Origin of the sequence: Embleya sp. NPDC059237, from assembly GCF_042754105.1 — a bacterium.
GTDB lineage: Bacteria > Actinomycetota > Actinomycetes > Streptomycetales > Streptomycetaceae > Embleya.
The window spans coordinates 1-57,671 of the sequence record NZ_JBHZAE010000026.1 but is presented as its reverse complement, the minus strand read 5'-3'; the positions used below and the strand labels follow the sequence as shown (position 1 = coordinate 57,671).

Sequence of the window (57,671 nt, the reverse complement as noted above, 5' to 3'; positions counted from 1 at the left end):
ACCTGCTCACCGCCAAACCCCTCGGTGAGCCCTTGAGGGGGCATACTGGGCCGGTGAACGTGGTGACGTGTGCGGTCCTCGACGGCCGGCCCATCGCCGTCAGCGGTTCGGACGACCACACGATTCGAATCTGGGATCTGAGGACACGCGTGTGCGTCGACCGGATCCGGATGCCCGCCGCGGTTCGGGCAGTCGGTTTCGGTGCGCACAACCTTCTCCTGGCGGGCTTCGACGTGGATGTGAGCCTGTGGACTCGGCAACCGCAACCGACCCCGGGATCGGCGGCACAAGACGAGGATGCCGCCGCCCTGGAAGTCTCCTGGAGCTTCGTATCGATGGCACCTTCCGGCTCGCCGCGCATCCGCCCCATTCGCCGACGCACATGACAACGAAGGCATGACGAATCCGATACTCGGTTTCCTTTGACGAGTCGGCGAAGGGGGCACAAGCCGCGCAGCACCAGGAAATCGCACGCGCCCGCACCGTCGGACGAACCCGCAGCCGAACACGCCCTTCCGATGGACCGGAGCATCACAGCGTCGGCATTCTCGCCGGGGGTCGGATCACCGGTGACAGGCTCCCGAACCGGGCCCCACAACGACATGTCCGAGTCGGCCCGACTTCGGTCGCACCGCATCGCCGGTTGCTCTGGCGACATCGGCCGCGTTGCCCTGCTCCCGCCAGCAACCCCATTCAGGGTCAAGGGACCGGGGAGAGCCTAACGCAGCCCTGGGCGACCGGCCGATCCAGCCTGCGGCGGCACCTCGAGCACGCACAACGCATACGTGACCGCCTTCGCCCCGCTTCCGAGAGCGGATGACGTCCGGTGGACCCGTCCATCGAAATGCGTTGGTCGACCTATCAGCTCTCGAGACCACTGGATCCACGTATTCGAACATCTGTACCATAATTTTGTGATCAACGATCCGAAAGACGTGTCGCTGGCCGAGAGGATCACCGCCATGAGGCGTGCTCGTGACGCGCAGAAACAGGCTGCGCCCACGCGTGCGCGGGGCCGTTTTCGGATCGGGACGATCCGGCGGCACACCTGGACACGCGGCACGGGACCACGCGCAATCGTCGTGACGCGGCAAGCCCCGGTCGAAAACGGGGATGCCTGGTCCGCGACAGACCACCTGTGGGCCGAACGTACGCTTCCCCATTTGCTCGACGACGCGGGTTGCCGTTCATGAGGAAACATCAGGTGCTTCACGACCATCCGGAGGTCGCAGCTTGCGTGGTGCGGATGCAACTCGCCGCCGACTTTGAGATGTTGCGCAACGGGTACGCGACCGCGCGGACCTGGTGCGGGAGTCTGGGGCTGCCGCCGCATGCCGTCGACGAGCTCCTGGCGCTGTACGCAACGCTCGGCGCCGCTCAGCACGAGATCATCCGACGCACCGAGATGCCCCTGTCGGGCATCCGAACGCCTGCTCCCCGGCCCGGCGTGCGCCCGGGATAGAGCCTGGGGCGTGTCGGCACCGACGGCTCACGAAGGCGACAGCCCGGCCGCCGGATCGGCCTGGACCAGGTCGGCGGCCGGGTCTACCTTGAAATGCATGCTTCCCGGTGAGCTGGTACGGCCCGGCCCTGACGCTGATACGACCGACCTTGTCTTTCGCGAGAACGGCGGTTCGCGCGGCCGGGCGCTGCTCATCGCCTTTGCTTCAGTGGCGGGACTGCCGATCGTGTTCGGCGGCGCCGGATTCGTGATCACCTTGGTGATGCTCGGCTTCGGCGCCGGCTTCGCCACGGCGCTGCTCGTGGCCGGCCTGTTCGCGGCGGCCGGCTCGCTGATCACCGGCCCGTTCGTTGCGTCCAGGGCACTGCGTCATGTCCGCCGGATTCAGTTCGCCCCGGCGCAGGCCCCAGACCGGTTCCGCTTCGTGCGGGCCGGTCGCCCGGGGCCATGGCTGCCGATCGCCGACCTGGCACGAATTCATCTGTACGAGAGCATCATCGAACCATCCAGGGGGCGTTCGCAGCCGACCGACAGAACGCTGTACGTCGCGACGATGATCGGCGACGGCCACGTCGTGTCGGCTTGCGTCACCCCGGCGCCCCCGGACGCCCTGCGACTGAAGCAGGATCTGGATGCCCTGCTGTCGGCCGTCGGTGTCCCCGTCGAGTTGGAGACATCACGCCGCCGATTGCCCGAGCCTCCGTCGGGACCTTCGCACTCCGGATCGGCTCACGTGGCTGCGATCGTCACCAACATGAACTCGGGCGGTTCAGGCTCCGCCAACACGGGCGGGTCCGCTGGCGGCATGTGATCCGGTAACCGGCGGCGATCCGCCGTCGGCCGTCAGACGCCGTAGCCGCCGTCCACGTCCAGCTTCTGGCCGCTGATAAAACCCGCCCGGTCGCAGGCCAGGAAACAGACCGCCTCGGCGATGTCCGCCGCGCGCCCGAATCGCCGCAACGGGATGTTGCCACGCGTGACGTCCAGCGCGCGCTCGTCCAGGTCACCGCTGTCGATCAGCCGCGCGGCCATGCCGTCGGTGAGCATGCCCGGACCGACGCTGTTCGCGCGCACCCCGAACCGGTCCTCCTCGGCCGCGATGCCACGCACGATCGCCGCGCCCTTCGTACAGGACGACAGGACGCCCCTGACCGGGAATCGGCTCGTCGCCGCGGTCGTGACCGCGACCAGGCTGCCGTTGCCCGCCGCGCGCAGGTGCGGCAGCGACGGGTGCACCAGATTGAAGAACGCGGCCGCGTCGCCCTCGAGTTGCTCGCGATATTGGGTCGGCGTGACCCGACTCAGGTGCAACATCGGCACGTGCGGCCCGGACGCGTACACGACCGTGCGCACGCCACCGAACTCCGCCGCCGCGGCGTCCACGAAGGTCGCCACGGCGCGCCGGTGAGATCGACCTGTCACGCACGGGCCCGCCTGCCGTACTCGGACCGCGCCTGCCCGGCAACGGCCTCGGCCACGGCGGCTCCCTTGCGGTACGTGACCACCAGGTCCGCACCGCGCTCGGCGAACATCCGACGGATCGCCGCACCGATCCCGCACCCGGCCCCGACGACCACGACCGCCCCCACGGTACGTACGGTGGCACGGACGAAGGAGGCGAACCGTCGCCGGGTATCGGGGACGGTTGACGCACAGCCGATCCGTACGGTGACGTATGGCGTGTCGAGCCGCGATTGTCACCCCGTCCGGTGATACTGATCGGCCCGGCCGTGCCGGCCGTGGGAATCGGTCGAGTGCGGCGGAACGGGAGCACGGATGAAGATCGGCGACAAAGTGAGGACCACAAAAGACCTCGACGGTTGGGCGCAGGCAGCCGTGCCCCAAAACTCGGTCGGCTTCGTCACCCACGTCGCGTTCGGGCGCCTGGACGTGACGTTCACCGTCGCCGGTGTGTTCGGCGGCACTCGAGAGGTGTGGGTGAACGTGGAACCGGACCAGATCACACCGACTGTGTAGCTGCGGCACTCACGCGCGAGCCGATGGTACGCGGGCCCCGTCCAACCGGGCGATCCGCCGTCGCCACACGGACATGACGTTGACCCGGCCGGTGCCGGGTGCGTGGTGCCCGCCGTACTCCTTCAGCGGGTCCGGCGCGATCACCGAGTGGAGCGTATTCGACCCTGTCGTCCTGAACGCCCCATCGGTTTCCGACACCGTCGGGCCGTGGCCCTCGGCCGCCCTCGGACAGTGGCCTTACACCGGGACGCGGCCACCACGAGCGGACATGCGCGTGACCGATCGCGGTGATGCCGCTTGGTGTCGGCGACTGTTGTATCGGCCTCCGGCGGCGCAGGCTTTCACGGTGGTGACCTCGGCGTCGAGAATATGCGTGAACGCCCGGGCCCGATCCGCGGTCTCGCTCGCACCCAGGTCCAACGCCCGCCCTCCTTGTCCGAGGATCGAAGGTGGGTTTGCTGCCCGAGTGTTGTCGTTCGGCGTGTCGTGTCGGGTGATGTTTGCCAGGCTGGTGTCTCGTGGTGGATGGGTTGTACGACGGGGCTGGGTCTGTGCGGGCGTTGGTGGTGGGGATCGGACGCTTCTCGGCGGCCGCAGACGACGAGGTGCCGGTCGGTGCGCGGATGTGGCCGGATCCGCCGTTTGTGGACGAGGTGGCCCCGGCGGTGGCTGCGGCGCTGGATCGTCTGGGGATGCGACCGAGGTGCATCGCGACGTCGACGCCGCCGAGTTGCGGGCGGCGGTGACCACGGCGTTGGGCAGCGCCACGGTCGTCTATGTGGCGGCGCATGGGGATGCCGAGACCGCCAATCCGCATCGGGTGGACGTCGTGCCAGCGGATGGGCGTGTCGGCGCCGGGACGAACGCCGCGCAGTGGGTGGCCGACGCACAGACGTTGGGTGTTCCGACGTTGTTCCTGTTCGATCTGTGCCGATCGGGGCGCGCGGCCTCGTTGCCGCACTTGGTGCATGGGGCTGACGGACCCGCTGGCGCGTGGGTGATCGCGGCGTCCGGCGGGGCGAGGACGCGTACGACGGACGGTTCAGCCGCGCGTTGATCGAAGTGTTGGAGGAGGTGGCACGGAACGGGTTGGACACCGATCGGGCCCGGTCGCATGTGCCGTTCTCGACGGTGGCACGTCGAATCCGTCGGCGAGTCGAGCGGATGCCCGGGACGGTGCAGAACATCCAGAGCACGGCGATGGTCCTCGCGCTGGACGAGCCGGAGCTCCATTCTTCCCGAATCCGGCCCACGACCCCACGGCGGCACGGGTGAGCGGTGTGGATCCGGCGCTGCGGGTGTTCCTCGATACCCGAGACGTGGGGACCTCACCGACAAGGCCGGCAACCGCTTCACGGGCCAGCGGTCGCAACTGCGTGTCCTCGCACATGGTTGGACGACGTGGACGTGCGTGGTGTTCGGATGGTCGTCGGAAGCCCGGGGGGTGGGTAAGTCGGCCCTGTTGGGAGCACTCGCGTGCGCCGCGCACCCGGAACTCGCCCGGGTCGCGCCGCAGGTCCGGGAACGGTTGACGCGGGACCCGCAGGGATGTCCCTCGGTCAACGACCGCCTGGTGTCAACGCTCTCTGAAAACTGGTTCTGGATCACTTTTGGTGCTGGAGCCACCGAGCGTCACCGGAACCGCGATGATGAACCCTCGTGGCTGACGCTCTCCTTCAGGATCTCTGGTTCCACCGGGCCGACGACGTCGTGCTCGACACCATCGCCATCCGAGACGAGCTGGTGACCGTCCAGGCCGCCGCAACCACCGGCGTCATGCGGCGTGGAGGACGCGTTTGCGCAGGAGGTCGAAGTTGGCGCGGCCGAACATCTGGCGCTTCAGCATCTTGATCTTGTTGTTGTGGCCCTCGACGGCGCCGGAGCTGTAGGGCAGGCTCAAGCCGGCGATGACGGCGTCACGATCTTGGCCCAGGCCGGTCGTGAAGGTGTGCAGGGCCGGGATCGAGTCGGCCTGTACTTGTGCGATCCAGTCCTTGAGCTGGTGTCCGTGGCGGTTGTTCATCAACTTGGCGAACGCTCTGACGTGCCGGGCGGTGCGGTCCAGAGCCGGGCACCGTGCCAGGACTTCCTTGAGTCTCTGGGTTTGGTCCTCGTCGAGGCTGTCGGGGTGGCGCGTGATCCAGCTGGTCACGTCCCTGGTCGAAGGCGTCCTGCGAGGCGGATCGGACTGTGGAAGGCTTCCCGCAGCCTGCGCACGTAGGCTTTGACGACTTGCTCGCCGCCGGGGTAGCCGCGTTCTTGGAGTTCTTCGAACAGGCGGCGGCCGACGGTGCAGCCCTGGGCCCAGCGTTGATGGATGTAGGGCTTGTAGGGGTCGAGGATGCTGGCGCGGCCCGTCCACTTGCCGACCAGCAGCTCGTCGGGGTCTGCGGCGTGGGCCAGACGGCGGACGGTGTTGCGGGCCAGGCCCAGGCGGCGCGCGATCTCACGCAGTGCGATTCCGGTTTCCAGGAGCGCGTGGACGGCCACGTGCTGTTCGCGGATGCGGTCGGACAGTCGTCCGGTGCGGCGGGGGCCGGCTTCGTTCGGCGCGGGCAGTGAGCCGTCTGCCGGCGGTGCCGGGTGATCGGCGGTTGCCGCGGGTGGCTCGTCCAGCAGTGCCCGGTGGTGGACGACGGTCTTCTCGACGGCTTCGGCGAGGTTCTTCCAGATGTGCCACCTGTCCGCCACGTGGATCGCGTCGGGGGCTCCGAGGCGTCCGGCTTCGGCGTAGGAGGCGGAGCGGTCGCGGCAGATCACCTGGACGCCCGGGTGCTCGGTCAGCCAACGGGCGACGGTCTCGACGGTGCGGTCGGGCAGATCGACGGGGCGACGCGTCTCGACGTCGACCAGGATCGTCGCGTAGACGTGTCCTTTGCGCAGCGCGAACTCGTCCACGCCGAGCACGCGGGGCGTCGTCGGCGCGCTCTCGGGTAACGCCCGTATCAGCCGCAGCAGCGTGGAACGGCTCACCGGAGCGGCGAGCGCGTCCGCCAACCGGGCGCCGGCACGGCCCGCGAGCATGAGGGCCACCTGCTGCAAAGCGGTCTGCAGGCCCTGGCTCCGCCGCCCGTGCCGGAAGGTCAAGCCTGGCACCTGCTCGGCGAACGTTGCCTGAGGGCATGCCTGTTGGCGGCACCGGAACCGTCGGACCTGTAACTCGATGACCACACGGCGCCGGCCCGCTGCGGTGTCGTCGAGACGGCGCACATACCGGCTGTGCACCCGCGTCGAGGTGGTTCCACAGGCCGGGCACTCGGCCCGGCCGGTCGTTGCGGCGGCCTGGACGGTCACCAGCTCGTCTCGGATGGCGATGGTGTCGAGCACGACGTCGTCGGCCCGGTGGAACCAGAGATCCTGAAGGAGAGCGTCAGCCACGAGGGTTCATCATCGCGGTTCCGGTGACGCTCCGTGGCTCCAGCACCAAAAGTGATTCAGAACCAGTCTTCAGGAACCAGCGACACCTGGCCGCGGCCCACGCCCGCAGACGGGCCACGATCGACGTACTCGCCTCGACTACCGGGCAACTCGGCCTGCACCCCGAGCCCGTGAATATGGTTCAGTCCCTTCTCGGTGGACGCCGGCTCCGGGCCGAGCGCCACGAACACACGACGGCTACGCGAAGCCCGCGTCATCCGACCCCCGCCGCCACGACACGCACCCATCGGCGGACCCATGTGCACGACGAGCGGTTCGGATCGTCATGCGCCCCGACCGGCGTTTGCCGCCGCCTTACGGACGGGCCCACGTCGTCCGCGGGAACCGCAGGCGTCGCCATCCTCGAGGGCGTGGTGCCATCCTCGACAGCCGCGAAAGTCGCGGAGGTTCGCAACTTCCCTCGATAGTGGGTGAGTTCCGGGTCTGCCAGGCGCCTGGATGCCGGAGGTTCGAGTCCGCGGTCGACGGCGGTGAAGGCGTCGGCCATCGTGTGCAACGGCCTGTGTCGGAAGTTTATCGGCACAGTCCGTCCATCGAACGTCGTCTCCCGGGTATGTCCGTGGGATCGCGTAAGTCCACGAGGGGCGTTGCACCGACGCGATCGGTGAGCCGGTGGACCGTGAGCACATGCCGGATCCCGACGCGGAGCGACATCGGCCCGGCGAGTGGTGCGGCACCGGCGACGCGACCGTGTCGTCGACGATGGGGTGCGGTTTCGTCGGGTCACTGGGTGTGCCAGTGGATGGTGGTGGAGCCGGCGAGGTTGCTCGCGCGTCGTGTGAGGTCGGTTCCGTACAGGTCCAGGGCGTCGGTGAAGTCGCGTTCGAGGTGTTCGATGACGCGGACGAGGTCGTGGCGTCCTGCGACGCGGGCGGCCCGGCGTGCTTCGGTGGTGCGTGGTGGTGCGTGCGTCGGGTCGGCGGACGGGGGGAATAGCCGGTCCATGCATGCGCGCCATGCGGGGTTGCTCGTCGGGTGGACGGCCGCGGCCCGTTCGGCGTGGTGCCGGGCGTCGAGAGCGGCCTCGCGGCGCAGTCGTGCGGTGATGAACGCTGCCGGGTGTCGGGGACGCCAGTCGTCGAGGTGCCATGCGGTGAGTTCGCCGGCGATGCGAGGGGCGTCGAGTCCGCGGTCGATCAGGGGTCGCAGGGCCCAGGCCAGGCGGCGTAGGGATTCGTGGGCGGTCCAGGTCACCCGGGCGCGGACAGTGGCGGCGACGCGAATGTCGCGGGCAACCCGCAGGGGGGAACGGATGCCCGCACCTGGGTGATTGATCGTGGTCGCGGTGGACGTGGCCGCGGTCGTCGCCGTGTTCGCGGGCGTGCGTGTGTTCTTGAACCCGTTGATCGACCGAGACCCGAACGGGGGAGTGGGTGTGTTCAGGGAAGGGGGCGCATGGCGGGGCCTGTGACTCCCTGTTGCGGTTGGGGTGTTCGGATCCGTCCGGCGCGGCGACGGCAGGATCGTGCGTCCTCGGTGGGGTGGGGGAGCGGCTTCGCTTCGCGAACGTGTGGCCGCAACCGCGGCCGCGGCCATACGGGCCCGGGCGGTGGAGGTGAGGCCGATCAGGCGGGCGGTGTAGCCGGTGCCGGTGGTGCGGTGGCCGTGGGCGCGGTCGTAGGCGGGTGGGACGACGGCGGCGTAGACGGTGCCGGTGGCGGTGTAGGGCCGGTCGGGCTTGCGCAGGTTGCGTCGGGATCCGTGGATCTGCCAGGCCAGGGCTCCGAGTTCGCGCAGGACCGCGATGTGGCGTTTGACGGTGGCGCGGGACAGCCGCAGGCGCTGCGCGGTGGCGTCCAGGCCGTAGATCACCGTTCCCTCGTGGTGGTCCATGCGGGCGGCCAGGTCCTGGGCAATGCGGGTGGTGGTCCGGCTGGCCTTGCGGTGGGAGCCGGTGGCGATCAGCCAGGCGATGGCGCACAGCCACGCCCGCGGTCGGACGCGGCGCGACGCGGTGGCGTCCACCTCCTGGGCCCGGGGCGACCGGACGAGGGGAACGGCGGTGGCCGCGACCGAGGCGGGGGCGTGGAGGCAGGCGGGTCCCGGTGGCAAGTCGTGATCGACGAGGGCGACCGCGGGGCCGGGTGCCGTGTTCGGTGCCGCCGCGACGTCGACGGGTGGGCGGTGCGAGGGAGCGCCTGAAGTGTGGGGACGATTGGTGCAGGACGCCTGCTCGGCGGCATGCGGAGCGGGGCGTTCGTCCTGTGCGGACGATATTCGGGGCGCGCGGCTGCCCGGGGTGGGAGGTCGTTGTGCTCGCGGCTTTCGGGGATTCGCGCCGGTGGGGTGTGGATCGGGTGCAGGAGACGGGGTGTGGGTCGGGTCGTGCACGGCGGGTCCGTCCTTCCGGGCGGTGGGCATGGCGAAGTCCGGTCACGGGTCGTGGTGGTGCGCGTCGGGAACTCGCCTGGCGTGTCACGCGTGTGCGCGGGATCAGGGCCGGGACGCGCGGGTTCGACCGGTAGGGGGTGCGGACGTCCGGTGACGGCTCGTCACCGGGGTCGGCGGGATGTCACGCGGCGCGTGGCGTGTACCCGGCGTTATCGGAGCGTGAAGTGCGCTCAGGGAACCGTGCGGCGCCTCGTCCCTCCATGCCGGGGGATGGACGCGTTCGCGGGGGTGATCCGAGTACGGCGCATGGGTCGAATCCGCCTTGTCGTCGTCGGACCCGCCCTGGAACACGCCTCGCCGAGGTCGGCGTCCGCGTCGGCGGGTGGCGACGGTACCTCCACTCTTCGTTCGCTGTCGCGGCGACCGGGAGCGTTGCGCCACACGGCCCGAACACGCGCGATGTGCCGGGTACTCCGTCGGAAGGAGTCCCCTGCGCAGGGCGTTTCGTCGTTGCCCGGGAGGCCTGCGTCAGCCCGTGCCGTGGGCGTGCACTCGCGCGCCGGGGTGACGCGGGACCGCCGCCGGACGACGCCGGTCGGCGAACAGGCCTCGTGCGGCCGGGCGTTCACTGCCGCGGTCGGTCGCGTCCCGCTGTCGCGGTCGTCCCGGGCGTTGCGGTCTCGGCCGAGGACCCGTTCGGTGGGGGTGTCGACGCCGGATGGCCCGCCGCCGGACACGCAGGCGTCCGCGTGGGTGTCACCGGGGCTGCACGTCATGCCGGGGTGATCCGCAGCAGATCGTCCCGGCGCTCCGGTACGTGGGTCGGCGTCCGCCTCGGTCGCCTGTCGGCGGGCTTCGGCCGAGTGGTGCGATGCCGTCGTTTCGCGGATGGCCCGGGTTGTGCCGTGGGGCCGCGCCGCGGCCACGGGTACAACTTTCCTCACTTCGCGCGGGGTTGGCAATCCCCGACATGGATGCCGGCGGTGCGGCCCGAAGCGGTTGTTGCGGATGCGACCGGTTCCCGGCGCGGCGACGAGCCGGCCCCTCGGGGGTGGGGTGTCGACCCGCCGCGTCGTCTTCCGGGCCGTTCGCGGAGGATGTCCGTCGACACGTTCGGTCACTCCGGGGGAACGCATGCGCGCGCACGTTGCCGCTTTACTCTGCTCCGTCCCGACCGGGGCCGCCGTCGGTTGTACGACAAGGGCGAGCCCAGAACCGTCGTCGTCACCGAGACGGCGACGGTCCGTCCCGCCCGCCTCGCCGCCCGCGAAGCGGAGCATTCCGCTTTCGCTGGGCGAGAGTTCCGGCGTGGACGGCCCGGACGGACGGCTCGCGATCACCGTGATCGCGTACCGACACACCGTCGCCGGTATCCGGCCACCCGGCCCCTCCCTCGGCGGGGACGCGTGGGCGACCATCGAGGTCGAGACCTGCAACTCCGGGAACGCGACCGTCGAGGTCGCCCAATTACCGTGGTCCCTGGTCTACGGCGACTCCACCGGGAGCGCCGTCACCGGCCTCAATGGTGGCGATCTGCCCAAGCCCGAGTACGCGCCCACCACCACGAAACTCGGATCCGCGGACTGCGCACGGGGAACATCCCCGTTCCCGTGGCGACCGGCAAGCGCCCCGAGTGCGTCGTCCACACCCCGCACGGCCCCGGTGCCCCAGTCGAATGGACCGTTCCGGACACCTGATTCCGACCACCCGGCCGAGTCGCACGACGGACGGCCGGTCCGCCGGCGATGCTTCGTGCGGATCGAACACGCCGGTGTCGTCCCGTCCGGCGGCGACCTCTCGATTCCGCGCCCGGCCGTCGCACACGTGCACGACGCCGAGTCGTTGCCGACCAAAGGATGCCGCCGAATCCGCCGCACGCGCGGATGTGTTCCACACCCCGACTCCGCGGAGACCTCGTCGGGTTGCGCATCGACGCGGGTTGAGGTTCAGCAGCAGGCGGATTGCACGTGGCGCAGGAACACGGGCCACCGGTCGGCCCCTTGGCCGCCGGTTCCCGCGGCCTCGAGGCTGAGGGCGAGGGTCTTCCTGAGGGGGTGGGGCGAGTGCATGATGGCTTCGTTGCGGTGTGCGAGGCGGTCGAGGTGTTCCGGGGTCGGGGGGCGGTCGCTCTTGGCGGCGTTGCAGGCCCGGTGGGTGGGGGCGAGGTTCCAGACGGCGTCCAGATCGGGGCCCTGCCAGCCGGTGACGATGCTCAGCCGGTTCATGAGGGAGTGGGGGAAGGCGTGGTCTACGGCGACGGGGCCGGCGGGAGGGATGATCTCGTTGCAGATGAGGCAGCGGCCGTGTTGGAAGCCGATCACGGCGGAGGTGACGCCGGCGACCGAGCGGCGTCGGTGCCGGTCGACGAGGGTGTGCGTCGCGAGGTCCACGGCGAAGCCCTCGGCGACGAGACTGCGGCCGATGCCCGCGGCGAACGACTGCGCCACGATGTCCCATCGCGTATCGAGTTCGGCGCGCAGCCCCGGGGCCTGCTCGGAGCGGGCGACGACGAGGAGGTCGGGGGTCAGGCGCACGATGCGCTCGCGGGAGGTGCCGGTGACCTCGTAGAAGGTGTGGGCCGTCGGGGTGTCGCCGTGCAGGTTGTGGAACTTGCGCATGACCATCGTCGGCATCGACTTCACCGCCGCGTGCAGCAGCCGTTCGGTGGGATGCCCCAGGGCGATCGATTCCGCGGCCTCGCGTCGGGCCACCTCCAGGAAGTCCGTCTCCCGCAGCACTGCCCCCGAGGGCGCCTGGGGGGCGTCGGCCTGGTGCGCCAGGATGGCCATGGCGTACCGGGCGGCGACCTCGTCCAGGGGCACGTCGGTCCGACCCTGCGCGGCGAGTTCGAGCAGGGTCTCGCCCAGGGCGAACTTGTACGTGCGCGAGTTCGCGCCGGTGAGGACGGCGAGCCGCCACGAGGCGAGCGGGCCCGGATCGGTTCGGTAGAAGTCCGGCGTCATCGATGCTCGTCGGGAGCGGTGTCGGGTCCGGCGCGGAAGACGAGCGTGTCCCAGTACACGTCTCCGCGGCCCAACCGGTCGCTCTCCTCGCCGCGGCGGACCAGGGCGAGCCCGGACCGGCTCGCCAGCGCGATCGTCTCGTCGACCGGGACCGCAAACATGCGTCGCCCCTCGGGCACCGGCCCGCGCCGGATCGACATCGCCACCCGACCGGCCGGCGCGGTCAGTTCGCCCACCCGCCTCATCCCGCAGGCGCGCTCCGCCGCGTCCAGGTGCATCCACACCGCGGACAACAGCACCAGGTCGTAGCGACCACACACGCCTGCCAGGTCGGGCAGGGCGTCGTCGACCCACTCGATCCCCACCCCGGCGTGCGCGTCGCGACCGATGCGCCGCAGCTCCTCGGTCGGCTCGACCGCCACCACCCGATGCCCCCGCCCGGCCAAGGCGGCCGCGTCGCGCCCGCTGCCCGCGCCGATGTCGAGGACGCTGCCCGGACGCGTCGGCAGCCACGGCAGGAACCCAGCGTGCACGACCTCGAACGTCAGACTCGCGTACCGACGGGCCAACGCCTCGGCGTTGCGCCCGTATCCCGCCGTCCCGAGCGGTTGTGCCTGCATGCCCGTCGATCCCCCCTGACGCTACCGGATTCGCCCGGATGGAACGCTACGGCATCCGACCCATGGCGCCACTCGTTCGACGGGGCGAGCGTCACGCCAAGGTGCCCGTCGTTTGGCCCGGCCCGGCCGAGGCGAGGGGAGCCGGGGCAACCGGGCGGAGCGGAGCCACTGTTCCCGACGTGGTGGTTCGGTGGGCATCACATTGGGATGAAGACGCCCTGGCATTGCCGACTGCGCCGAGGGAGCACGAACATCGCACGATCTGCGACCGGTTCGACGGTGGAGTGCCGCGCTCCGGCTGCCGGGCACCTGTTGCCTTACCCCCCATGGGACGCCACCGTCGAGTGCGTCCCTTGTTACCTGGTGCCGCATCTGTCCGGCGGCGCGTCGGGCGTGTGGTCGCGATCAGACAGGCGGGGTGCGGGTGAGCCACTCCTGGAGTTCGCGGTGGCGGAACTGGTAGGCGGTTCCGGCGACGCGGAGAAGTTCGGCTTCGGTGGCCCAGTTCAGGAACCGTCCCAGGCGCCACGGCAATTGATGGGTTCCGAGATGAACCCACGCCGCGAACACGACGTTTCGTGATCCCGCTATTCCGACCATGAGCGCATACCCGCAGGCGACCGTGAGTCCGAACCCGAGCCCGGATACGAGCGTGCCGACGAGCCCGAGGCAGACCCCACCCCCGATGCCCAACGCGAGTGTGACCGCAAGGTTGGCGCGGGGCAGGTCACGTGGATGCGCGAATCTCGCTGCGTCGTCCGAGGACCCGCTGACTGCGGCCCGTAACCACCCCAGCAGTGCGACCGCGAGTCCGATCGCGAGCCCGAACAGGAAACCGAGTTCCAGGCCGACCACGAGAGCGAGAACGAGCGCGACCACGAGGCCCAGCGCCGCTCGGCGTCGGCGTTCCACGGTGCGGAGGCCCTCCAGGTCGAACCACGCCGGGATCGGCCATACCTTGAACCAGGCATGGATCGTCCCGAGTGCTCCGATCAGGGCCAGGACGACGGTGGCGATGATCCGACCCGCAATCGTGGAACCTGTACCGGGGATCCATAAGCCGACGATCATCGCCATGCCGACCACACAGGTGCCGAGAGCGTGTATGGCGCGGACGCGGCGGTCTCCGGCGAGTGGCCACAACTCGTGGAGGATCAGATCGGTGCCGGGCAGGGGACGTCCCGCGACGCTGCGTCCGGTGGCTCGGTTGTCGTCCAGGTACAGGGCGAGGGTGCGGAGCCAGGCGTGGACTTGCCCGGACCGGTACTGCGGGCGCCCGTTGTGGTCGGGGCGAACGGCCACGGCGGCGGGGATCATCAGGCCCAGGAGATGGTCGCGGACGGCACCGGGGGAGGCCAGGTGCAGAAGGTCGGCCGGTTCGCGGGCGAAGATCTTGCGGCCGTCGGGCGCCAGGGTGTGTTCCTCGTACACGGTGACGGCGAGGTTGAGGCGCCATGGAGTGCTCAGGGCGCGGGCGAGCGTACCGCCGGGTGCCGCGGCCAGGGTCGCGGTCACCGGAGCCCAACGGGTTGCGTCCACTCCGCGGCGTTGCAGGTAGTCGACGCCTTGGACGACGAGTACGTCGTCGAGGACGATCCGGGCGGCGGTGGCCAAGCGGTGATCCCGTGCGGCGAGATCCGTGTACGCGTCGGTGCGGCACGTCAGAATGAGTGCGCCGGGCCGACCACCGCTGTCCGCGTGCTCGTCGATGTACCGATTCAGATGTCCGAGGGCGGCGATGGCGCGGGGGCGGGCGGTGCTCGCGGCGGGATCCATCTCGTCCAGGCCGTCGAGAACCGGCAGGACCAATCGGGCATCGACCAGCGCGAGCGCGTCCCGGACCGGCAGCTCGTACACCTCGGTCAACCTGCGCACCAGCCAGCCCTCGAAGTCGCGGTCCTCGGGCCACCCCGTCAGCGTCAACCGCACCGGTACGGGATCCGATTCCGCACGCGCGGCGAGCAGCCGCAACACAAGGTCGCCGGCCGCGATGGTCTTGCCGGCGCCCGACGAACCGGTGATGAGAAGGCGATTCGGACGCCAGGGAAGGTAATACTCCACAATCGCGAACAGATGTCCTGTGGCCGCCGTGGCCGGGCCCGTTGCCGTGGGCGTGAACACCGCCTGGGACACCTCGGGGACGAGACGGAAGTTCACATCGATCATGCTGGCGGAACTGCCGACCAGCCGCTGCCGGTTCGCACGCTCTGCGACGCGGACCGACGTGGCCAACCGTCGCGTGATCGCCGTCGGGTCGTCACGTTGCAGGCGGAGCGCCTGCGATGACATGTGGAGCGCCGGTGCGCCGAACACCAGACCCAGGACGCCTGCTCCGAAACTGAGGACGCCGGCCTGACCGCCGGCGTCCAGCCCGCCTTGAGCCAACGCCCGTATCACCCAGGCGAACGAGCCGATCGAAAGCACCAGCCCGAGTACACCCAATGCGTACCGCGTCTTTCCCGCGAGATTCATGCAGGCAGCATCCTCGCCTGCATGTTCGGCGCGTGGGAGAACCACGTAATCCCGGATCGTCGAGACGCAATCGCCAGGCCGGAGCCCATCGCGGGGGCTTCCACCGCGTGCTGGTTCGAGCGGTTGTGTACGTTGTCGGCACTCGCCGAGATCCCGGGCACGGGTGGGATCGGGGCGATCCGATCCGTTGTGTGTGGCTGGCCGCTCGACGCCTCACCCACGAGGACGACGCGTCGTGGCCCACCGATGGGGTTCCCTGCCACCCGGCCGTGGCCAGCGGCATGATCTCGCCGCAGGCCACGGCCGCACCTCGTACCTGGCGGCAATCACCACTCCTGCGTCTGCGATGACCGTCCCACCCATGCGTTGATCAACGACCCTCCAGCCGCGGCCAGGGTGCGCCTGGTCAGCCCGGCTGCGCCAAGGAAGCCGTTGGCGCCACAAGGGGTTCGCAGGGGACGGGACTGCGGATGCGAGGATGCTGCCCGGCCGCGCCGGGAGCCACGGCAGGAAACCCGCCTGCGCCGCTTCGAAGGTCATGTTCGTGTACCGACGGGCCAACCCCTCGGCGTCGCGCCCGTAGCCCACAGTCCCGGGCGACCGATTTTACGTTCCGTCGATTTGTCCCAAGGCTGCCGGATCCGTTCGGGTGGAACGCGATGGCACCCACAGCCCTCGTCTCATGTCTTCACCACGCCCCATTGCGGTGCCCGGTTTCGACGCGTGCGGGATTAGAGCCTGTGGAACCCACGGCCCTGCTCCGTGGCGGGGACGAGGGCGTCGAAACAACTCGGTACGGCGGCGTTCGGAGCGTGCACGCACGGCAGCAATCGAGTCGCGTCTCGTTCGCCGGTGCTTGCTCGGGCTTGAGCGGCGTGGGACGTCAGGTGACGGCGCAGCGGGTGGCGAGTGCGTGGAGTTCCCGGGAGCAGGGGCTCGGGCATCCGGTGACGACGGTCGGACCCCGGCTCACATGTCCGCGTGGGTGGGCGGAGCATGTGCACCCTCGACGGCGTGCATGTCCTTGATGAGGTGGTGAAGTGCGCAGCGTGCCTGGTGGGGGACGACGCCGTTGCCGAGGATGCGCAGTTGTGCGGTGCGGGTCAGGTGGGGGGTGTGGGTGACGTGGCCGGGTTGGAGGCCATGAGCCATTCGACGAATTCGGGGGTGAGTTGGGGGGCCTCGGGGGCCGGGTCGGGTGGGTGTGGGTGCGGGGCGGTCGAGGAGGGTTTCCCAGTGGCGGATCGCGGGTTCGTACGGGCCCCAGTCGATGTCGGTGTTGTGCCGGGCGGTTTGCGTGTTCGGGTGGGGCGTGCGCGGGGCGCGGAGGGGGTGTGGGGGGTGAGGGCGTTGGTGAGGCCGCCGCGTTGGCGGGGCGAGCCTTTCGTGCCCTCGCTGGCGATCGGCGTGGGCAGAAGGCGCCGACGGGCGTACGCGGACGCCGTGCTCCCGGCCTCGGCCGTGTCGGAGCCGGTCGTCGGGGCATCGCCGTCGGTGTGCCCCGTGGGCGATATCAGGGCCTGGACGACATCGGGGAGGGCGTCGCGTTTGCGCCCCACGGGGCCCTTGCCGTCGCGGGCACGCGGGGTGGGCAGGCCACGCCGCGAGGAACAGGCGTGCACGGCGGTGTGGGGCGCCGACGTCGGAGGCCGAAAGGCTCGTCCATTGCGCGTCGTACCGCGCTTGGGCCAGGTCGGCGAGGACGGTGTCGAGGCCTCGGTGTCGCAGGGCGGCGACGTTCTCCAGGACGACGAGGGCGGGTCGTAGACGGCGAACGGCGTCCATGACGGTGTGCCGGAGGCCGCTGCGGGTTCCATGGGTGATGCCTCCTCCGGGGCCGACGAGGGAGATGTCCTGGCAGGGCCATCCGGCGGTGACCCCGTCCACCGGGGCGGTCCGGGCCAGGCGATCCCAGTCGACGTCGGGCAGGTCGCCGAGGTTGGGCACGTCGGGCATGCGGTGGGTCAGGACGGTGCGCACGTCGGGGTCGTTGTCGGCGACCCACGCCACCTCGCCGCCGAGCACCGCCAGGTCCAGGCCGCCCTACCCGGTGCACATGCTCCCGATCGGCGAGGGCGGAGTGGTGGGTGTGGTGTTCACGTCGGGTTCGGGCGGCGCAGGACGATCACGTCCTCGTGGACGATGAGGTGTTGCGGGATGCCCGCGGTGCGGGCGTCGCGGACGTTCTTGAGGGCGAAGAAGGTGGGCCGGGCGACGAGTTCGCCGTCGCGGAGTCCGGCGAGGAGTGCGATGCAGCGCTCCACCGGGATCAGCCCGGCGGCCTCGCCGGCCGCGATGGTGGCGCAGGGCAGGTCGACGAGTTCGCCGAGGTGTCGCCAGGGGCGGGTGGTGATCACGATGTGTCCGCCGGGGCGCAGGAGGGCGCGGCAGCCGGCGAGGATGCGGGTGAAGGCGGTCAGGAGGTCGGGGCCGGTGTTGGCGAGGTTGCCCCGGTCGCGATGGTCGGGCCCGTAACTGTCGGCGTATTTGGCGATCTTGGGGGTGCCTGTGTCGCGGGTGGTGAGGATCTGGCCGTGGACGGACGCTCCGTACGGCGGAGACGTGACGACCAGCGCAACCCGTCCGCGCACGTCCTGCGGAGCGAGGTGTTCGACGCGGCGGGCGTCGCCGTTGATCACGACGGCCCGACCGCCTGCGCCCTGTCGGGTGGCGAGGCGGGTGTTGGCGGCGGCGATCTCGGCCCAGTGGGCCTCGTATTCGACGCCGACGGCCCTGCGGCTCTGGTGCATGGCTTCGACGAGGGTGGTGCCGATCCCGCACATCGGGTCCAGGACGACCTCGCCGGGGCGGGTGTAGTGGGCGATGGCGTGGGCGGCGATCGCGGGGAGCATCTTGGCGGGGTGGCCCACGGATTCGGGGACGTAGCGGCCGCGCCGCTGGGCGGGGCCGGTGGTTTGCGCGGTCGCCCAGATCGACGGCGACGGGCGGTGCATGCCGGCCGACGCGGGTGTAGGCGTGGGGGTGTGGGTCACGGGGTGTATTCCGTTCGTTCGAACAGCAGCACGTCGGTGTGGATCACGTCGTGCCGGTGGGGGTCGACGTGGCCGGCAGGCGGGGTGTGGGGGACGAGTCGGTCGGTGTCGAGGTGGGCGTGGACGACGATCAGGTGCTGGAGGTGGCGCCAGTCGCACAGGCGGGCCTCGCGCGCGGCGGGTCCGCAGCGGTCGATCAGCCGCCCGTCGGGGGCGTGTTGTGGGGGGACGGCGATCGCGGCGTAGGCGGTGTAGCCGGGGGCGGCGGGCACGCGGGCGAGGAGGTGGCGGACGATGCGGGCGGTCCGCGCCGGCGCCTCGGGGCGGCTCCCGTCGTCGTCGCGGATACCGGCGCCGGGCAGGTCGGCGAGGTCGGCGATGACGAGCAGTCGGGTTCCGGGTGCGGGCCGGGGGAGCGGCGTGTGATCGCCGGGCCGTACGCGCACGGCCGTCACGGCTGCGGCGCGGGTGGTGACGTGCCGGTGCAGGCGTTCGTGGGCCCACTGCGGAAGGAGGTCCCGCGTCGGGTCGTGGGCCACGGGCGCGGCCGGTTCGGACGCGGTGGTGGGGGCGGGTGTGGGGGCGAGCCAGACGGTGACCGGGACGTCGATCCCGGGCGGGGGAGCCTTCGGGCGTCGGGCGCGGGGGAGTTTCGGTGGTCCGGTGGGGCGGGGGGAGGTGGTGTTGCGCATCGGGGATCGGTGGTGACCTGTGGAGGGTCCGGCCGTTTCGCGCTGACATCCGTAATGGAGCCGCCGGGGCTCCGTTGCGACACCGAGCGGGGAATCCGCCGCGACACCCGCACCCGGCCGAGACGCGAATCGGCCGGTGAACGACGGGCGTTGCCGCACGTCGGGGCGGGATGTGCACCCTGCGAGCGCCCCCGTACGCGCTCCGCCACCGGCGGCCTCTTCGCAGGGCGGCGGCCCGAGGGCGTGACGTGGTGCGGGCCGATGGTGGATCCCACGTGCGTCCGTGATGGGTGGTGTTGCCGGCGGTCGGCGCCGGACGGGGCGGGCCTTGGGACCGCCGAAGGGGGCGGGTCGCGGAGGCCGTCCCGGCGCGCGGGTTGCGTTTCGAACGGGCCCCGACGTCGGGTGTCGGTGCAGGTGGGGCGGTGATGTGCACCCTGCGAGCACCCCCGCCCGGAGCCTGATCCGCCCGCGGGCGTGGGGGTGTTGCCCGAGCACCCGACGAGCACCTTACGAGCACCCTCGAGGTGTTGGCCGGCCGGGCGCGCGGGGGTGTTCGCAGGGTGCTCGGGTGGTCGGTGACATGGCGATGTCACCGCACCCGTTCACCGTCGGGAGTCGCCATGTCGTCCACCCGTTCCACCGCCGCGTCCTCACCGGGACCGGCGGGTCCCATGCAGACCCTCGAGGCCACCTTCCGCGCGTTGACGCGGGGTCCGCGTCCCCTGTCCCTGCCGGCGGAGATGGTGGCGTCGGTGATGGAAGTAGCGCCCGGGCGGCGGCGCGTGCCACTTGACCGCATCCGCACGCAGCTGCGCGGCGACGGCGCCTCGGCGGTGGCGGGGGTGGTGTGGCCGGAGTTGATCCGGCGGGCGCAGCGCCCGCACGCGCGGCAGTGGATGGTCGCCGCGGCCGCGATGGCGGCGCCGAGTCTGCGCCGGTTGATCGCCCGCCGCTCCTGGCGCGGCTTGGTCGAGCGCGCCGATCTGGAGCAGGAGATGCTCGGCGCGTTCCTCCAGGCGTTGTTGTCCGCGGATCCGGATGATCCGCGGGCGTATCACGGGTTGCGGCGGGCGGCGGATCTGGCCGCGTATCACCTGATCGAGGACGCCCGGCGGCACGCCCGCAACACCGTCGCCCTCGCGGACGCCGAACACGCTGAGCCGGCCGCCGCGTCGTGCGCCGAGTCGGTGACCGTGCCGGGGCCGGAGGAGACCTCTGGTCCCGGGGTGTTGGAGCGTGCGGTGCGGGCGCGGGTGGTCACCGCCGAGGAGGCGGAGTTGATCGCGGTCACTCGCGTAGACGGGGTTGCGGTGCGGGTGTTGGCGGGTGGTCATCCGGCGCGGATGCGGGCCGCCTACCGGCGCCGCAGGGCCGCCGAACACCGCCTCAGGAAGGCGATCGAGACCGAGAAGATCTGACGCGCGGCCACGTTCGTGCCCGATGCCGTGCCGGTTCGCGTGTCGCGGACGGAGTCGTTCGACTCCATTACCGATGAAGGACCCGCCCCGGCCGCGATGCCCGCGCCGAGGGTGGTCCGTTCCGGTCCCGGATTCCCGGGGACGTCGCCACGGTCCGTCCGGCGGGTGGTGTGCCGTCTCGCGCTGACACCCGAGCCCCGCCCCACCCCACCGCGAGGAGGAGGTGGCCCGGAGAGCCCCACCCGCCGGCCGGACCCCGCCCCCCCACACACACAGCACTCCACCGCGCCCGATCGGGCGTCTCGGCCCCGAGCCCGCCCCTGTTTCGTTCTGGAGGAATCGTGCATCACCGTCTTCGCCGTCCGCCCGTGCCGCCGTCGTCGGCACCCTCACCTCCGTCCGCCGCGGGGTTGTCTCGTGTTCGGGTGTCGCGTCGGCGTGCGCCGGGGCGTCACCGCCGCCCTGCGTGGTGGCATCCGCTCCTGTCGTGGGAGTTCGCCGCGACGGTCGCGTTCGTCGTCGTGTTGTTGGTGGTGTTCGGGCCGGATCCGGCGTTCGCGGTGAACAACATCCCGACGGTGATCAACAACACGCGCAACTGGCTGATGGGCATTCTCGGTGGCCTGGCGATTTTGTTCCTGACCGTCGGCGGCGTGCGCTATTTGATGGCCGGCGGTGATCCCGGTGAGATCGAGAAGGCCAAGAACGCGTTCAAGGCCGCTGCGATCGGTTTCTGCCTGGCGGTGTTGGCGCCGGTGATCCTCGCGGTCCTGCAGGGCATCGTCGGCGGGCCCGGGCCCACCACCGGTCCGGAGCCGCCCAAGCCCGAACCGGCGCCGACGACCCTGAACGCGCTCGGCCCCCCGCGCGCCGTCCACGCCTGATGGCCGCCGGGCACTACGGGACCGGGCCGAACGGGCGCGAGGATCACGGCGGGCCGCGCCGGTGGACCGGACTCCTCACCCTGGCGGCGCTGTTCCTGATCGCGGGCGCGGCGTTGTGCGCGGCGGCGGCCTCGGCGACCGCCGTCCCCGCAACCGCCCGCACGGTCGGCGAACGCCCGCCCGCGGTCGCGGGCCTGCCCCGGCGACCCGCCCCCACCGTGCCGCCCGTGACCCCCACCACACCCGCGACACCCCCGAACACGACTGCGCCCGCCATCCCTTCCCCGTCGCCGCCGGCTGCTCCCGCCCCGTCGGGCCCTCCGGCCGCTCCGACCGCGCCGCCGGGGACGAACGTGCCTCCCGTCGGTCCGCCGGGCACTGATCCGCTGACGCCCGCGCAGTGGTGGGACCCCCGCGACTGGAACATCCCCGGTGTCGGCAACCCATTGGACGTGCCGGGGTTGTTGTGGGACGCGGTCGGCAAATTCCTCGGCAAACTCGTCGCCCAGGCCGCCCAGCCGCTGCTGACGCTGCTCGGCAAGACCCTGCTGCACACTCCCGACGTCGCGGCCAACGGTCCGCTGTACGAACTGTGGTCCAGGAACCTGGTGTTGGCCGGGTCCCTCTACGGGCTCCTGATCCTCGCCGGCGGCGTGCTCGTGATGACGCACGAGAGTGTGCAGACCCGCTACGCCCTCAAGGACATCGCCCCGCGTCTGGTCGTGGGCCTGGTCGCGGCCGCCGTGTCGATGGAGGTGATGAGTCGGGCGATCGGTCTGTCGAACGCCCTCGCGGAGGCGGTCCTGGGCGAGGGCATCGACGGGGCTGGTGTGGCCCAGCAGTTGATCTCCCCGATGTTCAACCCCGGCAACGCGTTGTACCTCATCGTCATGGCGCTCGTCGCCCTCGTGCTGCTGGCCGGGCTGCTGCTCGGATTCGTCATCCGCATCATGCTCGTGATGCTCCTCGCGGCGGTCGCCCCGATCGCCCTCGCCGGGCACGCGACGCCCGCGACGGAGGGCATGGCCCGCATGTGGTGGCGGGCGTTCGTCGGCACCCTGGTCATGCAGGTCGCGCAGTCGATGACGTTGATCGTCGGCCTGCGCGTGATGTACGCCAGGGGCAACACCATCTTCGGAGGAGTTCCCTCCGGTGACGGCCTGCCGGCGATGCTGACCGGGATCGCCCTGTTCTGGGTGCTGTTGAAAATCCCCGGATGGGTGGGCAGGCCGGTGTTCGCCGGCACGCCGATGACCAGCCCGCGTCCCGGGTCGGGCCTGGTCGCCCGCATGATGCGCACGATCGCGTCCGCGTACGTGCTGGGCCGGGTCTCGGACCGGTTCGGCGGCCGCGGCGGCGGAGGTTCCACGCGTCTGAGCACCGGCCTGGGCAGCCGCCTGGGACGCCACCTGGCCGGCCGCGGCCCCGGCGCGGGCCCGGGCGGGGGAGGACCCCGTCGCCGCCCCGGCGGCCCCGGCACGGGACCGGGTGGACGCGGCGGTCGGCCGGGCGGCGGGCGCGGCGGCCCGGCCGGCGGCGCCGGCGGCGGCGGTGGTGGGCGTCCGGTCGGGCAGGATCCGTTGCAGCCCTGGCCGTGGTGGGCGCGAGGCGATGGCCGGCACCGGCGCCCGGGACCCATCGGCCCCGAAACCGACCCCGCCCGGGCGCCGACCGGACGGCACCGCCTTCCGGCGGGACGACACCAACGCCCCGGCGTCCCCGGCCCCGAGAAGAACCTCGCCGGGCGGCCGGACGGGCGCCACCGGCGGCCCGCACCGGGCGAACACCCGTCGACCACCGCCCCACGCACGCTCCCGCGCCCGAAGACACCGCCGCCCGGCCGACGCCCATCCCGGCCCACCGGCTCCCCACGCCCGAGCACACCACCGTCGGCCACACCTGGCACGGCCAAACGCGCCGCGGCCCCGGCCCAGCGGCAGGTTCCGCCGCGGACCCGCCGCGCGAGTGTGCCTGCGCGCCCGGACGTGCCTGCCCGTCGCCCGGACCCGCCGCGCGACGTCGCACCGACGAGCCGGCCTGCGCGCATCGTCGAGCCGACGCATCGGCTTTCCGCGTCCGCCGATGTCGAGCCGCCGAACCGGCCGCCCGACTCGATCTCGGGGCGTTCGTTGCCGTCGCCTCGTCGCGCGCCGGCCTCCACCCGGCTTCCGCTCGACGACTCCGATCCGTGACCAGCGGGCGCTGCCGATGAACCCCTTGCCCATGTCCGCACCTTGGAGGGCCCGTGACCCGTACCGCACCGGAGGAGGACGCGTACGAGAGCGTCCGTATCCCCGCCGACATCGAGAAGGAGGACCGGCTCCTCGGCCCGTTGACGGGCCGACAGTTGACGATCTTCGCCGTCACCGCGCTCGCGGTATGGGGCGGGCACCTGGCCACCCGCGCCTGGATGGCGCTGCCCGTGTACGCCGCCCTCGTCACACCGACCGCGGTGTTGCTGGTGGCGGTGGTCATGGGTCGGCGCGACGGCGTGAGCCTGGAGGCCTGGCTGCGGTCGGGCCTGCGGTACCTGCGCGGCCCCAAACGCCTCGCCCCGCCCCCCGACCCGGACACCGGCCGCGACGACGTGCTCCCGGACTGGCTGAACCCCGAGTGGGATCTCCACCGGGCCGCCCCGCCGCCCGCCCCGCTGAGCACCCCGATGCGCGAGGTCACGGACGGCGGTGTCGTCGACCTGGGTGCCGACGGCCACGCGTCCCTCGCGGCCTGTTCGACCGTCAACCTCGCCCTGCGCACCCCGGCCGAACAGCAGGCCCTCCTGGGCGCGTTCGGCCGGTTCCTCAACCAACTCACCGGACCCACGCAGATCGTGGTGCGTGCCGAGCGCATGGACCTGCAGCCCTATCTGCGGGCGTTGCGCGAACGCGCCCCCGGGCTGCCGCACCCGGCGTTGGAGGAATCCACCCTCGCCCACGCCACGTTCGTGGAGGACCTGGCGGCCGATCGCGACCTGTTGGTGCGCCAGGTCCTCCTCGTCCAGCGCGAGCCGGGCCGCCCCAACGGGCGCGCCCACCAGCGCGTCGCCGAGGCCGCCCGGGCCCTGGGCGGCGCCGGTGTCACGGTCACCGCCCTCGACGCCCCACGCGTCCGCGCCGCGATCGCCGGCGCCGCCGACCCCGACCAACCGTCCGACGTCGGGTTGCAGGTTTCCTCAGGGGCCGCCGTCGTCGGCGCCTTCACGCACGACCCGCCGGAGTCGACGTTCGACCCGACCGACGACCCACAGACACCCCAACCCCACGGGAGGACACGATGAAACTGCAGATCCGACTTCCGACATCGGGCCGTCGGCGTCACGGCGCGGCCGATGGTCGCTCCGACGGCGAGGACGCGGGCAGTCCACGCGAGTTGTTGCCGGACGCCGTCGTGGTTCGCCCCCGGATGCTCGGCGTCGGCGGGCACCTCGCCTCCACGTTGGTGGTCACCGGCTACCCGGCCGAGGTCGGGCCCGGTTGGCTGGAGCCCCTTCTCGCGTACCCGGGGCGTTTGGACGTGGCGCTGCACGTCGAACCCGTTCCCGCGAACATCGCCACCCAGCGGCTGCGCAAGCAGCGCGCCCGGCTGGAGTCCACCCGTCGTCACGACGCCGACAAGGGCCGTCTGGACGATCCGGAGACCGAGGCGGCCGCCGACGCCGCCGCCGACCTCGCCTACCGCGTTGCGAAGGGCGAAGGGAAGTTGTTCCGCGTCGGCCTCTACCTCACGGTTCATGCGGACGACGAGGCGATGCTGGGGGAGGAGTTGGCGGCGGTCGCCGCGATCGCCGAGTCCCTGTTGCTGCGCACGGTGCCGGTGACGTTCCGGTCCCTGCAGGGCTGGCTGTCCACCCTGCCACTCGGTGTGGACCTGGTCGGGGTGCGCCGCACCATGGACACCGCCGCACTCGCCGCAGCGTTCCCGCTCGCGTCCCCCGACCTGCCCACCCCCGACCCCGCCGACGCCGCCGCCCCCACCGGGGGAGTGCTCTACGGCGTCAACACCATGAGCAGCGGGTTGGTGATCTGGGACCGGTGGGCGCAACCGAACCACAACTCCGTCACCCTCGCCCGCAGCGGCGCCGGCAAGTCCTACCTGACGAAACTCGAACTCCTGCGGAGCCTGCACACCGGCGTCGAGGCGATGGTCATCGACCCCGAAGGCGAATACACCCGCCTGGCCCGCGCGGTCGGCGGCACGATCCTCACACCCGGCGCGCCCGGGGTGTGCATCAACCCGTTCGACCTACCGCCCGCCCCGCGCCGCCGACACCGTAACGGCGACGCGGCGGGCGGGGACGCCCTCACCCGGCGGGCGTTGTTCGTCCACACGCTCCTGGCAGTCCTGCTCGGCGGCACCGTCACCGCGGCCGAACGCGCGGTCCTGGACACGGCGATCATGGGGGCCTATCGCACCGCGGGCATCACCGCCGACCCGCGCACGTGGGCGCGGCCCGCGCCGTTGTTGTTCGATCTGCAGACCGCGCTTGTCGACGCCGACTCCGACGTCGCGCACGACCTCGCCGCCCGTCTGGCCCCCTACACCACTGGCACCCACCGCTGCCTGTTCGAGAGCCCCACCACGACCCGACCCGACGGGCACCTGGTGGTGTGGAACCTGCGCGAGCTCCCCGACGAGCTCAAGCCCGTCGGCATGTTGTTGACGTTGGACGCGATCTGGCGCCGGGTCACCGACCCGACCCTGCGGCGCCGCCGCCTGGTCGTGGTCGACGAGGCGTGGCTGCTGATGCGCGAGAGCGAGGGCGGCCGATTCCTCTTCCGCATGGCCAAGGCGGCCCGCAAATACTGGGCCGGCCTTGCCGTGGTCTCCCAGGACGCCGACGACGTCCTCGGCTCCGACCTCGGCCGCGCCGTCGTCGCCAACTCCGCCACCCAGATCCTCCTGCGCCAGGCCCCGCAGGCGGTCGACCACATCGCCGAGACCTTCGATCTCTCGGCCGGGGAACGCGACTTCCTGCTGAGCGCCGACCAGGGCGAGGGCCTGCTGCTGGCCGGCGTCGCCAGCAGGGTGTCCTTCGTCGCGCTCGCCGCCGACGCCGAACACGCCCTGATCACCACCGACCCCGGCGAACTCACCCACGACTTCGACCCGGACGACGATGGCGAGTACGCGGACACGGGCGAAGGTTTCGATGTGTTCGCGGAGGACGACGAGTTCGGGAGCTACGCGGACGAGGGGTTCGACGACGACCCCGACGGTTCTCTCGCCGGGTCGAGGCCCCTCGCCGACCCCGACGACGCCGACGCGGATAGCGATCGGGACGAGGAGCCCTGGCCCGACTTGGACGGGATCGCTCCAGACCCGGACCCGGGCCGGGCCGACGCGGAATCCGCTGCGCTCCCCGCCGCCGCGACCACGACCGATTCCGCGCCGGTCGGGGCCGGCGGCGGTTCGCGCCGGCGGGCCGGTCGTTCCGACTCCGCCCGCAGGGCGCCCCGATGAGCCGCGTGGGTTCGACAGGCCCCGTGACCCCGTCGCCTTCACCGACGGGAGGGGTGCCCGACGGTGGCCCGTTGGGCCGGTTCGTCACCTCTCCCGGCATGTGGTGGTCGCACATCGCCGACACCGCCGAAGTGGCCGCGACCACGCGCGCGTTCATCACCTTCCCCCTCGTACTCGCCTGCGTCCTGCTGGCGGCCGCCGCGCGGGGCCGGATACGGCGACGGCGACACGAACGCTGGGCCCGGGACGCACGGTGCATCACGATCCTGGCGCCGCCGCGCGTGGACCCCTCCGGCGGCGAGGCCCTGTGGCGGCAACTGTCGGGGCTGGCCCACCCGTGGTGGAAGCGTCTCGTGTACGGCCAGTTCCACCTCGGGTTCGAATACGCCTGGAACGCCACCGGACTGACCATCCGCCTGTGGCTGCCCGGCCTGGTCCCCGAATCCCTGGTCCGCCGCGCCGTCCAAGGAGCATGGCCCGGCGCCCACACCACCACCGAACCCGCCGAACCCGCCCTGACACCCGGCCACGTCGCCGTCGCCGGCGCCCTGCGCCTGGCCCGCCCGGAAGTGCTGCCGCTGCGCGACCGGCACGACGCCGACCCCCTGCGCGGCCTCCTCCAGGCCGCCACCGGCATGTCCGGCGAACAACAAGCCCTCGTGCAGATCCTCGCCCGCCCCGCCACCGGACTACGCCTGCGCAAAGCACGCGTCGCCGCCCGCCGCCTCAAGGCCGGACAACACCCCGGCGGCCGCACCGCAGCCCTGCGCACCCTGGCCACCCACGGCCCCGCCCGCTCCGCCACCGACAAGGCCGACCCCACCCACAACCTCGAAGTCCGCCACACCGCCGCCAAACTCGCCGAACCCCAATGGGCCGTCACCATCCGCTACGCCGCCACCACTCCACCCGCGACCACCACGCTGGGCAAGCCGGGCGATGCCCCTGCGGAGGCGATCCTGACGGGTCGGGTGCACGCGTTGGCGACGACGTTCGCGATCCACTCGTGGGAAAACTGGCTCACCCGCACCCGCCTGCGCCACCCCGAGCGGGTGATCGCGCCACGCCGTTTCGACGGGCCGGGGTCGTTGTTGTCGGTGCCCGAACTCGCCGCGCTGGCCCACCTGCCCCTGGACGCCGACGCGCCGGGCCTGGCCCGTGCGGGCGCGCGTTCGGTGATCCCGCCCGCGCAGATCCCCACTCCCCGCCCGGGCAGCGACGTCAAACCCCTCGGGACCTCCGACGCCGGCCACCCCCGCGCGGTGGGGTTGAACGTGCGCGACGGACGGCAGCACCTACACGTCGTCGGAGCCACCGGCTCCGGCAAATCCACCCTCCTGGCGAACCTGATCGACGACGACGTACGCCACAGCCGCGGGGTGGTGGTCATCGACCCCAAAGGCGACCTGATCACCGACCTGCTGCACCGCCTGCCCGCGTCCGCGGCGGATCGCCTCGTGGTCATCGACCCCGACGACCCCCACACCCCGCCCAGCCTGAACGTCCTCGAGGGCGACGACATCGACGTCGTCGTCGACAACATCACCGGGATCTTCCGCCGGATCTTCTCCAGCTTCTGGGGCCCGCGCACCGACGACATCATGCGCGCCACCTGCCTGACCCTGATGCGCCGCGCCGCCGCCACCGGCGACATCGTCACCCTCGCCGACGTGCCCCGCCTCCTGGGAGAGCCCGCCTACAGGGCGCGGCTGATCCCCACCGTCACGGACCCGGTCCTGCGCGGATTCTGGACCTGGTACGAATCCATGTCCGAACCCAGCCGCGCCGCCGTCATCGGACCCGTCCAGAACAAACTCCGCGCGTTCCTCCTGCGGGGCTTCGTGCGACAGACCATCGCAGCCGGCCCGTCGACGTTCGACTTCGACCGGGTCCTCGACGGCGGCATCTGCCTGGTCCGCGTCCCGAAGGGCGCGCTGGGGGAGGAGACGACGCGCCTGTTGGGGTCGTTCGTCGTCGGGAAGGTGTGGCAGGCCGCCGCGCGTCGCTCCCGCGTTCCCGAACACGACCGCATCGACGCATCCCTCGTGGTCGACGAGTGCCACAACTTCCTTACGCTGCCGTATCCGTTGGAGGACATGCTCGCCGAGGCTCGCGGCTACCGCCTCTCGATGGTGCTGGCCCACCAGAACCTCGCGCAACTGCCCGCCGACCTGCGCGAGGGCATCTCCGCGAACGCCCGCAACAAGGTGTTCTTCCAGGCCAGTCCCGAGGACGCCCGGGCTCTGGAGCGCCACGTCCGGCCCAATCTCGGCGATCACGACCTCGCGCAGCTGGGCGCCTACCAGGTCGCCGCGCGCCTGCTCGTCGACGGCGCCTCCACCCCCGCGTTCACCCTCACCACCCGCCCCGCCCGCAACCCCGTCCCAGGCCGCGCCAAAGCCCTGCGCGCCGCAGCCCACCGCCGCGTCGGCGGCACCGACGACCCCACCGTCTGATCGGTCGGCCCGAACACCGGCGGAGTATACCGAACGGAGATCACCGCATGGCCATCCGCCCGCACACCACCCAGCGTCCGGCCCGCCGCCGGGCCCGCACGACCCGCACCGGCCGGACCCTCGACGGCGTCGGGCTGGCCGTGCGGTTGACCGCGCGCGACCGGTGGCTGATCCACGCCCTGTTCGACCACGAAGTTTTGACCACCGTGCAGATCGCCCTGGCCGCGCACACCGGCCTGCGCAGCACTCAACGCACCCTGCGCCGCCTGTACGACCTGGGTGTCGTCGACAGCTTCCGCCCCTACCTCGAGGCCGGCTCCGCCCCCGAGCACTACACCCTCGGCGCCGCCGGCGCTGTGGTCCTGGCCGCCGAACGGGCCGTCGACCTGCCGGGGTTGGGATGGCGGGCGGACCGCAGCGCCCGCATCGCGCACTCCCCGTGGCTCGGCCACACCCTCGGCCGCAACGACCTGATGATCCGCCTGGCCGCCGAGCGCCACCGCGATCCCGCGCGGCGGTTGACGCTGTGGGCGTGCGAACGCATCTGCGCGACGCTGTGGGGCGACCACGTCCACCCCGACGCCTACGCCCACTACCGCCACCATCCGGCCGCAGACCCCCGACACGGCGCCGCGGTGGCGTTCTTCCTCGAGTACGACACCGGCACCACCGCGCTCGCCCGCGTGGACGCGAAACTCGCCGGCTACGCGGGTCTGGCCGCCACCACCCACCCCCGCACCCCCACCCTCGTCCTCATCCACACCTCAACCCCCCGCCGCGAAGCCGCCCTGCGCGCACGGCTGCAACCGACCGCGGCCCGCCTGGACGTCCCAGTCGCCACCACCCACCACGCGCTGACCACGGGCGGCTCCCTCGCCGACGCGGTCTGGCTGCCGCTGACCGGCACCGCCGCCCGCACCACCCTGCTCGAACTCCCCACCCACCACCGCAACCTGGCGCCGGCCCCCACACCGCCGGGCACCTGGACCTCGGACCCCGACGCGACCGATTCCGGCGCACTGCGCTGGCCCCCCGCCCCACCCCTGCCCCCACCGCGCACCACGGCGACCACGAAGCGAAGCGGGGTGACGTGATGGCTCCTCTCGGGAAGATCGCGGCCGGCTGCGCGGGCGCGTTCCTGGCCCTGCTCGTGTTCGCCGGCGCCCTGCTGACCGCCCTTGCGGGCGCGTTCGGCAACGCCCTGACCGGCGGCGACTCCGCCTCCGCGTTGGCCGACGCCAGCAACGAGGCCCGCAAGGACATCCCACCCGGATACCTGACCCTGTATCAACAGGCCGCAGCGACGTGCCCGGGGCTGTCGTGGACCGTGCTGGCCGCGATCGGCAAGGTCGAGACCGACCACGGCCGCAGCACCCTGCCCGGCGTCACCTCCGGCGCCAACGGCTCCGGCGCCATGGGACCCATGCAGTTCATCGCCTCCACCTGGGCCGCCTACAACCCGCCCGGCAGCCCCGGCCACGCCGGAGGGGCACCCGACGTCTACAACCCCGCCGACGCCATCCCCGCCGCTGCGCGCATGCTCTGCGCCGACGGCGCCCGCGACAACCGCAGTCTGCGCGGTGCGATCTTTGCGTACAACCACGCCGACTGGTACGTGGACCAAGTCCTCGCCCAAGCCGCGAAATACGCCGCACCACCGGCCGCCGCGGCCGGCGGTATGCCGTCGAACGAGGCCGTCGCGAAGGCGATCGCGTTCGCCCGCACCACCCTCGGGACCCCGTACGTGTGGGGCGGGGACGGCCCGGCCGAAGGCGGCTACGACTGCTCCGGCCTGACCAAGGCCGCCTACGCCGCCGCCGGCATCACCCTGGAGCGCGTCGCCCAGGACCAGTACTACTCCATGCCCCGCCTCCCACCCGGCACCCCGATCCAGCCCGGAGACCTCGTCTTTTTCGGCACGCCGAGCAACGTGCACCACGTCGGACTCGCCGTCGACGCCACCCGCATGATCGAAGCCCCCCGCCCGGGAATCCCCGTACGCCTGGGCCCGATCCGCTACCCGGGCAACGACTTCCTCGGCGTTACCCGACCCACCGCGAGGACACCGTGACACCCGCCGCCCTCCCCGACCCCGCCGACTCCCGGGCGGTGGAGGCCGAGATCGCCCGGCTGCGCGTGCTGTTGGCACAGCTGACCGCCGCCCTGATCGGAGTCGCCGCGCTCGCGTTGGTGTTCACGGCGGTGAACGTGACCGCTTTCGCCCGTGACCACGGCGTCTCCGGCTCGATCGCCTGGCTCCTCGACCCCATGCTCGCCCTCGCCCTGGCCACCGGCCTGCTCACCGACTCCCGCCTCGCCGACCACCACGTCCGACCTCCGGCATGGGGCAGCGCGCTGCGCTGGTACGCCGGCATCGCCACCCTGACCGTCAACACCTGGACCGCGTGGTGGCCCACCGGTGATGTCGGCATTCCGCGCGACGCCGACGCCGCCGCGGTCGTGCTGCACTCCATCCCACCCGTTTTGCTGATGCTCCTGGCCGAAGCCGTTGCCGCCTACCGCCGCCGCATCACCGACCTCATCACCCGACTCCTCAAACGACCTCCACCCGCACAACCGCCCGCATCCTTCGCCGAACAGCTGCCTCGATCACCACAGCCCGGCAACCCCGCGCCCGCACCGCCTCCGCCCGCCGCCCCCGCACCGCCCGAGGATCCGCCACCCCCCCTCGGCACCGGCCGCGACGGACCCGACGATCTCTACCTGGCCGCGTGGCGCCTGGACCAACGCACCCGTACCGAGACCGGACGCCCCGCGTCCATCCGCCTCATCCGCCGCACCCTGCGCCTGAAACAGGACCGCGCCGTCCACCTGCGCGCCTGGCTCAACGACCACCCGCCGACGCCCCCGCCGACACCCGGCGCCCAGCGGTGACCTGCGAGGGTAACGACGCGTGTTGCCCGGGGTAACACCCGTTACCCGCCTCACACCCGCACCCTGCCACCGCGAAATGCCGTGTGGGAAAGGCGACTTGACTCTGCGGGCGAAGCAGAGCGTCCATGGAGCCGAGCCCGGCACCACCGCGTAGGCCACGCGCCGGGCCCACCCCCGGCCGGGGACCCCGCTCACACCGTCGAGACAGGGACCCCACCATGCCCGAGAACACCCGTACCCACTCCGCCGAGCGCCTGTGCACCATCCTCGCCGACACCGCCTCCCGCGACGGGTTCACCGCGCGGGCACTGTCCGAGGCCACGGGGCTGGGCCGTTCCACCGTCACCAAGCTCCTCGCGCACCTCGAGGCCGAGGGCGCGGTGTACCGCGAGAACCCCCCGCGCGTGAACGGCAGGCCACAGCCCGCCTCGTGGCACCTCACCCGAGTCGTGACGACCGCCGCCGCCAACACGGACGCGATCCCCCACTCGAACGCCGCCGCCGGCTGTACTGTCGCCCCCGAGGCCGCCGCCGACACGGAGATGCCGGCGCCAGACGACGCCACACCGCACATCCCGCAGACGCCCGCGACCGACGACTCCAACCCGACGGACGCCGGAAACACCCCTGCGCATGCGGACGCGCCGGTGTTCGGCCGAACCGGCGAGGACAGCGACCCCCCGGGCCGCTTCGACAAGGCGACGCGGGCGGATGCGCCCGCATCGGCGGAGCCCTCCGCTGGCGACCGGTTGCGGCCCGGCGCACTGCGGGACCTGGTGCGCGCCCACCTCCACGACCGCCCGACGAAGCAGTACACGCCCGGCGAGATCGCCCGTGTCCTGGGGCGCAGTTCCGGCGCGGTCGCCAACACCCTCGTCGCCCTCGCCGCCCACGGCGACGCGATCCTGTCCTGCCCCAAGCCCCGCCGCTACCGCGCCGCGCCCCGCGACGCCGGGACTCCGGCCTCGTAGCCGGCCGCGCCGGAGTGATCCCGGTGGGCGCCCCGCGCCGGAGCGCCCACCCCGCCTTCCCGCCTTTCGTCCGAGGCCGCCGTGTGCCGGCCCGTGATCGGAGATCCCGTGACCACAACCGCCGTACCCGTCTCGATCCACGCCTACGACGCGGACCTGGCAGCGTTCCGTCGCGACACCGCAGCTGGCCTCGCCGAACTCCTCGCCCGCACCCTCCTCGCGATGCACCCCCGCGCCCACACCCTCCGACTACCGACCATCGACGCCCACCCGACCCCCGACCACCTCCCCGGCGACACCGACCGCCCGCTCGTCCTCGACCGCGACAACCGCGTCGTGCTGCGAGTTGCCGACCGCCACCTCCCGTACGTCACCGATCCCACCCTCCTCGCCCTGTGGGAGCCGTTGACACCGGACGACCCCGACGCGCTGCTCACCGTCGTCGACGCCCTGCGCCGCGCCGGCGCGATCCTGGCGCGTCACCCTCACGGCGCGGAACACCTCCCGCTCTCCGAGGACGCCGTTCGCGACGCCGGCGGACACCGACTGCGCTGGGCCGATCCCTACGCCCGCCATGCCGACGCCCACGACCTCGACGCCGACGCCGCACGCCTCCAGGTCGCGGCCGACGCCCACGCCCGCCTCCTCGCCGACACCCTGCGGTCGATGCACCCCGGTGCGCATTACCTCGTCTTCGCGTTCGAACACCACCCCGGAGAGGACGAGGCGTACATTGACTTCGTCCACATGCTCGATGCCGACGGGACCATCGTGTGGGACTTCGACTTCCCCACCCCCACCCCCAACCCTCTGTCGCAACACCTGCGCCTCGCGTGGGGATACACCCCGCGCCACCTCGACCTCGTCGAGGCCGTCCGTCGCCTGTATCGCGCAGGATTCCGATTCGACGAACTCCCACACGGCGAACACCGCCTGCCCCACGCCCCCACGTACACCGAACCCGTCTACTGCCTGCGTCTGACCTCCCACGCACGCGCACGACACTTCCACGACCACCACCGCAACGCGCCGGGCGCCCGGAGCCGACACCGCCGACTCCAGCCGATGCCCCCGAGATATCCCGGCTGACTCACCTGCCGCGGCGCCCGCTCACCGGGCGCCGCAGTTCACCCCGGGAGAGAGGGTTCGCGGGTACGGGCAAGTCCACGTATAGAACGCAGACCGGATCCCGCAGATTGTCGCCCCTTACGAGTTCCGCTCCTGGTCCCACGACCCGGCGTTTCGTCCGGTACCGAGCCGAGCCACAAGCCGTCGTCCCCGTTGTCCCCGTGGCCGCCGAGTGTTGTGGTGAAGAACTCGTCCGGTCGAGTTTGTCGGATGACCCTTCATCATTCAGCGGTCGTACGGTCCGAGGAACCGTTCGCCGTTGAAGCGGATCAACTGGATGGGGGTGTCCGCACACCACACGTCCGTCTCCCAGGCGATCTCCTCGAGGTACTTGCGGAGTTCGACCTCCGACGGGAGTGCCGTAATGGAGACCGGGCCTGCGGTCGAGCCACGGAGGCGCTCGTGCAACTCGTGTGGTCAACGGGGCCGTGGCTCGACGCGGCCTCGATGAGGACGAGCCAGTTCTTGTCACGGAGATACACGGCGACGTCGGGCATCTTGCCGTGGGAGTCGACCCCACCCCTCCAAGGAAGAGAGGGCCTCGCTCTCGAAGACCGCCCACTTGTCGCCGGCGTCAGAGGTTTCCCCCTGATCGTGGACACCCTGGCACTTGGACCACGAGGTCCAGGAAGCGACAGGCGCGTCGCCAGCGTGACAACTGCCAAGGCCGGTTGGGAGATGTCTCCCGCCTGCACGAACAGGTTCACGGGGCTATTCCGCCATCCATGCTGTGCGTGTCTCGTCGGCCCTAGAGTCGAAGTGGTGGCACTCCGGCCTGGTCGAGGAGCTGATGCATGTACTCCACGGGGAGCGCTGAGTTGGCCGCCGCGAACGACGCCGTTTCTTCGTCGTACAGCAATTCCACGAGCCGGCCCAAGGGAAGCCGTGCATCGCCGGCAGCCTCCTGCCGCACGCGAACATCGGAGTCGTGACTGAGTCGCTCGACCAACTCCGGCCCGGCATCCGGATCCATGAGTGCGATCTGACGCAACCTCTCGTTCGGGTGATCGGCATAGTGCGCCAACCCCGGCACGACGAAGTTCGGCCTGAACTTGATCATCGCCCAGGACAGGTGAGAGTCGTGTGCGTACATGTCGACGAGCAGTTGGTGCGGGGCGTCGTCGCAGTGGTGAACGAGCATCAATCTGACGTAGGTGTCGTCATCCCGTGCGAGGAGTTCGACGATGTCCGGGGGCAGTCGGCGAAGGCTCGCAGCGCTGCGCCGCAAAAGGACGTGAGCCGAAGTGGCGGCTCTGCGCAGTGCGTCGGGGGTGTCGGAGGCTGCCCGGACCCATCGCGCGATCGGCTGTCTGCCTTCGGGAACGACGTAATCGATTGCGGCGCGCTCGTCCTCGGAGAGTTCCGCGTGCATGGAGGCCACAAGGCGCACGGTCGCATCGGGATCGTGACCGAGGCGTTTGGCCAGGTCCACGGGCAAATGCTCGTTGCCTGCGACTCGAGCCCTGATGGAGGCGTCGGGATCGAGACTCAGCGCTTCTGCGAGATCCCGATCGAGCATGCCGCCGGTCACGACCCGCTCTCGACGGGACGGATCGGCCTCGGCTCGAAACTCCACGAGAGATCTCGGCAATCGTGCCCGCGCGCGGGCGAACGCTCGGATCGCTCTCTCCACCGCCGGGTCGGGATCGCCCAATAGTCTTTCTCGAACCGCCGGACGCAGCATGATCCATACTGTTTCGTGCGACACGACGGCCGCTCGAACCGCAGGGTCGGGATCCTCTGCCAGTCGAACGCGGATGTCGTCGAACGGGCCGGGTAGAGCGCCGGCGTACCGGCGAATCGTGGGATCGGGATCATCGGCCATACGTGTTACGGCCTCGCGTGACAGGACCGTGTTGGCCAGTGCCGCATTACGCGCGTACTTCTTTCGTACGCCGGCATCGGCATCCTCGGCGAGCCGTCCGGAAATATCCCGTGGCAAACGCTGATTCTCTGTCATCCGCATACGAATCTGCGGATCGGGATGAGCCACGAGGGCGGTGGCGATCGCACGCGACATGTCGTCGGACTCCAGCCATCGCCCCTGCGGAAGCGTTTCCATGGAGACGATACGCCGGGCGATCTCCGTCGGTGTGACCGGATTCGATACCAACGCACGCAACCACAGTGGATACAGCCTCGACATGATGGAAATCCTCCGACATTCCCTCTTTGCTCAGAATTTATCGAACGCTGTCTTCAGGTTGTCAGAATATCCAGTCGACTTCCTTTATCCCGTCCTTGATGTCGCGATAGTCCTTGTATATTCGGTCTTCCCATGAGTCGTCCGGGGCGGGCCCCATGTCTCTGTTCGGCACCTTCCAGCGATTCCCCTTCCCGTCTCCGTCGAACCACTCTATCTCCCCCCAGACGCGCTTGTTTTCGAGGGCGGCTTCGAAGACTGTATACATCTCCCAGGCCGTCCCGAACCCCGGGGATGCCGGAGTCTCCCACCCATTTTTGTCCGGATAGAGCTTGGCCCAGAGACCTTTCACGGCAGCGTTGTGAAATTTTTCCCTCGGCGTGTTTCCCGGCAAGCCTTCCAAAGTGATGGAAAGCCGCGTGGAATTATCATAAATAGCCTTCTCCACGGAGTCCATCCAGGCCGGGCGCTCTCGACCGATTTGGTCTCCGCTGCGACTGTTGTCCGCCCCTGGTGCCCTGAAGCTCTGATTGTAGGTCCGAGCCTCCGGCGAAGGCTTTTCGAGAGCGTTGGTCGGATCCGATTTCCCGGCTCGATGGTCCCAGGCCAGCGTATCCGAGAATTTGCCGATTCCCAGGACGACGTGGGGACAGCCGCCGGTGCTCTCGTTGTGCACCAGCACCGAGGAGCCCCGGGCGCCGACAAAGTAGGTATGGATCCTGTCGACAGTGAGGTTGTACGTACGCATGACCGCCGTGTAGGCGCGACTGGCCAGGATTTTGGTCCGACCCGTCGGCGTTTGTACCTCTTCACCCGGCTTGAGGTCGACTGCCTTGACCCACGCTTGCTTCGTGGTGCTGTAGAAGCGGTGGTCGGCGGTTGAAGTGATGGCGCGCGGCCCCTCCGGGGTGTCGATGGTGACATCGACGAACGACGTGTCGTCGTCCGTGACATGGACGGCGCTGACGCTCTCGGACGGAACGAGATCCGGGACCCTGTGTTCCGGACGCTCCGGATCGGCGGCGGCCACCTTGTCGCCGACCGTGATCTGTTCGATGGGCTTGGTGGTGCCGTCGGCCAGGAGAACCGGGGTTTCACCCGCGAAGCTGTTCTTCTTGCACTTGTCGTCGGTGTCGGTATCCGACGATGAGGGTTTCCGCGCCTCGTCCAAGGCTTCGGTGCCGACGTAGATGGCCGCGGCCGTTAGCCCGAGTTCCGCTCCCGCGGCGCCTGCCGCAAGCATCCCCGATGCGCCGACCGCGGCCGGCACCATGACCGGCGCGGCGACCACGACGGTTACCACGACCGCAACCACCACGGCGACCGCGGCGACCTTGACGGCCTTCTTGAAGAACCTGCCCCAACCCATACCGCTGGGGTCCGAAATGTTGACCGGATTGCCACCTCCGTACATGTACGGATGCAGCTGCGCGGGGTCCTCGGCGATGGTGAGCGGATCCCGCGACATGAACCTGCCGATGCTCGGGTCGTACTCGCGGGCTCCGACGTGCGTGAGACCGGTGGAGGAGTCTTTCGGCGCTCCCAGGAACCCCTTGTCGTCCGGCCACACGGACGGCTGGACTCCGCGCGCGTCTCCGTAGGGCATCGAGGGCCGCCGGGTGTAGGTCATGCTCGCGTAGTCGACGGCGAGTTGACTGGTGCCGTGATGATCCGCCACGAGTATCGACGTTCGGCCCGTCGAGGTGCGAAGGAACTGCCCGCCCGCGCCCGGGTAGTAGCGCGTGCCGGAGACGGTGTTCGTTGCCCGGGTCAGCTTGAGTTCGGTGGTGCCGAGGTACAGGGTGACCGCGTCCGGCTCCCGGCGCAGCAACCGGGTTCCGTCGGGGTCGTAGACGAAGGTGCTCGTCTTGAGCTGCCCGGCTTCGGTCTTCGAGGACGATGCGAGGCGACCCTCCACGTCCCATGTCATGTTCTGGTCGTCGCCGTTGACCGTACGGCGGGTGGTGTTTCCGGCGGGGTCGTAGGCGTACGACGTTCGATTGGTGCCGCCGGGGCCGCTCGCATCGACCGAATCGAGCCGGTGGGCTTGCGTGTTGTACGTCCTGGTGACGTCGTTCGCGGTGTTGCCCGCGGGGTCGTGTTGTTTTTCGGCGATCCGGTTGCCCGCTGCGTCGAAGGTGTATGACGTCCAGTAGGGGTCGATTCCCCCGACTCGAGGTGCGGTACCGGTTGCGGGTCCCGCCGCGCAGTCGTCGATCGCGCTCCAGGCATCGGTCATGCGGGTGCGGTAGTCGTAGGCGAAACACTGGGTGTCCGTGCTTGTCGCGTCATCGCGCTTGTTCACGATTCGGACGATGTTGCCGCTGGGGTCGTATGTGTAGTTCAGATCGTCCAGGGTCTGGGGTCCGCTTTTCTCCCGGTCGGCGACCGTACGGACCAGGCGTCGGGTGTCTTCCGCGTACGACATGGATACGATCGTGCGGCGACCGGTGTTGCCGAACTGGGTCTGCGTCGGTTCGCCGAACGGCGAGTACACGGTCCCGTTGATGTAGCGCGTGTTCCCCGAGGTCAGAGTGTTCGCGAGACCGAACTTCGTGTAGCCGTAGTCCAGTGTCTCTGCGGGGAGACCACCCCACGATTGGCCGTAGGTGACTTTGTCCAACAGTCCGATGCCGGGGGTGAATGTGCTGGTGGTGGTGTACTCGCCGGCCAGCTTCTCCTCGCCCGGAGCGGAAGGGATGGTGACCTTGACACCTGTGGGATGCCCCGTCGGGTCATAGCCGGTGGTCTCGGAAACGTAGCGCAGGCCGTTGTCGATTCGGGTCGAGGAACGCGACAGGCCGAGGGCGCCGGGAAGGTCGTATCCCCATTCGGCTCGCGGGGGCCCCGCCGGACTGCCCTCGCGCTGCGACGTTTTGCGACCGAGTTGGTCGTAGGTGTAGGCCAGCGTCTGGCCTCGAGGGTCGGTCCGGGTTTCGATCTGGTCGGCGCCGAATTGCCCTCCGGGTACGTATGTCGTCGACGTCACGCCCTGTTCGGGATCGATCGCCTTGGTCTGTCGCCCGCGAAGGTCGAACTCGTACTTCCATTCGCTGCCTGCGGCATCGACGACCCTGGTTCGGTTCCCGGCCGCGTCGTAGCTGTAGCGCGTGGCATCATACGCCGACGGCGGAGCGTCGAACGCTGGAAGGGGCGCTCCGTCGGCGGGGTTGGTGTCCTTGTATTGACGTAGTTCGGTTGGCCGCCCCTGGACATCCGTGATCTTGAGCGACGAGGTGCCGCCGGCCGGTGGAACGGTGGCGACCCAGTTCCCCCCGTACAGATTCCCGGTGCGCCAACGCTCGACGTTGAGCGACTTGAACACGGACGCCGTGGTGCGGCTCATTCCGTCGTACTCGAAGACGGCTTGTGAAGGAATCTGGTTGTCCGCGACGGAGAGCAATGCGGGTTCGGGCGCGTTGGCGTTGAAGAATCCGGCGTTCTCTTTCGCCTTGCGGCCTTGGTCGTCGTAGAAGGTGTCGGTGACGACGCGTCCGTCGGCGACCTGACTCTGTACCTGACGGGGCCTCAGGAATCCGTCAGAGAGCGTGATTTCGGTGTGATACGTGCCGTCGTCGAGCAGGGTTTTGGTGGTGACGGCAGTGGGCGCGGTCTGGCTGGGCGCGTAGCTGTACAGCATGTTCGCGGGCGCCGTGGTCGGACGTCCGGACAGCCATACCGAGGTGAGCCGCCCCAGGGCGTCGAAGGCGGACGCGGAACCTCTGCCGTTGACGTCGACGGATTTGAGGGTCAGGCCGTGGATCGGATCGATGGTGGTACGACCGGTCCAACCCTTCGGATTGGTGACACTGATCTCGCTCGTCGACCGTCCGGTTGCCGGGGTGTAGCTCGTGGAGTTGGTCTGACCATCCTCGCCGGTGACGCTGAGCGGACGACCGTAGACGTCGTATGTCGTCGTTGCGGCGACGCCGAACACCGGGGTCGAGCCGGCGAAGCGTTCCAGACCCTCCTGGCGGGTGACGTTGCCCTTGCCCGGCTCGGGGGCCTGGCCGAGTGGACGACCGTCGTAATAGTTGCGCGACTCCGCGAGGATGTTTGCCGGCGTTGCGGCGACATCGCACAGAGCGGAGGTGTGTTGCTCCGAGGCCGGGAATCCGATCAGCCACGCCGTCCGGTCCGCGGCTGCGAACGTGGTGCGGGAGCAGGATTCGTCGCCGACGATCGAGGTGTCACCCTCGTTGCTGATCGTGATCGGTTGGCCGTCCGCGTCGAAGGTTCTACTGGTTTTGGTCGACTGCCATCGAGAGGCTTCGAGCCGAACCTTCTTGATCTCCGATTGGGACCGGACCTGGTTGGCCGTCAGGGCGGACAATCCGGTGGGGCGCGGGCGCGTGGCCGTCGTGGCTACGAGCACCGGTTCGGTGACCGTGGACACCGCAGGTGTCCCACCGAGCGCGATGTCCTTGTCGTACGCAGTCTGCTCGCGGATTCGGCCGCTGAATTCGGGGCGGTCGGTGACGCCCTGCACCTGTACGGAACGGGCGGTTCCGTCGGCGAGCCGGTCGCCGTCCATGCCCCTGAAGAACACGGTTTCGTTGAGCGTGGGGTTCACCGCACCCTTGCGCACCCGTACCTTGCCGTAGCCGCGGAACTGGTTCCACGTGCGGTGCTTTTCCAGCGTGAACTCGTCCTCGTCGCGATGCCACGCGGCCCCGTCGAGGTATTCGTAGGAGGTGACCATGGTCGGCGAGCCGCTGCCGGCCACGAGGTCGTCGTCCTGTACCTGAGTCACGACATACGTATGGAACCAGTCCTGGAGCGGTTCGGTTTGTCCCTCGGGCGTCCACCACACGGGATAGCAGCGGCGGGTGTTGGCATCGGGGGCCGGCAGGTCCGCGGTCGTACAGTCCCCGGGTGAATACGTGACGAGCGTGTCGGTGCCGGTTTCGGAGCCGATCCGGGTGAGGCGGTATTTGTAAAGCGGTGGCAGACCCTCGGCGCCGTCGACCCGGTTGGCCATCAGCGTGCCCTCGAACGTCGTCTTCGGCAGAGTGATCGGTGCACTTCCGGGAGCCTTGCCGGTGTGCGTGATCGAGGCCAACCACATTGCCTTGCCGCCCCGGTCGCCGCTCCCCGGAAAGGTCTGCTCCAGAGCCCAACCGTCGGCAGGCGTGTAGTCGGTGCCGGAGCCCGACCACACCGAGGTGTCGATCCCGGTGAGTCGTTTGCGTGTCCAGAACGTGGGCGACGCCACGTAACAGGTCTCGTCCTTCGCGCAGTTCAGGTCGACCGGGACATCCGGCCAGTTCGCCGCGTGGTCCTTGTCGAAGGTGTCGCAATCAGCAAGGCATCGCTCTGCGTAGGTGAGGTCGACTCTCGCGGGCGCGGGGTCCGTGTAGATGCGATCGGCGCGATGACCGTACTCGATACGGCTGAGGTATCCGCCGCGGGTGTATGCCCCGGTGCCGGTCCGCGCCCCGAACAGCGAGTAGTAGTTCTGCTCTTTGGTGTAGAAGTACGCGGACGCGTTGCCGTGCACGTCGGTGACGAAGTCCAGGTTCCAGCGCCAGGCCTGATCCTTCGCCGAGTCGGCGAATGCGGAATGATATCCGGGTTCGCCCGGATTGTTGCCGAAGACCGGTGCCGTGTAGACGGAGTTCGTCTCGGGCTTGCCCGCCGACCATCCAGGCATCCGATTCTTGCCGAACCAGTACTGCGTGCCGTCCCCTGTGGTGACCCGCCAGTATTCGTTGGCTCCGTCGACCGCGTCGCCGTCGTCGCCGTTGGCAGTGTCGGTCGCGCTGCCGGTGAGGTGCTCGACGCGGGAACCGTCGTCGTCGGACAGCCTCCAGGTCCCGGACGACTCGTCACGCACGAGATCCGAGGACTTGCCGTTCAGCGAGACCGAGACGTGCTGGCCCCCGACCCAGCACCAGTCGCCTTCCTTGGTTGCCGTCGACCCGCTGGTGTCCTTGTCGTCTCCGCAGTTTCGGTAACGCCGCTCGATGAAGCCCTGCTCCACCCCGCTCCAGCCCTCGCCGACGACCGACGGCTGACTCGCGGTGGCAGAGGTCCGGCCGTCGACCGAGGAGGAGGAGTAGCCCAAGGACAGGCCGGGAGTCAGCGAGCCGGGGACGGGCGGCAACGTGATCGGGTTGCTCCAGCCGAATCCCCCCGCGCTGCCGCCACCCGTCCACGCACCCGACGGAGCCAAGGATGTGGCTTTGAAGTCCCCGGCACCACCGGCTGTTCCGGCTGTCGCGGCGAGTACGGTCGGTGCCGGTGCCCCGTCGGGCGCCACCTGTACGTCGGCCGACAGGGTGCCGGCGATGTTGTCGTTACGGCTTGTCAGCGGCGTGCCGACTCGACACTCCCGGACTTCCGGAGTGGTCAGTACGCACGCGGGAAATTGCACCAGACGCAGCCGATCCGACCAACCCGCACCGTTTGCGGACCGAAATCCCTTGTAGTCGACTTCGACGTGGATATCCGGGGCGGCTGCACCACCGTCGGCCCGGCGGATCGACAGCAGGATGCCGTCGAGTCCGGCGCGTCGGACGGCCTGACGGTCCGTTACGTGGACCTCCAGTCGGGAGGCGGCGGCAGCCGCCTGGAGCCCACGTTTCTCGGACGTCGCGGCGACGGCGACTTTGATCGGCATGCCGGGCGTTTGGATCAGACGCCGTTCGGAACCGGCATCGGGGCGGGCGGGCTTCGGTTCGCCTTCGGCGGAAAGATCCACGATTTGCCTGCCGGCGGCGGGCCAATGAGGCGCGTTCGTCGGTGAGTTCGCGTCGCGGGTCGAATCCCCGGGAGCGCGTTTCGCATCCGCGGCCACGCCGGTGCCGTCGATCGAGCGTTCCTTCTGGGGTTGGCGAACCGTGAAGGCCGAATCGCGGGACGCAGGCGCCGCCGCGACCAGCGTGCCCACCAGGGCCAGCGCGACACCAGCGCCGAGCGTACGGCGGCGAGTCACGCCGGTCGCCGTGAAATCGCGCCATTTGTAACCAGGCACCCGAGACCCCCGCGCCACGCATTCGATCAACTTGATGGGAAGCCAGCGCAAATTAGCAAAGAGCGGTCCACCGTGGAAAGGCAACCTTTTCTTGTGGCCGTTCGTCCGCGCGTAAATATCGAGATGGCAAACGGTAACAAGGATTAATAAATGTAATCCAAACGGTTAGTAAGTACTTTTGGGGGAGAAATCACCCACACCTCGGAGAGATCCGAAGGTAGTCGCTACGCTGCGGCGATTGCGTGGGTGTGGATGCCCGCCATCGGCTGGAGGAGGAAATTCGTGCACGCGAAATACCGGCGCAGACGCGCCGTACGCAGGGGCTCGACGGCAGTCGCCCTGTTGGCCGTCTGGGCCAGTTGCGGCATGAATGTTGCCCAAGCCATCGAAGTACCACCGCCCAAAGCGGCGTCCACGGCATTGAATTCCTCAGAGGCATCGGATGCCTACGCACAGGCAAAGAAGTCCGGGCACCCGATCGAGATCGAGACGGAGCGCACTCTCAACGGCGAGAAGTGGGCAAATCCCGACGGCACCACCACACGACGTACCCACCTGCGACCGGTACGCACCCGGATCAGCGGCTCTTGGCAACCGGTTGACACGACGCTGCGCATCGGCCCCGATGGTCGTGTCGGGCCCGCCGCCCCGATCTTCCCGATCTCGTTCTCGGCGGGTGGTAGGGACGCGTTGGCGACCATGACCAAGGACAGCAAGAGTCTCTCGCTGTCGTGGCCGACGGCGTTGCCCAAGCCGGTGTTGAACGGGTCGACGGCGACGTATCCCGAGGTTTTGCCCGGGGTGGATCTCGAGTTGATTGCCGACGTCGACGGCATCACGCAGCACGTGGTGGTCAAATCCCGTGATGCCGCCGCCAATCCCGCGCTCGAGCACATTCGCTACGGCGTCGAAGGCCTCGAACTGGCCGCCTCACCGGAGGGCGGCCTCACCGCGAAAGACGCGGCCGGGAAGGTCGTTTTCCGGGCTCCGGCCCCCGCGATGTGGGACAGCGGCCGCTCCGGAGACACTCCCACCGCCAAGACGGCCGGCAGTACGCTCACGGCGCCCGCGAACGACGGCCCGCCGTCCCGTGAGGCGCCTGTCGACGCCGTGCCGGTGGCTGTCGCCGTCGAGTCGGGCGCGCTCAGGCTGACCCCCGATGCCGCGCTGCTCACCGCCGCGGACACGGTCTTCCCCGTGATCATCGACCCGGTCTTCTCCGACGGTTGGCGCGAGGACTGGACCATCGCCTACAAGCGCGACAACGACGCCGGCGCGGCGTCCACGTCCTACTGGAACGGTCAGCACTTCGACGACAAGCTGGCCCGGGTCGGCTACGAGAACGACTCCACCGCACGCAGTTACGGTACGGCCGAGTCCTACTTCGAGCTGAACACCGACGGCCTCGCGGGCGCGACGATCGTCTCCGCGAACTTCAACGTCTTCAACCAGAAGTCGTGGAGTTGCACCGCCCGCTCCGTCGAACTCGGCCTCACCGATCCGATCACGGCGGCCACCACGTGGAACAACCGGCCCACCTGGATCCGAACGCTCCAGACGAAGAACTTCGCACACGGCTGGGGCACCGGATGCACCCCGGCGGGGGAGGACTTCAACGCCGACGACGTCAAGGACGCGGTCCAGCAGGCCGCGAACGGCAACTGGGAGAACATCACCCTCGGGCTCCGGGCCCCGGGAGCCACCGGAAAGGACCCGTTGACCTGGAAGAAATTCGCCAACAACCCCTACCTGGAAGTCACCTACAACCGGCCGCCCCAGCTGGAGGAGAGCTCCGCGTGGCTCAGCCCGTGGAGCCCCGACGGCTCCGGCAACGTCAACCTCCGCTGTGACGCCGACCCGGCGACCTGGCCCACCATCGGCAACACCGACCTCACCCTGACCGCCCGCGTGTCCGATCCCGACGGCGGCAACGTCCAAGTGGGCTTCTCCGTCTGGGAATACGCCGGCGGCGGCGTGACCGACCCCGTCGTCGAAGTCGCCCAGAACAGCCTCGCCCACGTCACCATCCCCATCGCCGCCCTCCAGGACGGCCACCGCTACAAATGGATCGTGCACGGCTCCGACACCATCGCCGACACCGGCTGGAGCAACCACTGCGGCTTCACCGTCGACAAGAGCGCACCCACCAAACCCACCGTCACCCCCATCGACGGCAAACGCATCGACATCGCCGAACTCCCCGCACGCACACCACGACTGCTGCGCCTACGAGCCCGCGACAACGTCGGCATCGTCTCGTTCTGCTTCCAATTGAACCGACACCTGTCCACGGGCAACGGCGACTGCGAAGGCGGAGTAACGGTCGACGCCCGACCCGACCCGGACACCACCGACACCGCCGACTACATCGCCGACATCACCGTCACACCGGCCCGATTCCCCGAGTCACGTCTATACGTCCGTGCGTACGACAAGGCGGGAAACCGCTCGCTCCTGGACGTCGGGAACAACGATCTGGACCACCAGTTCGACTGGGCCACCGTCCCGGCCGACGGCGACGCCGTCACGATCAAGACCCAACCCGTCGACTGGGTCACCGGAGTCGACTCCATCGACACAGGCGACTGGGACGACCGCAACGGCGACCTCAACGGCGACGGCCGACCCGACGTCGTCACCATCTCCAACGACGGAATCCTGCGCCTGTACCCCGGCATCGCCGAACGTCCCCTGGGCGAGGGATACCAGATCGGCTGGGGGTGGGCCGGCGTCAAACTCGCCCACCGCGGCGACTTCACCGGCCCCTACACCACACAGTTCGCACCACCCGACGGCTTCGAGGACTACTTCGCCGCCCTGCCCCAACCGGACGGCACCTACCGGCTGATCCTCTACCCCAACACCGGCACGGGCATCCCCGACCCCTACACCCGCAAGGAAATCCCCCACCCCGGCGGCGGCAACTGGCCCGCCGGACTGCAGATCCTCACCCCAGGCGACGCCACCGGAGACGGATACCCCGACCTCCTGACCATCGAAGGCGGCAACGAGTTGTACCTGTACCCGGGCGACCCCAACGGCGGCGTGGACCTGAACAAACGCACCGTGGTGGCAGGCGGCGGCTGGACGAACTACGACGTCATCGCACCCGGCGACATCAACGGGGACGGCATCCCCGACCTCGTCGGCCGCCTGCGCTCCGACAACAGCACGGACGCCGACTACGGCAAGCTCATCCTCTACCCCGGCACCCGACCCACCGGCCAGGACAGCTACGGAATCGGCACCCGCACCGTCTACGGCGCCACAGGCTGGAATCCCGCCAACCGCCCCCTGCTCGCCTCCTCCGGCAACAACCAGGGCACGGTCAAGTCGGAACCGCAAGGGCGGGTATGGACACCCACCCCGGGCAGCGAAACACCCGACATCTTCGCGACCGGACCCGGCGGAGCCGGAAACGACGGCATCCTCTACTACTACGCCGGACAACCCACGACACTCGAACCCGGCATCAACATCGGCGAACACGGCTGGACCAGCTACGTCATCGGAATCTACTGAGCGTCGACTCTCCTACTGATCGGAACCACCGAAATCGGATATGGGTCTCCGTCGGATCACGACAGAGGCCCATCACCGATACGCGGCCTCGCGCCGCCGACACGCATCGTGTGACCCTTGCCCCGATGGAGTGGGCGACACTCGAATGGACGCTCCGGTGCGAGGCTTCCGCTCAACACGGTCCAGGTGGAGAGTACGGTCCGCCACCTGCCGATACTGTGCCCGTGCGGCCTCCCCTTTACGGGTCGACCGGACTCCTGGCACGCGACGAAGGGGTCGACGAGGAGATCTACCCCCACCAACCGCCGCCAACGGGCATGAGAAGGTTGGCAGCGATGATCTGCGCGGTGCTTGACGGAACTGACCACCGAAGTCGACTTTCGGACGCAGAGGCCGTCGGAATGACCGCCCGTCGCCACCGATGTCCGGCGTGGCGTGGAGAACCGCGGGGAAGCGGCGTGTGTTGCCCGGGGTGGCACGCGTTGCTGGCCGTCCCGGCTGGCGGTCCATGTCCCGACACTCCCGGGGGGAAGGCGACTCGACTCAGCAGGCGAAGCAGAGCGTCCATGGAGCCAAGCCTGGAACCACCGCGTAGGCCAGGCGCCGCGCACTCCCGGCGGAGGACCCCGCTCACACCGTCGAGACAGGGCCCCCGCCATGCCCGAGAACACCCGCACCCCCGCCGCCGAACCCCTGCGCGCCGCCCTTGCCGACGCGTCCGCCTCCGATGTTCGACGAACTCCCACACGGCGAACACCGCCTACCCCACGCCCCCACGTACACCGAACCCGTCTACTGCCTGCGTCTGATCTCCCACGCACGCGCACGACACTTCCACGACCACCACCGCAACGCGCGGGGCGCCCGGAGCCGACACGGCCGACTCCAGCCGATGCCCCCGAGGCTTCCCGACTGACGCACGTCTGCGTACACGGGGATGCTTCCCCCGCTCGCAGCCCGCGGAGCAGCGCACGACGGTCGGCCGTGCGCGAACGGGGGATCTCCCGGGTACGTGACCCGCCAACTCGGGCGAACGCGGACCTCGTTGTCACAGGCGTGGGCTATGTTGCCGCCGACGGAATCGATTCCCCGGGTGTGATCGGAGGCTGTGTTGACGGCGGCATGGTTGTGTCTGGCGCGCGGAAGCGATCGCTCGACGGGAAGCAACGACGGCTACGACGACAAACTGTCCGAGTACTACAGCTGGGACAGCACCGTCGGCAACTCGAAAGCCCTCGCCGAGGACGACGTGATCGTCCTGTGGGACTCGAAGGTCCTGCTGGGCGTCTCCGTCATCGAGAAGATCCTTGTCGTCGACGACGTCGAGAAGAATTCGAACCGATGCCCGACATGCCGTTCGAACGACGTATATCGCCTGAAGACCGGCAGTCATCCGTTCGGCTGCCGCGGCTGCCACCAGCCCTTCGACGATCCCCTCGTCGTGAAAAGACGAGTGACGCACTATCAGGCCCGCTACGCGGCGGCATGGGTGGACCTCGAAGGACTGTTCAACGCAGAGGAATTGCGGACCTTCACGGTCAAGGAACGCTCCCAACTCAGCCTGCGCGAGCTGCGTTGGGACGCACTGAGGGCGGCCATCGAGTCCCGCGGCCGACAAGCCGAGATGCGCATCGTCGGCGACGGAATCGAGACCATTGCCGGAGGTCACGGCAAAGCGATCGTACGCGTACGCAAAGGCCAAACCCGGTTCCGCACAAGGCTCCTGACCACGCAAGGGGAGATCTGCGCGTTCACCGGCCCCGCTCCGGCCCTGGTGCTCGAGGCGGCACATCTGTACAGCTTCGCCAAGGAAGGACGACACCACGACCACGGAGGCCTGCTCCTGCGCAGTGATGTCCATCGTCTCTTCGATCTCGGGCACATCTGCGTCGACCCGGAGACCGGAGTACTCGACCTTTCGGCCTACCTCGTGAAGCAGCCGTGCTATGCATCACTGCACGGACAGGCCGTGCACATTGCCCTGCATGCGGATCACCGGGCGTGGCTCGCCCGACATTGGAACTCGCATCGCACCTCCAGGGCTTGACACGCACCGAGTCTCTTCCGGGACTCCGAAAGTCGTTCAAGGAAGACGAACGGGCTTCCCCTGAGACGATGACGCCCTCGCATGCATCCACGCGGTCGACCACTGGCAAAACGGCTGGGGCTACCATGACTGCGCGCGGGTTCGCCGCCGAACAGCTCCTCCTCCCCGCCGGCCGCGCCGCGGGCGATGGCCTCGGCGGCCGGGTCATGCCGTTGTCGAATCGATCGGTTCACGGCGTCCACGGTGCGAGGCTCGACGCCGAAGCTCGATGACCGCGGCCGTGACGGCCGGACCGCCGCACGCGTTTCGTGTGTTGCACTGGCGTGTTCGGATCGGTTACGCCTTTCCACCGGAAAAGTACCGTTCGGTCCGGCCGAACCCGGACGCATCCGGCCTTGGTGGTTCGGTTCCCGGGGTGGTTCTCGCCGGATGCGGCCAGCCGTGCATGGTGATGCCGGTGTCGCCGTGCAGGTAGGCGCGAAGTCCCGCTTCCGGGTAGGGGATCAGGTCCTCGGGCAGATCGTGCACGGCGAACCACGCCAACCGGAGGCATTTGTCGGGTTCGCGGTTGATGGGTTCGTTCTCCCATGTGGTGGCTTCGAAGAAGAAGCCGATGCGGTCGGGTGCGTCGTCGCCTTGGTGGTGGTGGACGGTGTGGACGAGGCGGAGGTCGTGGGGGTCGACGACGACGCCGGTTTCCTCGTATGCCTCGCGGGCGGTGGCCGCGGTCAGTGTCTCCCCGGGGTCGAGTTTGCCGGAGGGGGCGTGCCATCGGCCGTACCCGTAGGGGCCGCCGCGTTGGGACAGGAGGATCTTGTCTCCGTCGCGGAGGATCAGGTGTACGTCGACGACGGGGGTGGTGTGGGTCATTGTCTCTGTTCGGTTCGGGGAACGGGGTCGGGTGCGACCGTAGCCGAGGTGATCGCGGCGGTGTGCGCGATCGTGGTCGCGGCACTCTCGGGGGTGAAGGTGTCGGTGTCCAGGCGCAGGACGGGTATGGCCATGTCCCGCAGGATGGTGATCGCTTGTTCGTACAGGTCGAGTTCGCGGGCGACGTTGTCGGGGTCGTTCTCGAAGCGGTGGTGGGATCCGCGTGTGTGCAGGCGTCGGGTGATGGTGGGGGCGGGGGCGGTGAGTACGACGGCGAGGTCGGGCCTGGTGATGCCGGTGTTGATGGCCCGGATGAAGTCCCCCGGGACGCCGTCGAGGCGTTGGAGGACGAGGCTGGAGGCGAGGTAGCGGTCGCAGACCACGGTGTGGCCGGCGGCCAGGTGGGGGCGTATTTCCGTGTCGAGGTGGTGGTGTCGGTCGGCGGCCACGAGCAGGGCCAGGGCGGTGCCGCGTACCTCTTGGGCCAGGCGTCGGGTGGCGATGCCCAGGGCGTTGCCGGAGGGTTCGGTGGTGGGGTGGACGGTGTGCCCGGTTTCGCGCAGTCGGTGGGTGATCGCGGTGACGGTGGTGGATTTCCCGACTCCGCCGGGGCCGTCCACGGTCAGGAAGTATCCGCGGGCGTTCATCGGGCGTCCGTCGGGGGGTGGGTGCGGGCGTGTTGGCGGCGGGTGAGGTCGGCGAGCCGGCGGCGGAGGGTGGGCAGGGGGGTTTGGGAGAAGGCGATGCCGACGGAGAAGTTGAACTCGTCGCGTTGGCGCATGCCTTCGTCGGCGCCGTCGTCGGTCAGGTCCACGTCTTCGTACGCCTGCAGGCGGTCGGGGTCGTGGCCGGCCTGGACGAGCCGGTTCCACACGGGTGAGCCGGGGTAGGGGCGGAACTCGAACACCGAGGCGCGGAAGGTGCCGGGTAGACGGTCGGACAGGGCCCACAGGCGTTCGATGTGTGTGACGGTCGCGGTGAGGTCCGCGGTGTGTTCGTCGGGGTAGCCGAGGATGAAGTAGCCCTTGACGTCGATGCCGCGTTCCATCAGGCGGCGGGCCACCGTGAGGGTCATGGTGGTGGTGATGCGTTTGTCCATCATTGCGAGGACTCGGTCCGAGCCGGATTCGATGCCGAGTGCGACCTCGCGCAGGCCGTTGGCGGCGAGGGTGTCGAGCATGGCGTCGTCGAGGCGGTGCAGGACGTTGATGCGGCCGGTGGCGTCCAGACGTAGCGTTCGCCGGTGTGGTCGGCGGTGAAGGCGTCCATGGCGGTGCGGATGATGCGTTCTGCGCCGAGGAACAGGTCGTCGACGAACCGGAACGCGGTCGCGCCGTATCGGGCGTTGAGGTGGTCCAGTTCGGCGAGGATGCCGGTCGGGGTGCGGGTGCGGATCGTGAGGTCGCGGTTCATGGAGACTGCGGCGCCGCAGAAGCCGCAGTCGTAGGGGCAGCCGCGCGAGCCGACGATGTTGGCCTCCACCCGGCCGTCGGCCGCCCGGTAGGGATCCTGGGGCAGGAACGTGCGGTCCACGAGGGGGAGTTGCTCGACGTCCGGGGACAGCCAGGGGCTCGGGTCGCCACGGTGGATCCGACGGCGATGGCGTCTCGGTGGGGGTCGCGCCACATCACCTGCGGGAGTGCGGCGCGGCGGGTGTGGTCGTCCAGCAGTGCGGCGACGCGGGTTTCGCCCTCGCCCAGGACCAGGGCGGTCAGTCGTTCGAAGCGCGGATCGCACAGCACCGTGCCCGGCATGGCCTTGGCGTGATGGCCCCCGACCATGATCTTGATGTCCGGGTCCAGGGCGTGGGCGATGCGGGCGGAGAGGGCATAGGTGGGGGCGAGGAGGTTGAATCCGGCCCAGCGTGGTCGGGCCCGGTTCACGATCGCGGCGCTCTCGTCGATGCCCAGGCCGTGTGCCTCGGCGTCCAGGAGGCCGACGTTGTGGCCGGCGTGCCGGGCGTAGGTGGCGATGTAGGCCATGCCGAGTACGGGAAGGGTGTAGTCGTTGACGCGTGGGCGCACGGTGTAGTCGCGCAGGGGAGCGTTGACGAACACGGCGTCCAGGGTCCGTGTCGGGTCGGCTCCGGCGATGAGGTCAGTGCTGTGCCGTGGTGCCTCCGTACTGCCGTTGCTCGGCATGTGACGTCCCCCAGGTGAGTGTGAACAGCGTCAGGGCGTGCAACTGCCGGTCGGTGCGGGCCCATCGGCGCCAGTGGGTGCCGAACTCCTTCTCGGTGGCGGGCCAGGGATGATCCGGGGCGATGCGGCGGGCCCAGGTGCGGACGGCCAGGTCGTGGTGCGGGTAGATCGAGAAGTCGCCGGTGAAGTCCGCCGCGGCCGCGGCGGCGGTCCACGGGCCGATGCGCGGGACCTCGTCCAACGCCTCGACGAGTGCGCCGGCGGGCAGGGTCCGCCACCGGTCGCCGTGTTGGAGATAGGCGTGCGCGGCGGCCTGGAGCGCGGTGCGGTGGAACAGGGCACCGACGTTCTTGAACGCTTCCTCGGGCAGCGCGAGGACCGTCTCGGGCCCGGGTGCGGTGGACAAGCGGCCCGCGGTGGTCTCCACGACGAGGCCGTGGGCCGTACACCAGGCGCGATGGATCTTGCGGGCCTGCGCGGCTCGAACGACCTGGCGCAGGATCGCGGTACTGATCGCCTCCCACAGAGATGGGTTGGGGATCCGCACCACCGTGCCCAGGCTCTTCAACGCGGTGCTCAAGGGCTTCGGCACTGCGGGTAGTTCATCCGGTTCGGTGACGGTGACGGCGGGCTTGGGGTCGTCCTCGCCGCTGACGACGTCCAGCCGCAGACCCTCGCCCGGGTCGAACATGGCCAGCCACAGGCCGGATCCGGTGTCCAGCAGGCGTACACGCGAGCCGGTCGGGCCGGTGGACCAGGCGGGATGGTCGGTGGTCGGTGTGACCGTCACGAGTGCTCCTCGGCGAGGCGGTGGGGCATGCGGACAGCATGTCCCGGCTCGGCGCCCCGGCGATGCGTTTCGACGTGATGTCACCCTCTGGGCCCTTTCCTGGGTAATGGGCCTTCCCGCCCTTTCGTTGCGGGGAACCGAAAGGTCGGACAGGAGGGAGAACTCCCAACTCCCGCCGGCGTGAGGAGATCATCGTGGCGCGGTGGATACATGGGGCGCTTGCCCGTGGCGTTCGTTGCGTGGCGGCGGAGGCCGGCGAGGTGCGCCGCGCCGGGGATGCAGCGTGTTCGTATCCGGTGAAGTACGCGGGCCCTGTGGGTGGGACGGTTACGGTTCGTCGTTGACGATCGTGCAGCCGTGCAGGGTGCGGACCAGTTGGCGGGCCTGCATCCAGGGCAGGAGGGGTGAATCGAACGTCAGGGACTTCGCTGTGGAACTGGTGGTGCGGGTACGCGGGTCGATGCTCCAGAGCGTGCCGTACACGCCGGTGACCACCGATGCCGCGACGCGCACCGTCACTGCCCCGCGGCGCAGGTGCGGGCACCATCGCAGGGATGGTTCGACGCCCGCGCGGGACATCGGCGGATGCGTGGTCTCCAGTCCGTTCGGCCACTCCGCCCAGTCGTCGCGGCGGTCCTCCAGCAGCCACAGCACGCCCCGTTCGTCGACGTCGGCCGGTTTTCCGGAGACCTGGCACAGGAGCAGTTCCATTGCTCTGCGCTGGCGTTGGGGGTGGACGAGTCCGAGGTCGGGGCGGCCGCGGCCCGGTCGGGAGGAGTAGCGGGCCCACAGGACGTCGCGGTTGTCGCGGTCGGTGGGTCGCGGCGGCAGGTAGGAGATGCCGAGGGTGTCGACCTGCAGATCGCGGTCGTCGCGGATCTCCCCGCTCCAGGTGCTGACGTAGGGGACCGGGATCGCGGGTTTGCGGTGGCCGGTGCGCTTCGGGTTCTTGGCGAAGCTCATGACCACCGCGCCGGACGATACACGGGGACGGGAAGAGTGTCGGGCACCGGCAGATATGGGACGCGGGGCGAGGCCGCCGGTGGCGGGGTCGGCGGGTCAACGTGCGGCGGGCGGTCCCGGGGAGGGTGTCCATCGTTCGCCGGGTGTACGGCCGCGATTCCGGAGACGATGCCGCCGCACCGTCCGAGGACGGCGACCGGGGCGAGGGCGCCCGCGCCGGCGTGGAGGGTTCCGGAGCGGGGGCGGGGCGTGCACGGTGACAACGCGGATCGTCCTCTCGAAGCGGTGGACAAGAGCGGCGGGGAAAAGACGTCGGGGAACGGGACACGGGCGGGCGCATGGGCGCGACGCACGGCGTCGCAGGAGTGCGCCGCCGACGCCCGCCGTCCGACCGGGGCGGGCGTTCAGGCAGGGGCGGGACCTGTCCCACAGATCAGGGACGTCACGGTGTCGGCGACGTCCTCCACGCTGCGGTGGTCGGTGTCCACGACCGGGCCCGGGAAAGCCGCTGCGATGCGGGTCTGGGCTTGCAGGCGATCCACGAGCAAGTGCCTGAAGGCCACCATGCCCCGATGGCGCGGGGTCGGGTTCTCGGCGGCGTCCAGGCGGCGGATCGCCTCGTCGGAGCTCACACACAGGTGGATGGTGAGGTCCGCCGGGGGGAGATGACGCTGCAGCCTGGCCGTCTCTTCGTCCGGGTCGGCGGTGTCCGGGTCGAGATCGGTGAGGAAGGCGGCCATCGCAGTGACGGTGTAGCCGGCCATGAGCACCTCGCCGGGGGCATCGAGCACGTGCGGATGCTCGGTGACGCAGCGCAGGGCCGCCCGCCACAGCATGGTGCGGGTCCCGTTGGCGATGGTGGGGTGTTCCCAGGACAGGTCCACGAACCGGGGGTCCGGACACGGCACCGTCGTGATGCCCAACTCCCGGTGCACGCAGGCGGCGACGGCCGTCACCCCGGACCCGGGCCCGCCCTCGATGGCGATCAGCCGCCGGGGGCGCGAGCCGGGCCGGCTCCTCGACCGAAACGGCGGGGCGACGGCATTCGACGGTGCGGTGACGATCATGCGGCGCCTCCGAGTTCATCGGGGGTGAAGCCGGCGCCCAGGAGCGAATCCCGCAGGTGCCGGAACAGGGTCAAAGCCTGCGGGCGCGTCAGGTGCCGGGGCTCCGTCAGGACCATGGGCAGGCCCGTCGCGTCGAAGACGTTGAAACGCCACGTCAACACGACAGGGGTGGCGGGATGCGCCACACACAACACGGTGACCGAGTGGGCCAGCGGAGTGAACGGGCGGAACGTCTCGTTCGGGACGAACACCGGATGGTGTGGAACGTAGGCACGGGCCCAAGGCGTCCTCACCGCGCGCCGCCGTCCGATGCCGCGGCCGGGACCGTACCGAGCGTCGCGGACGCCTTCCCCGCAACCGGCGGCGCTGCCCGGGAGCGGGGAAGGCGTCCGCGAGGCGCACGGCCTGGACGGCGACCCGGATCAACGCGTCGCCGTCCGGCGACGCGTCCCGCAACGTGGCGGGGAAACGGGCCAGGTGTTCGGCGGCAACCCGGTTGGCATCGGCGATCGGGAACGTGGCGAGCAGCCCGAGAACGGCCGCCTCGGCCTCTGCCTCTGCCGGGGTCAGGCTGACGACGTCGGTGACGGGGTGGGTGCAGCCGCCCGTGCCCGGGACACTCAGGTAATACTGCTTGGAGTCGCCCAGGTGACGGCGCTCCTGCCCGCGGATCGGGTACCTGCTGACCTCCACATCGGGCACGGCCGCGCGCGGGCCGCTCACGAGCCGCTCCCCAACGCCCGCAGGTTCATCAGGCCCAACCGGACCAGCATCGCGAACCCTTCGGGCCGTACCGCCGCCCACTGCTCCGGCTTGCCGACGCAGTTGCTGACCGGGCCGGTCGCGGCCATCTCCACCAGCACCGCGAACCTGGGCTCGGTCAGGTACGGCGCACCGGTATCCAGAACGGCCGCCAAGCCCTTGTTGTAGTGGTCCACGGCGTCGCCCAACACCGCACAGGAGGGCCTGTACCTGCCCAGGCAGCTGACGACGTCGGCCAGGTTCATTCCGAACGGCCCGTAGGACGGGGCGTCTCCGCACCCCACCAACCAGGGGGCACCCGTGTCGTCGACGCGGGCGTCCCTGGGCTCGAGCGACCAGACGACCGTCCCCGGGGCCATGGTCACGACCCTCTCGACATCGGCCGCAGGAATCAGCGGCTGCCGACTCCCTGTGCCGGCCCGCCGACGAGTGGCCCGTTCGAGGTCGCCACGGCGTTGGTCGGCGAACACCTCCAGCGTCACCACGAATCCCCCGTCCCGCGCCCGCGCGAGGACGGCTCCGCCGTCGGTGGTCGGCTCGAACACGAGAGCGCGATGAAACGCGCCGTCGAGCCGCCCGATCGCCTCGGCGGCCGGGCCCAGGTAAGCCGGATCGATGCCCACGGTGGGGACGGACGTCTCCCACTCCAAGGGCGCCAGATTGCCCAGCCACTGCTCGTCGTAGTCGGACCGCACCGCGGCTACGTGGGCGTCGAGCAGGCCGTCCGAAGCCCACTCCCGGAGTCGGGGAAACAAGGCGAGGATCGTGGCCAGCGGGGAGTTGCGTGCCGCCCGGATATTCCTGGCACCGGATGTCTGCGGCGGGTCGGGCTCGTTCATGGCTTGCTCCAGACGGATCGATGGTCGAAGTACGGCGGACGCCACGGCCGTTCCGGTGGGCCGTGGCGCCCGCCGGTCGTCCACCAGGGGGAGGTGGACGACGGCCCGGCCGGTGCCCGGCGTGCGTTCGCGGGTGGGGGACGAACGCACCGACGGCACAGGAGATGGCCGGGGAACGGGTGCGTGCGGCGGCACGCAAAATCCCGGTGTCGGTGCGGGCGGTGCGCGTGGGAACCGCGGCACCGCCCGCACCGGCCCCGCCCACGCCCCCCGGTCCGGGGCGGGCGCATCCTCACGCCTTTGTGAGGAGCCGCGACCCACCGTGCTCTGTCTCGTCCACAGAGCACGGGGGCGGCAGTGCCGATGGCGGTGACCTCCGGATCGCGGTGCCACCGCCGTGGCGCCGATTACGGGCCGGCGGGTTGGGTGACCGCCAGGAAGGTAATCCCGGGCTCCTGGCGGCCGACTCGCTACCTGAACCGCAAACGGCGCAGGTCGCGAGAGTCATTGGGGTGACGGTCCGTCAGGACTGTTTGTTTCGGCGGGGTTTCGGGCGACCAACGTGGTTGCTGCTCTCCAGGCCACGGAGTTGGCGGATTGGTCGTGAGTGGCCAGGTCGGGTTCAACAGGCGCTCAGCTACGGTGGTCCCAAGTCATCCGCTATGACGGCGGTGCTTCAGGCGACTTGTATCCGATGACCGCTTTGGAGACGGGAGAAGCGGAAGGCTTCGGTCGTTCCTGCATGGGAATCGACTCCAACGCCGTGTGCGAGGTGGTTTCTGTTCACGGGCTCTATGCGCTCGGGGCAGTCGAAGGCGACACGAATGATCTTTTGGGCAGCCTGGCCCGCGAACCCGTCACCGCGAAGCACGACCAACTGCCGAGCCAGCGTCATGACCAGCCGTAGTCCGCGTCCGTGCTCACTGTTGGTGTCGGTGCTCGAATCGATACACAAGGAGCGATGGGGTGCGTCGTCCCCAACGCCGATGAGGAGCTGGTCGTCGCGCTTTATCCACTCCAGGGTCACCATGCCGGTACCGACGTGCTTCACCGCATTGGTCACCAACTCGGAGACCACCAGCATCACCGTGTCGGTCCGCTCGTCATCCAGGCCAACCGCACGGCATACGCCGACAACATGAACGCGGGCCAGCGCCGGCGCTCGGCTCGACATAGGTAGCTTGACTATGGATGCCGGGTGGTTCGACGGTGCGTCTTGGGTGGGCATGGCAGGAACTCCCCTTGCTCGATAGGTGCTCAGCTTGATCTTTAACCCCGGCAAGGTTGGTCTTGCCGGGGTTTGTGCGTTTGGCGGACAGCAGTGCGGCCGCCCTGCAAGCTTCGAAATGTCTGGTAACGAAGCAAACAGGAACGGCCGCTGTGACGAG

General features: G+C 70.0%; 43 protein-coding genes and 2 pseudogenes (1 of these 45 running past the window's edge). 19 read left to right on the top strand and 26 right to left on the bottom strand.

All coding sequences use genetic code 11. The features are described 5' to 3' along the window. From ACFXKZ_RS47505 to ACFXKZ_RS47490, 4 genes are all read left to right on the top strand, one after another. A protein-coding gene (locus ACFXKZ_RS47505) for an AAA family ATPase (RefSeq protein ID WP_380012963.1) crosses the window boundary here: on the top strand, positions 1-386 show its final stretch. It extends 4,027 nt beyond the left edge of the window; the window shows 386 of its 4,413 coding nt (coding positions 4,028-4,413); the start codon falls outside the window, past its left edge; its stop codon occupies positions 384-386. Between the two features lie 528 nt (positions 387-914). Beyond that, positions 915-1,193 carry a hypothetical protein gene (locus tag ACFXKZ_RS47500; protein WP_380012960.1) on the top strand — a complete coding sequence of 93 codons (279 nt, stop codon included), beginning with the start codon at positions 915-917 and terminating at the stop codon, positions 1,191-1,193. Between the two features lie 11 nt (positions 1,194-1,204). Next, positions 1,205-1,462 (top strand): hypothetical protein, encoded by a 258-nt coding sequence (locus tag ACFXKZ_RS47495; RefSeq protein ID WP_380012957.1) that lies wholly within the window; start codon positions 1,205-1,207, stop codon positions 1,460-1,462. Positions 1,463-1,559: 97 nt separating this feature from the next. Continuing rightward, positions 1,560-2,273 (top strand): hypothetical protein, encoded by a 714-nt coding sequence (locus ACFXKZ_RS47490; RefSeq protein ID WP_380012954.1) that lies wholly within the window; start codon positions 1,560-1,562, stop codon positions 2,271-2,273. A 32-nt stretch (positions 2,274-2,305) separates the two neighbouring features. On the opposite strand, the gene ACFXKZ_RS47485 is transcribed toward ACFXKZ_RS47490, so the two are convergent. Further along, positions 2,306-2,857: an SDR family NAD(P)-dependent oxidoreductase gene (locus tag ACFXKZ_RS47485; RefSeq protein WP_380012951.1), complete on the bottom strand. Its 552-nt coding sequence runs from the start codon at positions 2,855-2,857 to the stop codon at positions 2,306-2,308. Between the two features lie 23 nt (positions 2,858-2,880). Then, entirely contained in the window at positions 2,881-3,051 is a 171-nt protein-coding gene (locus ACFXKZ_RS47480; protein WP_380012948.1) for an SDR family NAD(P)-dependent oxidoreductase, read from the bottom strand. 187 nt (positions 3,052-3,238) lie between these two features. On the opposite strand from ACFXKZ_RS47480, the gene ACFXKZ_RS47475 reads away from it, so the two are divergent. Both ACFXKZ_RS47475 and ACFXKZ_RS47470 read left to right on the top strand, forming a co-directional pair. Continuing rightward, a complete protein-coding gene (locus tag ACFXKZ_RS47475) occupies positions 3,239-3,439 on the top strand; it encodes a hypothetical protein (RefSeq protein WP_380012945.1) in 201 nt (66 codons plus the stop codon). A gap of 703 nt (positions 3,440-4,142) precedes the next feature. Continuing rightward, on the top strand, positions 4,143-4,496 hold the full coding sequence (locus ACFXKZ_RS47470; protein ID WP_380012942.1) for a hypothetical protein: 354 nt from the start codon (positions 4,143-4,145) through the stop codon (positions 4,494-4,496). A 717-nt stretch (positions 4,497-5,213) separates the two neighbouring features. On the opposite strand, the gene ACFXKZ_RS47465 is transcribed toward ACFXKZ_RS47470, so the two are convergent. From ACFXKZ_RS47465 to ACFXKZ_RS47420, 10 genes and pseudogenes are all read right to left on the bottom strand, one after another. Further along, entirely contained in the window at positions 5,214-5,591 is a 378-nt protein-coding gene (locus tag ACFXKZ_RS47465; protein WP_380012939.1) for a transposase, read from the bottom strand. Then, entirely contained in the window at positions 5,588-6,817 is a 1,230-nt protein-coding gene (locus tag ACFXKZ_RS47460; RefSeq protein WP_380012936.1) for an ISL3 family transposase, read from the bottom strand. The genes ACFXKZ_RS47465 and ACFXKZ_RS47460 overlap by 4 nt, the downstream gene beginning before the upstream one ends. Positions 6,818-7,600: 783 nt before the next feature. After that, positions 7,601-8,842, bottom strand: a complete 1,242-nt coding sequence (locus tag ACFXKZ_RS47455; RefSeq protein WP_380012933.1) for a cell wall protein — start codon at positions 8,840-8,842, stop codon at positions 7,601-7,603. 2,312 nt (positions 8,843-11,154) lie between these two features. After that, on the bottom strand, positions 11,155-12,171 hold the full coding sequence (locus tag ACFXKZ_RS47450) for an HNH endonuclease (RefSeq protein WP_380012930.1): 1,017 nt from the start codon (positions 12,169-12,171) through the stop codon (positions 11,155-11,157). Then, positions 12,168-12,791, bottom strand: coding sequence for a class I SAM-dependent methyltransferase (locus ACFXKZ_RS47445; RefSeq protein WP_380012927.1), 624 nt, complete (start codon positions 12,789-12,791; stop codon positions 12,168-12,170). Before ACFXKZ_RS47445 ends, ACFXKZ_RS47450 begins: the two co-directional genes overlap by 4 nt. A 405-nt stretch (positions 12,792-13,196) precedes the next feature. Then, positions 13,197-15,263: a hypothetical protein gene (locus tag ACFXKZ_RS47440; protein WP_380012924.1), complete on the bottom strand. Its 2,067-nt coding sequence runs from the start codon at positions 15,261-15,263 to the stop codon at positions 13,197-13,199. Between the two features lie 969 nt (positions 15,264-16,232). Then, positions 16,233-16,415 carry a hypothetical protein gene (locus ACFXKZ_RS47435; protein WP_380013116.1) on the bottom strand — a complete coding sequence of 61 codons (183 nt, stop codon included), beginning with the start codon at positions 16,413-16,415 and terminating at the stop codon, positions 16,233-16,235. Between the two features lie 507 nt (positions 16,416-16,922). Next, positions 16,923-17,243, bottom strand: a pseudogene (locus tag ACFXKZ_RS47430) (DNA cytosine methyltransferase); the annotation flags it as partial. 116 nt (positions 17,244-17,359) lie between these two features. Further along, complete coding sequence (locus ACFXKZ_RS47425) at positions 17,360-18,256, bottom strand: TRM11 family SAM-dependent methyltransferase (protein WP_380012921.1); 897 nt, start codon at positions 18,254-18,256, stop codon at positions 17,360-17,362. Beyond that, positions 18,253-18,948: a hypothetical protein gene (locus tag ACFXKZ_RS47420; protein WP_380012918.1), complete on the bottom strand. Its 696-nt coding sequence runs from the start codon at positions 18,946-18,948 to the stop codon at positions 18,253-18,255. Before ACFXKZ_RS47420 ends, ACFXKZ_RS47425 begins: the two co-directional genes overlap by 4 nt. A 623-nt stretch (positions 18,949-19,571) precedes the next feature. Between ACFXKZ_RS47420 and ACFXKZ_RS47415 the strand changes: the two genes are divergently transcribed. The 11 genes from ACFXKZ_RS47415 (at position 19,572) to ACFXKZ_RS47365 (ending at position 34,124) form a co-directional block, all read left to right on the top strand. Continuing rightward, positions 19,572-20,369, top strand: a complete 798-nt coding sequence (locus tag ACFXKZ_RS47415) for a hypothetical protein (RefSeq protein WP_380012915.1) — start codon at positions 19,572-19,574, stop codon at positions 20,367-20,369. Positions 20,370-20,794: 425 nt separating this feature from the next. After that, the gene (locus ACFXKZ_RS47410; protein WP_380012912.1) at positions 20,795-21,253 is read left to right on the top strand and encodes a pilin; all 459 of its coding nucleotides are present in this window, start codon (positions 20,795-20,797) and stop codon (positions 21,251-21,253) included. After that, on the top strand, positions 21,253-23,445 hold the full coding sequence (locus tag ACFXKZ_RS47405; protein ID WP_380012909.1) for a hypothetical protein: 2,193 nt from the start codon (positions 21,253-21,255) through the stop codon (positions 23,443-23,445). Before ACFXKZ_RS47410 ends, ACFXKZ_RS47405 begins: the two co-directional genes overlap by 1 nt. A gap of 53 nt (positions 23,446-23,498) precedes the next feature. Continuing rightward, positions 23,499-24,530 carry a PrgI family mobile element protein gene (locus tag ACFXKZ_RS47400; protein WP_380012906.1) on the top strand — a complete coding sequence of 344 codons (1,032 nt, stop codon included), beginning with the start codon at positions 23,499-23,501 and terminating at the stop codon, positions 24,528-24,530. After that, complete coding sequence (locus ACFXKZ_RS47395; protein ID WP_380012903.1) at positions 24,527-26,713, top strand: VirB4 family type IV secretion system protein; 2,187 nt, start codon at positions 24,527-24,529, stop codon at positions 26,711-26,713. The genes ACFXKZ_RS47400 and ACFXKZ_RS47395 overlap by 4 nt, the downstream gene beginning before the upstream one ends. 71 nt (positions 26,714-26,784) lie before the next feature. Then, complete coding sequence (locus tag ACFXKZ_RS47390) at positions 26,785-29,169, top strand: type IV secretory system conjugative DNA transfer family protein (RefSeq protein WP_380012900.1); 2,385 nt, start codon at positions 26,785-26,787, stop codon at positions 29,167-29,169. A 47-nt stretch (positions 29,170-29,216) separates the two neighbouring features. Continuing rightward, complete coding sequence (locus ACFXKZ_RS47385; RefSeq protein WP_380012897.1) at positions 29,217-30,263, top strand: replication-relaxation family protein; 1,047 nt, start codon at positions 29,217-29,219, stop codon at positions 30,261-30,263. Further along, positions 30,263-31,240, top strand: a complete 978-nt coding sequence (locus tag ACFXKZ_RS47380) for an NlpC/P60 family protein (protein ID WP_380012894.1) — start codon at positions 30,263-30,265, stop codon at positions 31,238-31,240. The genes ACFXKZ_RS47385 and ACFXKZ_RS47380 overlap by 1 nt, the downstream gene beginning before the upstream one ends. Then, a complete protein-coding gene (locus ACFXKZ_RS47375) occupies positions 31,237-32,064 on the top strand; it encodes a hypothetical protein (RefSeq protein WP_380012891.1) in 828 nt (275 codons plus the stop codon). The genes ACFXKZ_RS47380 and ACFXKZ_RS47375 overlap by 4 nt, the downstream gene beginning before the upstream one ends. A 218-nt stretch (positions 32,065-32,282) precedes the next feature. Next, the gene (locus tag ACFXKZ_RS47370) at positions 32,283-33,035 is read left to right on the top strand and encodes a helix-turn-helix domain-containing protein (protein ID WP_380012888.1); all 753 of its coding nucleotides are present in this window, start codon (positions 32,283-32,285) and stop codon (positions 33,033-33,035) included. Positions 33,036-33,143: 108 nt separating this feature from the next. Next, entirely contained in the window at positions 33,144-34,124 is a 981-nt protein-coding gene (locus ACFXKZ_RS47365) for a hypothetical protein (RefSeq protein ID WP_380012885.1), read from the top strand. Between the two features lie 264 nt (positions 34,125-34,388). On the opposite strand, the pseudogene ACFXKZ_RS47360 reads toward ACFXKZ_RS47365, so the two are convergent. From ACFXKZ_RS47360 to ACFXKZ_RS47350, 3 genes and pseudogenes are all read right to left on the bottom strand, one after another. After that, positions 34,389-34,660, bottom strand: a pseudogene (locus ACFXKZ_RS47360) (BsuBI/PstI family type II restriction endonuclease). A 251-nt stretch (positions 34,661-34,911) separates the two neighbouring features. After that, a complete protein-coding gene (locus ACFXKZ_RS47355) occupies positions 34,912-36,309 on the bottom strand; it encodes a hypothetical protein (RefSeq protein WP_380012882.1) in 1,398 nt (465 codons plus the stop codon). Positions 36,310-36,370: 61 nt separating this feature from the next. Then, entirely contained in the window at positions 36,371-43,282 is a 6,912-nt protein-coding gene (locus tag ACFXKZ_RS47350) for an RHS repeat-associated core domain-containing protein (RefSeq protein WP_380012879.1), read from the bottom strand. Between the two features lie 282 nt (positions 43,283-43,564). Between ACFXKZ_RS47350 and ACFXKZ_RS47345 the strand changes: the two genes are divergently transcribed. Then, positions 43,565-46,804: an FG-GAP-like repeat-containing protein gene (locus ACFXKZ_RS47345; RefSeq protein ID WP_380012876.1), complete on the top strand. Its 3,240-nt coding sequence runs from the start codon at positions 43,565-43,567 to the stop codon at positions 46,802-46,804. Between the two features lie 1,111 nt (positions 46,805-47,915). Further along, positions 47,916-48,851 carry an HNH endonuclease gene (locus ACFXKZ_RS47340; protein WP_380012873.1) on the top strand — a complete coding sequence of 312 codons (936 nt, stop codon included), beginning with the start codon at positions 47,916-47,918 and terminating at the stop codon, positions 48,849-48,851. A 336-nt stretch (positions 48,852-49,187) separates the two neighbouring features. Here the strand turns inward: ACFXKZ_RS47340 and ACFXKZ_RS47335 are convergent, their stop codons facing one another. From ACFXKZ_RS47335 to ACFXKZ_RS47285, 11 genes are all read right to left on the bottom strand, one after another. After that, complete coding sequence (locus tag ACFXKZ_RS47335) at positions 49,188-49,721, bottom strand: NUDIX domain-containing protein (protein WP_380012870.1); 534 nt, start codon at positions 49,719-49,721, stop codon at positions 49,188-49,190. Then, on the bottom strand, positions 49,718-50,368 hold the full coding sequence (gene tmk / locus ACFXKZ_RS47330) for a dTMP kinase (RefSeq protein WP_380012867.1): 651 nt from the start codon (positions 50,366-50,368) through the stop codon (positions 49,718-49,720). Before tmk ends, ACFXKZ_RS47335 begins: the two co-directional genes overlap by 4 nt. Continuing rightward, positions 50,365-50,901 (bottom strand): radical SAM protein, encoded by a 537-nt coding sequence (locus ACFXKZ_RS47325; RefSeq protein WP_380012864.1) that lies wholly within the window; start codon positions 50,899-50,901, stop codon positions 50,365-50,367. The genes tmk and ACFXKZ_RS47325 overlap by 4 nt, the downstream gene beginning before the upstream one ends. Continuing rightward, positions 50,820-51,134: a hypothetical protein gene (locus ACFXKZ_RS47320; RefSeq protein WP_380012861.1), complete on the bottom strand. Its 315-nt coding sequence runs from the start codon at positions 51,132-51,134 to the stop codon at positions 50,820-50,822. The genes ACFXKZ_RS47325 and ACFXKZ_RS47320 overlap by 82 nt, the downstream gene beginning before the upstream one ends. Further along, positions 51,131-51,778: a cobalamin-dependent protein gene (locus tag ACFXKZ_RS47315; RefSeq protein ID WP_380012858.1), complete on the bottom strand. Its 648-nt coding sequence runs from the start codon at positions 51,776-51,778 to the stop codon at positions 51,131-51,133. The genes ACFXKZ_RS47320 and ACFXKZ_RS47315 overlap by 4 nt, the downstream gene beginning before the upstream one ends. A 40-nt stretch (positions 51,779-51,818) precedes the next feature. Continuing rightward, complete coding sequence (locus tag ACFXKZ_RS47310) at positions 51,819-52,652, bottom strand: hypothetical protein (protein WP_380012855.1); 834 nt, start codon at positions 52,650-52,652, stop codon at positions 51,819-51,821. 327 nt (positions 52,653-52,979) lie between these two features. Beyond that, positions 52,980-53,615, bottom strand: a complete 636-nt coding sequence (locus ACFXKZ_RS47305; RefSeq protein WP_380012852.1) for a hypothetical protein — start codon at positions 53,613-53,615, stop codon at positions 52,980-52,982. Positions 53,616-54,019: 404 nt separating this feature from the next. Further along, complete coding sequence (locus tag ACFXKZ_RS47300) at positions 54,020-54,682, bottom strand: hypothetical protein (RefSeq protein WP_380012849.1); 663 nt, start codon at positions 54,680-54,682, stop codon at positions 54,020-54,022. Next, complete coding sequence (locus ACFXKZ_RS47295; RefSeq protein ID WP_380012847.1) at positions 54,679-54,933, bottom strand: hypothetical protein; 255 nt, start codon at positions 54,931-54,933, stop codon at positions 54,679-54,681. The genes ACFXKZ_RS47300 and ACFXKZ_RS47295 overlap by 4 nt, the downstream gene beginning before the upstream one ends. A gap of 468 nt (positions 54,934-55,401) precedes the next feature. Continuing rightward, positions 55,402-56,283, bottom strand: coding sequence for a hypothetical protein (locus tag ACFXKZ_RS47290; protein WP_380012844.1), 882 nt, complete (start codon positions 56,281-56,283; stop codon positions 55,402-55,404). Positions 56,284-56,959: 676 nt separating this feature from the next. Further along, on the bottom strand, positions 56,960-57,671 hold a 712-nt coding region (locus ACFXKZ_RS47285), incomplete at its 5' end, for an ATP-binding protein (RefSeq protein WP_380012841.1).

What these genes read in the sequence shown, in the direction of transcription:
- ACFXKZ_RS47370 (WP_380012888.1), top strand. Translation starts at nt 32,283, where the DNA reads ATGCCCGAGAACACCCGTACCCACTCCGCCGAGCGCCTGTGCACCATC.
- ACFXKZ_RS47325 (WP_380012864.1), bottom strand. Translation starts at nt 50,901, where the DNA reads ATGCTCGACACCCTCGCCGCCAACGGCCTGCGCGAGGTCGCACTCGGC.
- ACFXKZ_RS47450 (WP_380012930.1), bottom strand. Translation starts at nt 12,171, where the DNA reads ATGACGCCGGACTTCTACCGAACCGATCCGGGCCCGCTCGCCTCGTGG.
- ACFXKZ_RS47355 (WP_380012882.1), bottom strand. Translation starts at nt 36,309, where the DNA reads ATGTCGAGGCTGTATCCACTGTGGTTGCGTGCGTTGGTATCGAATCCG.
- ACFXKZ_RS47490 (WP_380012954.1), top strand. Translation starts at nt 1,560, where the DNA reads ATGCTTCCCGGTGAGCTGGTACGGCCCGGCCCTGACGCTGATACGACC.
- ACFXKZ_RS47305 (WP_380012852.1), bottom strand. Translation starts at nt 53,615, where the DNA reads ATGAGCTTCGCCAAGAACCCGAAGCGCACCGGCCACCGCAAACCCGCG.
- ACFXKZ_RS47320 (WP_380012861.1), bottom strand. Translation starts at nt 51,134, where the DNA reads ATGAACCGCGACCTCACGATCCGCACCCGCACCCCGACCGGCATCCTC.
- ACFXKZ_RS47300 (WP_380012849.1), bottom strand. Translation starts at nt 54,682, where the DNA reads ATGATCGTCACCGCACCGTCGAATGCCGTCGCCCCGCCGTTTCGGTCG.
- ACFXKZ_RS47475 (WP_380012945.1), top strand. Translation starts at nt 3,239, where the DNA reads ATGAAGATCGGCGACAAAGTGAGGACCACAAAAGACCTCGACGGTTGG.
- ACFXKZ_RS47415 (WP_380012915.1), top strand. Translation starts at nt 19,572, where the DNA reads ATGTCGTCCACCCGTTCCACCGCCGCGTCCTCACCGGGACCGGCGGGT.
- ACFXKZ_RS47435 (WP_380013116.1), bottom strand. Translation starts at nt 16,415, where the DNA reads ATGGCTCATGGCCTCCAACCCGGCCACGTCACCCACACCCCCCACCTG.
- tmk (WP_380012867.1), bottom strand. Translation starts at nt 50,368, where the DNA reads ATGAACGCCCGCGGATACTTCCTGACCGTGGACGGCCCCGGCGGAGTC.
- ACFXKZ_RS47395 (WP_380012903.1), top strand. Translation starts at nt 24,527, where the DNA reads ATGAAACTGCAGATCCGACTTCCGACATCGGGCCGTCGGCGTCACGGC.
- ACFXKZ_RS47385 (WP_380012897.1), top strand. Translation starts at nt 29,217, where the DNA reads ATGGCCATCCGCCCGCACACCACCCAGCGTCCGGCCCGCCGCCGGGCC.
- ACFXKZ_RS47445 (WP_380012927.1), bottom strand. Translation starts at nt 12,791, where the DNA reads ATGCAGGCACAACCGCTCGGGACGGCGGGATACGGGCGCAACGCCGAG.
- ACFXKZ_RS47380 (WP_380012894.1), top strand. Translation starts at nt 30,263, where the DNA reads ATGGCTCCTCTCGGGAAGATCGCGGCCGGCTGCGCGGGCGCGTTCCTG.
- ACFXKZ_RS47335 (WP_380012870.1), bottom strand. Translation starts at nt 49,721, where the DNA reads ATGACCCACACCACCCCCGTCGTCGACGTACACCTGATCCTCCGCGAC.
- ACFXKZ_RS47420 (WP_380012918.1), bottom strand. Translation starts at nt 18,948, where the DNA reads ATGCGCAACACCACCTCCCCCCGCCCCACCGGACCACCGAAACTCCCC.
- ACFXKZ_RS47290 (WP_380012844.1), bottom strand. Translation starts at nt 56,283, where the DNA reads ATGAACGAGCCCGACCCGCCGCAGACATCCGGTGCCAGGAATATCCGG.
- ACFXKZ_RS47440 (WP_380012924.1), bottom strand. Translation starts at nt 15,263, where the DNA reads ATGAATCTCGCGGGAAAGACGCGGTACGCATTGGGTGTACTCGGGCTG.
- ACFXKZ_RS47405 (WP_380012909.1), top strand. Translation starts at nt 21,253, where the DNA reads ATGGCCGCCGGGCACTACGGGACCGGGCCGAACGGGCGCGAGGATCAC.